Below are 57,265 nucleotides of genomic sequence, written 5' to 3'. Positions count from 1 at the left end.
GCGCACACCATTACAAGCAGTTGCTCATATTGAGGGAAAGTTAATAAAGAAACTTAACGGCATTTCCTCTTTTGCGCACGTTTCAATTGCCTTGATATCCAGTCTTGGTTACGTTTGCGAATTTTTTGTTTCATTGGCTACTGTTCTGATTCGACTCACTTATTAATCAATGATCTTACTGTATTCCAACGCCATGCTTTGTACAGGAATGTCCGCTTTTCGCTCATAGCAGACGGTTTATAATAATTGTGCCCTGCTGGAGGGCACATCGCTATGTGAAATTTCAATTGATGCAGATTGGTTTTGCCAACTTAAGTTAAGCTTGGTTTCTCAATCCTTTTTCCCATCCAGCATGTCAATCATCATGGGATAAATTCTGTCGCAACTTATCTCTGGATTTTGTACAGCAAAATTCCATCCTTCATCCATCGCAGCAGCAACTTCAGTTGTTGAAGCTATGGGCCAGTCGCTTACGGTGCCATAGACTTTACGGATGGCCTGGTTCTTGTCCATACCCGAACGCTGCTGCTGGCACATACTGACCATCACTTCTGCGGCCTGAGCAGGCTGGCTTACCGGGTACGCTGCCAGCGCCGGAGCGGATACTGTTGTGATGAGCAGTGCGGTAATAATATGCTTCTTCATTGTGTTACCCCTCACTGAACCGGAATACCCTGGACCGGGCTGTTGTCCCATGTCATCGGTCGGTCTTCCGGAATTGCCGGGGCACTGTCAGTGGCCGGTTTGTCAAAAACAGGTTTTGCGCTGGCGGGAAGGTCATCCGGTGAAATAACTCGAGTTTTCACACCCAGCTTCCCACCAACAGCGGCGTTCATCTGGTCGCAGAGGGTTTTTATCTGGAGCCGGATACCGCTCTGGTTTATTCCTTCGCTTTTGAATTGCTGCTCAAGAATAAAGCGGTCCTGAAGGGAATGGTAATAGTTAATATTGTCCTTCGTTAATGTCATGATGTTGCCGGTATTATCCTGATAGCGATTGCTGCGGATAAGTTTGTCCAGTGCGGTTAAGGCCTCATCGCCAGTGTAACCATACTGGTGGCAGGTATTCAGGGTGGCATAAGCCTCATACAGCCCCTGCAAATTTTCTGCGGGGAGTGTTTTTGCCCCGGCACAACCTGAAAATGCCAGAAGCAACATGGCAGCGGTTTTCCTCATCTTCGGTGATCTCCTTTCATTGACGTTTTCATTATCCGTTATGCGCGCTACCGTTAACGGATGCGGATATTTCTGGTGATTTTCCTGGGTGTCAGCGGGCTGCGTTTTTCCACAAAGAAATACGCAACATTGAACGCTGATTTACGATGGTTGCCTCGGCCCAGGGAGGGCCAGTTTCTGAAGGACTCAATCTGTTCTTCGGTATAGGGCGTGTCAGAAAAATCGAACAGTACCAGCAGGGCTTTGCCGTCATACTTCATCAGTTTCTTTACCTCCGTGCTGTTGACTGAGGCTGACAGTGCAGAACGGGCGGCTCCTGGCTTACGGACGGCGAACTCCACCGCCACATCGTCAATGACGAAATCAATATAGCCATGCCCGGAGATACTGCCGGGCAGTTTCCCCCGGACTTCCGGTGAGACGCTGTCGGCAAACCAACCCAGCAGGTAGCAGCGTACCAGCGGTAGCAACTCCCGTTCACTGCATTCGTTAAGGCGCAGGGTTTTGACAAATGCTTTCCGGTAAAGGGAACTAAAAAGGTACTCAAAGCATTCCGTTACTTCAGTAATGGTGGTCGACATACCCTGCTTCCTTCAGCTTTCGTTTTTGACAGACCTACCTGCATAGCGCTCAGGCCAGATGGTTTCGGGCGTAGTGTTCAGTGCCTCCGCAATAATCTTTTCCGCCCGCGGATAGTGGCGCTCAAAAGCGTTATTCAGCGTCCTGGAAGCCAGCCCGTGTTGCCGGGAGAGAGCTGACAGGGAAAGTCCCCGCTTATGCAGGGCGGCGACAATATCTGCCCGGTGCCAGTTAACAGCACTTCCCTTACTTCGCTTTTTTTGCGAATCTGTTGAGTTACTCAATGTATTCACTCCGGGTTGTTAGTACCGGAGATATTAAAAGCGAACAAAAGGAAGTTATCAAGTTCCTTTTATGGTTATTTGCGCTCATTTAACTAACGCTTTGATAAGAGGTGAAATTTTATGAGCAGTGAACAGATGACTGAGCCCTGTGATGCCGGAATGACGGACAGGGGGGAGTGGCTTACAGCAGAGCAGTTTGCCGGAATGGAAGGAATGCCGGGCACAGCGAAAGGGGCGCGGCTACGTCTGGAAAAGCTCACAGCCCTACATCCGGAAATCCGCCGCAAACGCACCAGTGGGAAGGGGTTTCTGTACCATATCAGCGCGGCAGGGATGGCGTTGAAAAGTGAGCGGGATGCGGCAGATACCTCAGCAGACGAGCAGCTTAACCTGTGGATACAGTTGTTCCGTACCATGAAACCGGCCTCTAGGGATAAACTTTTGCAGCAGGCTCTGGCTCAGGTTGCAAGGGACCTGTCTGAAGGAGACGTTAACCAGTAACAAGTGAAGGAGTCGCTGGATAAGTGATAACAAGAATCACTTGCATTAATATATTGATTTTGTTATAATTTATACAGTGGCAGCCATCATGCGCTCAGCCACTGTATCACCACCATTCCGGCTGGTTCACAGCCATCACTTATCCCGGAAATTTACAATGACACTTCCTCGAGACGTTCATGCGTCCCGCCAGGGACAGCATGACTATTTGTGTGGCATCTACAGCCTGATTAATACCCTGAGTTACCTCTATGACGGCAGAGTAAGGCGGGAAAAATTAATGTACCGCCTGCTAAGCAGCTATAAGCGACGATGGGACTTATTTGATCTCCTGACGCTTGGCCTGGATGAAGAGCAGATGGACCACCTGATAGCAGATGTTCTGCTGAGAGGGCATTACGCCCAACATTATCCCCTCTATTTTCATACTCCCTTCCGTTATCGAACCTTGAGAACTCACCGAATATTTCATGATATCAGCGACTGGCTGGCTTCACCGGAGAATCAAGCGCAGCGCGTGGTGATTATGGGGACCACATGGCACTGGTCAGTGGTGGTTCGTACCGATGCTACCCGGTTGTTTTTGTTTGATAGCCTGGGGATACGCAGCCAGCGAAAGGACACGTTTTCAGTACAACCTGAGCTGAAGCGCCATACGTTGCTGCCGGATGCCATTTACTTTGTTGAACGTGAATTCTGAACTAAAAGGTAAGGAGTACATCATGACGTTTATCGCAAGTGATCGTAGCGGTCATTATCAGACGCTGGAGCCGGTTACCCGCGAACAGATTATCCGGTTTGCCCATTCTTTGCTGACCCGCCAGTTTCGCAATCGCCGAAAAATCACCTCATCTGAAGATGTACGTCAGTGGCTGGTGATGAAGCTGGCGCTTGAAAACCGTGAATCTTTTGGTGTGATAATGCTTTCACAGCAACATCATATTCTCGGCTACCAGACATTGTTTACCGGTACGCTGAGCCAGACGATGGTTTATCCCCGCGAAATAGTCAGCCTGGCACTGACGCACAACGCTGCTGCTGTGATACTGGTGCATAACCATCCCAGTGGTGAGCCTGAACCGAGCCAGGCCGATAAACTCATTACCCAAAAAATTACAGACGCACTGGCGTTGCTGGATATCCGCGTGACCGACCATCTCATTGTGGGAGGCGACAAAGCCTGGTCTTTCGCTGAACACGGGTTACTGTGAGTTACCTGGTTTAATACACATTAACCACGGTAATCCACGTTCGCCTTATCCCTTCATTTTTAAACTGTAAATACTGAGGTTTTACCCATGAACATCAATGCCGTTATTCAACCGGCAGGCTTTGTGCTGCCTGTCAGTCTGCAGCTGTTCGACATGTTGATGGCAGAGGCGGGCGAAATACCTGCCAGTAAACATCGCGTCACCGCCGTTACGCTCAACTTCCGGGACCCGGACTACAGCGTGGAGCGGGGCGGTTATCACCCGGTGGAAATCCGGCTAGTTCACCAGGGGGACGAGTGGTGTCTGGACTACGCCACCGATTTTGGCTATGTCGGCAACGTTTATCCCGAGCTTGAGAAAATCATCGATATCAGCTGGTCGCAGGGCTATGTCTGGCACTGCCGTACAGGGGATTTGTCCCCGTCTGAGGCCCGGGCGCTATACACCCTGTGGGAGCGCAACTTCCTGAGCTATCACGCCAGCGGGGTCTACACCACCCGCGTGATGTGGGAAAGCTGAACTGAAGATAATAAAGCCCTGCCGGAGGCGTATCTCACTGGCTGGAATATGGAGACACAAATATGACCCATTCAACACATACACCGTCGCCAGCAACCCCCTGGTGGGGGCTCTGGCGTGATGTGACGCCGCTGTTTGGTGCACGACTGGTACAGGAAGGCCACAACCTACATTTTCTGGCCGACCGGGCCGGGTTTAGCGGTGTGTTCAGCGAAAGCGATGCACGCCATCTGGACCAGGCCTTTCCGCTGTTCATGAAGCAGATGGAAGGCATGCTGTTGTCTGGTGAGCTGGAGCCGCGCAGGGCGAAGGGCATCACACTGCAGGCGAAGGAACTGACTTGTGAGGCTGATACGCTTGGCTCCTGCGGCTATGTATATATCGCCATTTATCCCACTCCTGTCCCGGTTCCAGCAACACAGGACTGAACATATCCGTTCTCTCTTCTGCCGGGCGGATTTCCATAAGCGCGGGCCGGGTTGCCGTTCATGTTCGCGCCTTTTTCAATACTACCCACATTATCACGAGAATACTGTCATGAAAAAACAACCTGTCTCACCGACACGGGTGGCATCGTGCTGCCTGTCGCCTGCTGAAGTCTGGCGCACCCTGCTGACTCACCTGTTGGCACAGCACTACGGGCTTACCCTCAGCGATACGCCGTTTGGCGAGGAAGACACCATTCAGGCGCATATTGAAGCCGGTGTTCCCATGGCGGAGGCCCTGAATGCTGTCGTTGAGATGTATGATCTGGTACGCACAGACCGGGACAATGCGGGCTTTATCCTTGGCTCCCCATTGATTACTACTATTGATGTTCTCCGGGCGCGAAAAGCCACCGGGCTTCTGAATCGGGGAACGTATAAGGCCGTCAGCCATATCACGCAGGGGCGCAGGTCTGCCCCGGACCGCGCCACAATCGCTGAACCCGGAGCGCCGTTGCCGTTGCTGCCATCGGACACGTTCACCCGACAGGATGCGGAGCGTGTTGTGTCAGCGTATGACCGTGTCGCTATTGAGGATGACCAGCATACCCACTTTCGGCTGGCAATACGCGATGCTGAAGGTCAGCTTATCTGGCGGGTCTGGAACTTTGAGCCCGGAGCCGGGCAGGGTCTTAACCACTATCTGCAACGCTATGGCGTGAAAAAATGACCACGCAGGGCTGAATGACATTACCAGATGAATTGACTGCTTCCCCGGCCTGCATGGCCGGGATACTCCATTTTTCAGTATTAAGGATGATGTTATGACCTCGAACCACAAGGGCAGGCGCGCGGAAACTGTACGCCTGCAAAACGTCTCCACCACCAATCCGGCACAGCTTTGGCTGGCAGGTCTGGCGCCTGCCGGGCGCAAGGGGATGCAAAGCCAGCTTCGGCGCTGTGCCGGTATCCTGCTTCCGGGCTCGGATATCGACAGTTACCCCTGGCAGATGCTGAACTACACGGGGGTGATGCTGGTGCGCTCGGCGCTGCTGAATGAGGGCTATGCTGTTGCTACCGTGAACATGGCGCTGTCGGCGCTGAAGTCAGTTGCCGGAGTGGCCTTCAGTATGGGGATACTGGATGCTGATATGCTGGAGCGGATACGCAACGTCAGGCGGGTCAGTGGTGACGGTTGTCGGCAGGGGCGTGCGCTGGCCCGCCATGAAATCCGGTCAATGCTGACGGCGGCAGCGACGTATTCCTCCGTGCGCTGTCAGCGCGAGCGGGCCATTTTATTGCTTCTGTGTGGTGCCGGGCTGCGTGCGGGTGAGCTGGTTGCCCTTAATGTTGAGGATATTGACGTCTCCACGGGGATCGTTTGGGTCAGGGAGGGGAAAGGGCGCAAAAGTCGTGATATTCACCTTGCCGTAAAGGTTTGGACACAGCTGCGGCGCTGGCTAAAGTGCCGGGGAGGGCATGAGGGGCCGTTATTCAGTCGTATCAGCTTGGCAGACCGGCTTGGGCCACGTAGGCTTACCACTACCGGATTGACGGGGCTGTTGGCACAGCTACGCCAGGCCGCTGGCGTGGACTATTTTACCCCGCACGACCTCAGACGAACGTTCATTACACAACTATTGGAACAGGGAACCGACCTCAACGTGGTACGCCAACTGGCAGGTCATGCCGATATCGCCACAACCACCCGCTATGACTACAGGGGCCGAGGTATGCTGGACAGGGCCTCCCGAGCGTTCTGTTGCTGGTAAATCGTAATGGGGGGGATGGCCTTCGTCACCTGCTGGCTAAACAATCAAACGGGGCCAGGGACTATTTTTGATGACTCACAGGCACGTCCAGGGCGGGCTTAGTGCTATGGGGAAGCCGGGAAAGTACGACCAACTCACCACTCCTGATGAATGACACTATCGTACTTCGCGGCCTGGGTATTCCAGAGATACTTGCAGTGTACAGTCTTACCGCCTGGCGCCTCTGCTGAGGCATCATTTTTCCAGTTGTATGTCATTATTTACATACTGACTAATATCATTTTCACTCCATTCCCCTTTCTTCCTATTCGGCGCTCTGTAGCTGCTTTCATTCATGATTTCAGCAACCTCTGCAAGTCTGCGTCTATGTGTATTACGCTGACCTTTCTCGTAAAGCTTGTTAATCATCGTCCGGAGAAAGAACTTATGAGGATTGTCTGTCGCTTCGCTGGCTCTGCACTCAGTGCCCAGATTTTTAGCCACAATGTCTGATACCACTTTTTCCCCTAAGCATGCTTCTGCCTGACTGTGGATACCGGCAGTGACAGCTATACTGCGGAACATATTGATTTCATCGCCCTTCATTTTACCTTCTGACAAGTTTTCCTGAAGTAACGCCAGTAATTCCAGTGTGGTTTCGTCAAGATAAACTTTCACCTGGGTCAGTCCCGCATCTGTCCGCATCTTTGTCGACCGCTGCTGGCGGCTCATCTGTTTTTTCCCTGCCATGTGTGGCTCCCTTCTTTAGCCATTTTAACCACTCTAGCATCTCCCATGTCTGGCCGACATTGATCATACACAAGTGTCGGCCCGACAATGAAACGTCTAACGTGCTTGCAGACGTCCCAAAACGTAGCCGCAGCTTCCGAATTTCGATCTTGTGAATAAGGCACTCCTTGAACTGCTCAAGAGTGCAGAAATATGAACGAGATGAAACTGGTGAAAATTCGGGTCGTACTGGAGCGCTGTGCGGTGAGCCGCGCCACGTTGTACCGGATGATTGAGAAAGGCACTTTTCCACGCCCTAAATCCCTGACTGGAGGGCGAGCGGTAGCCTGGCTGGAAAGTGACGTCAGTGAATGGATTGCTTCCCGCGTCACTACAGGAGGCTGCTGATATGTTTGGTGCAAAAGACCGCATTGCGCGATCAGTATACGTATCGCTGACAGAAGAAGAGCGCCAACTGGAAAAGCTGGCTCTCACCATTCCAGGGTTTGAAACCCGGGATCGGATGGAGAAAGAGCGCCAGTACCGTATAAGAGCAATACAAAAAGCTGTCCAGCAGGACAGGAATGATAACGAGAATGAAAGCAAAGAAGTCAGAAAAGCACACAAAAAGTGGCGAGGAAAGGCTCTTCGGCTAAAGAGGAAACTTAAAGCCTGTATGTTAGATAAGCCATGTGGCAGTGCTGCGTGCCCACAGTGCTTCCGCCTGCACAGGTTACGTAAACTGGCTGAACTGGCCCCGCTGCGGGGGTGTATGAGCGCGTACAGAGTGGTTACGCTGGTTTATTACGATGCCATGCTGGAAGAAGAGCAGATCAGTTGCTGGGACCATAAGAAATTCCGGGAACGGGTCTACAAGATGGTAAAAAGAGCCGGATTTACGGACAAAATAGTGGGGGGCTATGAGCTGGATTTTCACACCGATATTCAGCGCTGGATGCCTCATTTGCATCTGCTGATGCCAAGAGAGCCTGGCGCGCTCAAAACGCTAAGGAAGGCGATGAAAAGAGACAAAAATATACGGGCCAGAGCAGGGATAATTAGTCGACCAATGAAAAGCCAAAAACTAAGGGATTTTGATGCGCAGGTAACTTACTGTTTCAAGGGGATGTGGCAGGAAGTAAGACCCTACCCTGATGAGGTTGGCAAAAGGAGGACCCGCAAGCACAGGCTGCCACCTGTTCTACTGGCACGGGCGCTATGTAAGCAGGATGAGATGGGGTTTACTGGACTGACATTTACTTCTGGGGTGAGAACCCGTAAGTAGTTTGTCCATAAGACAGGATGTCCATAAGCGTTTAGACGCATGTAAGCCATCAGTTGATACACTCAATGGGTATGTATATCTATATGGGTGTATCAACACTATTCAGTGAATATCGTCGGTCATGGTGTCAGATTACATCTGGCTTAAATGTTTCACAGCCCAGATGTGTCCTCCAATAATAAGTAATGTTTCCATCAGTATCTGGTCCCATCCATACCTTTTGATTGAGAAAAAGCATTAGCACTTCTGTTCATGTGGGCGATTCCAGTAATCCACGACACGTCACCCGTATGTAGCCTTACAAGAGAAAAGACTTCGCAGTTTTCACTTCTTCTTGTCCTCTCCGCTTTTACGTGGACAATAGGGCAAAATCAAGAGGTAATAAAATGACTAATTTTTCTTCAATGGCGGCTTTCTTATGGTCCGTCGCTGACTTACTACGTGGTGATTTCAAGCAATCTCAGTATGGCAGAGTGATTCTGCCATTTACCGTTCTTCGTCGTCTTGAGTGCGTGCTTGCGCCTACCAAACAGGCTGTACTTGATAAGTTACCTGTGGTTGAAAAGCTTGATGAGAACGCTGCCGATGCAATTCTTCGCCACGCTTCCGGGCAACACTTTTACAATACTTCGCCGTTGGACCTCAGTAAGTTGGGGGAAACACAGCCACGACTTAATCTTGAACGTTACATTCGCTCATTCAGCTATGACGCGCGTGAGATCTTCGAACACTTTAAATTCTATGAGTTTATACAGCAGCTTGATGATGCCAATTTACTCTACAAAGTAGCCAAAAAATTTGCCGAGGCTGATTTGAGCCCTTCTTCTGTCAGTAACCACGATATGGGGCTGATATTTGAGGACTTGATCCGCCGGTTTGCAGAAGGTTCTAACGAAACGGCGGGTGAGCACTTTACGCCACGGGATATCGTGCGACTGACAACCTCTCTGGTGTTTGCGGACGACGATGCAGCGTTGACTAAACCGGGACTGATCCGCCGCATCTACGATCCTACTGCCGGGACAGGCGGCTTCCTTTCCAGTGGTATGGAATACCTGCATGGAATAAATCCCAGTGCCAGCCTTCGGGCCTATGGTCAGGAGCTAAACCCAGAGTCTTACGCTATCTGTAAAGCGGACATGCTGATCAAGGGACAAGATATCAGCAATATCAAGCTGGGTAATACCCTCTCTGACGATCAGCTCTGGAATGAGCGTTTTGATTACTGCCTGTCCAACCCACCGTTTGGCGTTGACTGGAAAAAGATTGATACCGTTATCCGCAAAGAACATAAAAAGGGCTACGATGGGCGTTTTGGACCCGGTTTGCCGAGAGTATCCGATGGTTCTTTGCTGTTCTTGCTGCACCTGATTAGTAAGATGAACGATAACAGCCGTATCGGGATCATTCTTAATGGTTCGCCACTCTTTACCGGAGGTGCGGGCAGTGGTGAAAGCGAGATCCGCCGCTTTGTGCTGGAACAGGATCTGCTGGATGCTATTGTCGCGTTGCCGACCGATATGTTCTACAACACCGGGATTGCGACTTACATCTGGGTACTCAGCAATCATAAACCGAAAGAACGTAAGGGCAAGGTGCTGCTGATTAATGCCACGGAGCAATTTGCGCCGATGCGGAAATCTCTTGGTAGTAAGCGTAAAGAGTTAACGGAAGCGCAGATTGACGAGATTGTGAATCAGTATACGCGCTATCAACCTTCGGCTAATGTTAAGCTGTTTAAAACCTCTGATTTTGGCTATCGCCGTATTACGGTGGAAAGACCGCTTAAGCTGGCATTTTATCCACGCGATCTTGATCGTCGCGTAGCGTTGCTGGCGGATAAAGACTGGTCCAAATATGGTGATTTAGAGTTATTAGCCGCTCTGGATGCAATGGATGATAAATATTTAAGCCGGGAAAAATTCAAAAAAGCATTGCCGAAAGTTTCTGCTGCTCAGTTTAAGTTGTTGATAAAACACTTAAGTGAAACAGATGAGAATGCTGAAGTTTGTAAAACTAAGGGTAAGCCAGAACCTGACGCCAGTTTGCGTGATTATGAAAATGTGCCGTTGAGTGAATCTGTTGAAACGTATTTCACACGCGAGGTATTACCCTATATACCTGATGCGTGGATCGATATCGAAAAAACCGATCCTTATGATGGACAGGTCGGTTTAGTGGGTTATGAAATTCCTTTTAACCGCTATTTTTATCAGTATCAGTCGCCACGTTCCTTGGAAGAGATTGATCGCGACTTGGATGAAGTGAGCAGAGAAATTATGGTCTTGCTGGCGGAGGTCCATTCGTGAAGTACAGAGCATATTCAGAATATAAAGACTCTTGTGTGGAATGGCTTGGAGAGATCCCTGCTAGATGGACACTTGAGAAATTCAAATACTTGTTCCAAGTAAGTAATGAAAAAATGGTGTGGAGCCTGTTGGGCAGATGTTATCTGTATCCGGTTATAGGGGAGTAGAAGTAAAAGAGTACAATGATGAGGCAAAGAAAAGAACGCTTGAAGAAGTAGCAGAATACCGTGTTGTGAGAAAAGGGCAGTTAGTTGTTAATACAATGTGGCTTAACTATTCTGGCCTAGGTGTTTCCGATTATGAAGGATATGTTAGTCCTGCATATAGGGCATATAGGTTTACAAAAAATGTTAATAAGAAATATATACATTATTTGTTGCGTTCAAATCCATACGTCATGGCTTATACTTCGCAAATGCAAGGTATAAGACCAAATTCATTACAAATTAAAACAGATGATTTTCAATCATTGCCTGTACTTTTGCCTTCAGTAGTTGAGCAGGAGTGTATTGCGAAATTTTTAGATTACGAATTGGATAAGATTGACCTATTAATCGACAAACAAGTTCGACTCATTGAACTTCTGAAAGAAAAACGGCAAGCGGTGATTTCTGATGTCGTAAGAAGAGGGTTAAATCATCGTGTTAAGCTCAAAGTTTCAGGAAATGAGTGGTTAGGTGAAGTGCCTGAGCACTGGGGGGTATCCCAGATAGGTTGGCTTTGTAAAGTTGGTAATGGCAGTACTCCTAATAGAGATAATCAATCCTACTGGCTTTCAGGTGATTACCCATGGCTTAATAGCTCTAAAGTAAACGATGATATTGTTACTAATGCAGAGCAATTTGTCACTTCAAAAGCATTGTTGGAGTGCAGTTTACCTTTAGTAAAAAAAGGTAGCGTCATCATTGCAATTACAGGGGAAGGGAAAACGAGAGGTACCTCCGCGTTATTGATGATGGATGCCACTATTAATCAGCATATTGCTTATATGACTCCTTTGTCAAAAAATAAAATATTACCAGAATATCTTCATTTATGGCTTCAAAGTAAATATGATCAGATTCGTTTTGAATCATCTGGTGGGGGCAGTACAAAGGCCGCAATAACTTGTTCTGACGTGAAAAAATATATTATCCCGCTACCGCCATTAAATGAGCAGAAAGTTATTGTTGCTGATGTTGAAGAAAAAAAACGATGTTTCAATACCCTTGTGATGCATTGTGAACAGCAAATATCTTTGCTAAAGGAGCGTCGTTCCGCCCTAATTTCCGCTGCCGTAACAGGTAAAATCGATGTACGCAACTGGCAACCCGCTGCTAAGGACGCTGCATGAGTGATATCCAGCTCTTTCGTTATGGTAAAAACGGTGTCTCTGAACTTCCGGGAAAATCAGCAGCCATTGAAAAAGATCTTCAGAAACTGATCGAGTCTCATATGGAGGCTTTCCTTGGGGTACGTTTTTTGGCGACAGAATACAGCACAGGCAAGACCCATAAGGGGCGCATTGACTCATTGGGGCTGGATGAAAACAACACGCCAGTGATTATCGAATATAAACGTCAGAGTAACGAGAACGTCATTAATCAGGGGTTGTTCTATCTGGACTGGCTATTAGATCATCAGGCCGAGTTCCGTTGGCTGGTGATGGATAAGTTTGGCAAACAGGTTGCTGACGATATCGATTGGTCCAATGCCCGTGTGATTTGCATTGCGGCAGATTTTACCAAATATGACGAGCATGCCGTTGCGCAGATTAACCGCAATATCAATCTTATCCGCTATAAGCTGTTTAACCCTGATCTCCTGATGTTTGAGCTGGTGAATGCTGCTACCGAGACTCACAAGCCTCAGCCTGTTGCAATAGAGAATCAGGTGCCGAAGCAGAAGAAAAATGCTCAACGCTATCGTCTGGATAAGTCTTCCCCTGAACTGGTTGCGCTTTATCAGAATATCTGTGATTTTGCTGATAGCTTGGGTGATGAGGTTCAGCGCAAAGAGTTACTGCTTTATACTGCGTTTCAGAAGATAAAGAATTTTCTAAGCGTCGTGATATGGCCCACAGCCAAAGAACCACACGTCAAGCTTTACCTGAAACTAAAACCGGAGCAGGTGATCATCTCTGATATCGTCAGAGATGTTACTAATTTGGGACACTGGGGAACCGGTGATATTGAGGTGGTTGTCCATAATCAGGCAGATTTAGCAAAAGCTAAGTTACTGATTGAGCAAGCGTATCAAGAGAACTGATATGGTATCTAAATCCGCAGAACTATTATTCCAGAATCACATTATTGAGCAACTATCATCCAGTGGTTGGTTATTTGGAAGCTCATCCGGCTATGATCGTGAAAGGGCGATTTATCCAGAAGATGCGCTTGCTTATGTACAGGAAACCCAGCCGGAAGTCTGGGACAAGTTTTGCGGAATTTATCCAAAAGATACAGATGTACATTTTCTCAACGCGGTTGAGAGACATCTTTCGGCTAAAGGAACCTTGTGGACGCTGAGACATACCTTAGCGGATCGCGGTGCTCGTTTTCAGCTTTGCACCTTTAAACCCGATCATGACCTTAATCCAGACTTGCTGGTTCGCTATTGCGCTAACCGTTTACGAGTAGTACCTGAACTGATTTATTCGCCCAATGGTTATGATGGCCGCATTGATTTGACATTGTTCCTGAATGGGTTGCCTGTCGCCACACTTGAACTGAAATCGGCGTTTAAACAATCGCTTGATGCGGCAAAACTACAGTATATCAATGACCGCCAGCCAAAAACCGGAAATAAACCAGAACCACTGTTGACCTTCAAACGCGGTGCGCTGGTCCATTTTGCGGTCAATCAGTATGAGGTGGCGATGACCACCAAACTGGATGGAAAGAAAACCTTTTTCCTGCCTTTTAACCGGGGAACCGCAGAAGGCGGGGCGGGTAACGATCAACCATTAGAGGGGTATGCGACAGCCTATCTATGGCAGGAAATCCTGCAACCGGATAACTGGCTGCGTATTTTGGGGCGCTACTTACATCTGGAGCAAAAGCGCGTTGATGATGCGCTTGGTCATCAGGAAATCAAGGAAACCCTGATTTTCCCGCGTTACCACCAATGGGTCGCTGTTCAGTCATTGCTGAATGCCGTTCGCGTGGAGGGAACAGGGCAAAAGTACCTTATTCAGCATAGCGCTGGTTCCGGTAAATCCAACTCAATAGCTTGGTTATCCCATCAGTTAGCGTCATTGTACCGCCCGGATGGTAACAAGTTTTTTAATTCGGTAATCGTTATTACAGACCGCACTGTGTTGGATGGTCAATTGCAGGACACGATTTACCAGTTTGAACATCAGGATGGTGTGGTTTGTAAAATCAGCCGTGAGTCGGGTAGTAAGTCTTCGCAACTAACCGAGGCTTTATCGTCTGGTACGGCAATTATCATCGTGACGATCCAGACTTTCCCGCATGTGCTCAAAGCTATTCAGGAAAGTACTGGTCTGAAAGGACGAAGCTTTGCTGTTATCGCTGATGAAGCACACTCAAGTCAGACGGGAACGACTGCTCGACAGCTTCGCGAAGTGCTGATGGCGGAAAAAATAGATGAAGAAGAAATGGATGGTCAGGATGTTATCAATGCGACGCTTGAGGCTCGCAGAGGTTCCTCTGATATAAGCTATTTTGCCTTTACTGCCACGCCTAAAGCCAAGACGTTAGAGCTGTTTGGTAGACCGCCTCATCCCGAAATGCCTTTGGCGAATGACAATAAACCGAAGCCATTTCATCTGTATTCAATGCGACAGGCGATCGAAGAAGAGTTTATTCTGGATGTTCTGAAAAATTACACCAGCTATGGGCAGGCTTATCGTCTGGCACATGATGCCGAAGATAAAGAAGTCGACCGCAAAAAAGCCAAAACGCAGTTGAGCAAGTGGGTTCGCTTACACCCTCACAATATTGCCCAGAAATCACAGGTCATCATTGAACATTTCCGTGAGCATGTTGCTCATTTACTAAATCACGAAGCGAAAGCGATGGTAGTAACCAGCAGTCGCCTCGAAGCAGTAAAATATAAGCAGGCGTTTGATAGCTATGTGCGAGAAAAAGGCTATAAACGTTTAACAGCAATGGTGGCGTTCTCAGGTGAAGTTGTCGATGAGGGCGAAAGCTACACGGAAAACTCGATGAACCCTGGCCTGCAAGGTCGGGATATGCGTAAAGCATTCGATACTGATGATTATCAGGTGATGCTGGTCGCTAATAAATTCCAGACAGGCTTTGACCAGCCCAAACTGGTCGCCATGTACGTTGATAAAAAACTCAAGGGCGTGGATTGTATTCAGACACTATCCCGTCTTAATCGTACGTATCCGGGGAAAAGCAGCACATTTGTTCTTGATTTTGTTAATGATCCTCAGGATATTCTGGCTGATTTTAAAGAGTATTATCAGAATGCCGAACTGGTGCAGGTATCCGATCCCAACCTTGTTTATGCCATTTTCCATAAGCTGAATGAACAGCATATATGGCAATGGCATGAAGTGATTAATTTTTCTGATGCTTATTTTGACCCGAAACGTGGTCCTGAAGCGCTAACGGGGTATTGTAAACCAGCGGTAGATCGTTTTACTCATCGTTACCGCTCCGCGATGGATGTATTACGAGGGGCGTTATCGACACTCGAAGATGCAAAGAAAAGCGGCGATGAAACTTGGCGAGTAAACTGCGAACGTAGTGTTAAGCAAGCTCGTGAAGCGAAGGACGTGCTGGATACGTTCAAAAAAGATATGAATAGCTTTATCCGTTTTTACGAGTTTGCTTCGCAAATTGTCGATCTGGCAGATGAAGAACTGGAACGCTTAAATGTCTTTGCTCGCCACTTGCTGCCGTTGTTAAGAGAGGAGCGGCTTGATGACGATCTTGATATCAGTCAGGTACAGCTAACACACTATAAACTGTGGGAAAAGCGCACCCAGGATCTGAAATTACAAGAAGGGGGAGAAGGACTTAAAGGGATCACCAGCGTCGGTGGCTCAATTGCTGAAAGGCCGAAAGATCTATTATCGCACATTCTGGAACAGCTAAATGAGTTGTTTGGCGAAGAAACGACTGATGCTGACAAGCTGGTATGGCTTGATGGCGTGGCGGCTAAAGTTTCCGAAAATGATTCTGTGATGGATCAACTTCGCCATAACGATATCGAGCAAATCATGCTTGGGGATTATCCTCAGGCCGTACAGAATGCTGTCATCGAAAGCATGGGGGCGTTTGAGAAACATTCAGTTGCTTACCTGTCTGATAAGGATGTTGCCCGTTTAGCCAATCGTTTCATACTTGATGTATTACTTAAAGGGCTTGGCCGATGAGTGAGTCTTTGACGGGGCTTAATGTGAATTCGCGCAGAAAGTTTGGTATAATGCTTAGATGATGTTTTCAGCCCAGATTTTGCTTTTCAGGAGTAATTATGAGCAACAACAAAAAAACTCAGGCAAGCTATGCTAAGCCGTCTCGTGCTGACATCGTTCGCTCAGTAGCAACATCTACGGCTGTTGAAACAGGGCAGTCCTCCGCGAAGATCGAAGCTTCCCTTGAAGCTACACGCAAAAAATTTGCTCATTTACGTCTTGCGGTTTAGCCCCTTCTTAATGCTTCTCTGACCCAGTGTCTCATCGGCTCGTAGTCCATTGATACGCCCGCATGGATAGCCGAGATATACTGGGTTTTGTTTTGCTCCCAGCTTTTATAATCCAGCGGTTTGTATCCTCCCTGAACGGCCATAACGTCGGCTAATAGTCGCGACAAACGCCCGTTTCCTTCTCTGAATGGATGGATGAGTATCAGCTCGACATGGGTTATGGCGATAGCGGTGATGAGTTGTTCTTCGTCCATGCCGCTACACGGCGTGTATTGAGTCAGATACTTCGTGTCGAACTCGTTCAGCAGTTTTGGCAACTGTGCTGAGGGGGCAAACATAAAGCCGCCTTTGCTGATATTAACCGCTCTTTCTTGTCCAGCCCACTCGTAGATGTTACCTAACCAGCGGCGATGCCAGCTTTTTAGCAGGGCTACGCTGAGTTGTCCTTCCGGGAACTGTTCTTCAAAAACAGACTGGTAGAGTTGTTCTAACAGGACAAGTTCAACCTCATCCATCTCATCAGAAGTAGCGATCCCCAGCTTATTAGCCAAAACCTGCTCGCCAGAGTCTTTCTCATACTGGCCTTCACTGCTGGATACATGGTATCGGCTCATGGGGATGCCCTGTGTTATTAGATGGATGGGAAAACAGAGGGAGTATAACGCTGGATGAGTACAGCAAACAATATTCTTAAAATCAGATAGTTACATAAATGTAGGTTGAAATATGGTTTTTATTTTCTGGTGGAAAATTATCTTTAATAATCAGCATTAACACACCAATGCATCATCGGCGTGTGAGAGTCTAGGTTTTCTATTGTACTCATTGGAGTGTGATGTCCATATTTCTTAATTTTTCATGAGTTAGTGAATTTTATGGTTATCATTAGGTTTCACGTTGTCTCATCGAATATCATGAAATCCTACAGTTAACAGTAGGATTTCATGACGGTATGAGGTGCATGATAACGGAGTCTTTATGGCAGGAAAACAAGAGGGAAAGCCACTTTCGTTTAAAGCGGTAAAAATGATGAAGCCTGGTGGCAAAGATGAAGCTGACGTAGGCGAAAATCGTGGTTTACGTCTCTCATCTGGTGCCACCAGGATGAAGTCTTTTTTCTAACGTTACGCGAGTCCCCGACTGGTAAACTTATTCAGTTTAAAATTGGTAACTTTCCACAACTTCTCTCGTCTGCATATATACGTCATTCCAGTTCACGTAATGCTTGCCACACTTTTTTCAGTAAAAAGGTGAGTGGAATGGCCAGTATAGCTCCAGTTATGCCAAGTAGTGCCTGCCAGATCAGGAATGCCAGTAGTTGAACCGTCAGTGGTAAATTCAACCGTTTGCCGAGCATAAGTGGTTCCATCACTGAACTCAGGGAAAGGTTTAGCACCACGAAAAATCCAACGACCAACAGGCCGGCCTGTATATCGAAAAAGATCATCGTCTGAAGGACCGGCGGAATCGCGGCAAGTAAGGAGCCGACCACCGGGACATAATTGAAAATAAACATCAGCATGCCCCAGAGAAAAGCAAACTTTAAACCCAGTAGCCAGGCGGCGGCCCAGACAACCAGGCCACCGAGCAGTCCCGTCAGCGTTTTTACGCGTGCATAAACGATCACGCTTTGTATGCCTTCCAGCAGCGCACGGATCACACCCGAACGATGTTGAGTGGTGCGCAGAGTGGTTTTTAACACTGGCAGTTCGTACAACATAAATAGCAGCATAAGAAATACCATCAGCCACCAGGACAACATGCCCGGAATCAGCGACAGCTGGCTGGTTATCAGACGAAGTATGGCACTGGTATCGATGAAACTAAGCACCAGATTGGTGGAAAGGAAAATACCCGCCTCGCTCAGAAAAAATGTCAGAGCATGAAGCTGGGTGGCGATCTGAACCGATGCCAGGCGACTGAGCTGAATTAACCCCGGTGCTGAGGCGCTGAGCGAGCTGATGATAATAACGATCAGTAACAGCAGAGCCACAATCACTGATAGCGAAGTAAGGAGTCGAGGGAGTCCGTGTTTCTCCAGGCGTTCGATCAGTGGATCAAGCATCACGGCGAGAAACAGCGCCAGGAGGACCTGATTAACCAGTGGTGCTGCCATGTGCAATCCAGCCAATAGTATGGTCAAACATGTCAGCAAAAGTAGCCCCTGAATAAGGGGCGTTAATGATTTTAACCCGCTCTGATGCATTGACGTCTGTTCTCCTGTAAACGACAAGCAGCCTGTCGATTTTTAACATTTACCCCGTGATGTTTCATGGTGTCTCCGGACGGTGCAGGCAGTCATAGAGGACCGGCAGAACCATTAAGGTAAGGATTGTCGCAAAACCCAGACCAAACATAACAACCACGGCCATGCCCTGAAAAAAGACATCCCTCAGCAGCGGCGCGAAACCCAGTACAGTGGTGAAGGTTGTGAGCAGAACAGGACGTAAACGTGAAGTGGCGGCGGATATAAGCGCTTCATGTTGCGGCTTCACCTGTTTCTGATGCTCAATCTCCTCAACCAGGACAATCCCGTTACGGATCAACATTCCACTCAGACTCAGCAAACCTATCAGGGCCATGAAGCCAAACGGAATGTCGATAAGTAAAAACCCTGTTGTGACGCCAATTAATGCCAGCGGCACGGTAAGCCAGATGGCGAAAGCATTTTTCAGCGAACTAAACATCAACACGGTAATGGTGAACATCACCAGATAACCTAACGGCAGGGTAGAGAACAGGCCTTGCTGTGCCTCGCTTGAACTTTCCGCATCTCCTCCCCACGTAATGTTGTAACCGTGCGGCAACGGAATCTGTTCAATCTGTGGGCGAACGCGTGCCAGAATATCGGCGGAAGTGGCATTGCTCAGTGGGTCAGGGTTGGTCATGATGGTCATAACCCTGCTGCGATCGCGACGCAGAATCAGTGGATTTTCCCACTGTAATATGAACCCATCGACCACGTTACTGAGCGGAATGTAGCGTTGCTGATTTTGGCTCCAGACCTGGACATTATTAAGATGATTAATGTCATGCCGCTCGTTTTCGGGCGGACGCACGACTATCGGCATCATATCCGTGCCTTCGCGATATAGCCCGATGCGACTGCCGGAAAAATTCATTTCCAACGCGTCATCTACTTCTTTTTTATCCACACCTAACTCTTGACCGAGCACTGGATTATATTGTGGGCGAATGACTTTACTGCGGTTTTGCCAGTCGTTACTTACACTACTGGTATCGCGATTGTCGGCCAGAATAGTACTTACTTTGCTGGCAATCTGGCGCATGATATCGGGCGCTGTCCCTCTGATGCGTACCTCAATACTGCTACTGCCCGCAGGGCCAAACATCACGCGATTGGTACTGGCATTGACCTGCGGGTAATCCTGCGCGATAACGGTATCCAACTGGCTCGTCAGTACCCCAATATTGCGCTCATTGTCCATTCTTACCATGATTTGTGCGTAATTGCTGTACTGGCGCTGACCGTTGTAAGTCAGGATAAACCGCATTCTGCCATGACCTATCGTTGACACCGTGGAAACCACGCCCGGGCGACCGTCAATTATTTTTTCAATATCACTAGCCATCTTTTCCGTGGAGGTGATGTCCGAACCATAAGGTAGCCACAGATCCACAAAAAAAATCGGTGTACTGGCTGAAGGAAAGAAATTTTGTCGTACCGAGCCAAAGCCCCAGATTGCCAACGCCAGCAGTACTGCCATGACTGAAAGTGTGGCTGTTTTGTGTGCCAACAGTGTATTCAGGATACGCTGATAGAGTCGGTAAAAACTGCCACTATAGGGAGCGAATTCTGATGGCTGCTTAAGAGGGGATTCGGTTTTAAATAGCCACCATTTAACCAGTGCTGGCGTAATGGTTAGGGCCGTGAACCAGCTCAGCATCAGTGAAATTAACAATACCTGAAACAGCGATTTACAGTATTCGCCCGTTGAGTCCTGTGACAGGCCAATAGGAGCAAATGCCAGGATAGCAATAATTGTGGCTCCCAACAGCGGAAGTGCGGATCGCCGAATAATTAAGTTTAGCGCTTTTACCCCTGACACGCCCTGCTGACGCGAAATGAGTAATCCCTCCACAACCACTATCGCATTATCTACCAGCATACTCAGCGCGATTATCAGCGCTCCCAGGGAGATGCGCTGAAGCTCAAGTCCCCACAGATACATAATAAACAACGTGCCCAGCACATTGAGCGCTAATGACAGGGCTATAATAATGCCGCTGCTCAGCCCCATGAATATCACCAATATTCCGATGACTATCGTTAGCGCCATTAGAAAATTAGTAAGAAAGCCATTTACTGAAGATGCCACTTCAGCAGACTGGTCGTAAAATACACCGATCTGTATACCGGCGGGTTTTTCCTCAGACATCTGTAGTAACTTAGATTTCAGCGCTTGTCCCACGTCAATCACATTCACTCCGGGTATAAATGATACCCCCATCATCACGGCGGGTTGACCGTTGGCGTGATAAATGCTGGAGGGCGAATCAGCGAGACCGCGCGTGAGTGTGGCTATATCTTTCAGGCGTGTGCTGGCGCTGTCACCCGCTGGGCTAACAAGTAGATGGCCCAGTTCATCAAGATTTTCGAATTCGCCAGTGGAATGTATACGGATTGATTCTGTACCAGATTTTATCACCCCAGCGTTTGACACAACATTCAGTCGACTCAGCGCAGCGGATAGCTGAGCCGGCGTGATGCCGCGCGCAGCCATTTTTATCAGTGACACCTCTACATTGATCTGTGACGTTATGATTCCTCCGGTCATGACCTTGCCTACGCCAGGCACCAGTACCAGCTCACGTCGCAGCTGTTCGGCATATTGTGCAAGCTCTTTATTGCTGAAATTGTCACCGGAAATTGAGAAGAAAAATCCAAAAACATCGCCAAAATCATCGTTTACGAAAGGCTGCATGACACCAGGCGGAAATACGCGTCCTGCATCACCTACCCGACGACGTAATTCGTCCCAGATTTGGGGTAATTTATCCGAGTGGTAGTGCGAAGCGATGTTCACTGTGATTTGCGACATCCCGTTGGATGAAATCGAACTGATGTTATCCAGATAGGGCAGTTGCTGCAGGGCTTTTTCCAGTGGCAGTGTTACTTCTTCTTCTACTTGCTCGGCGGATGCCCCTGGATAGAGGGTAACAACCACGGCGCTTTTAATAGCAAACTCTGGATCTTCAAGACGACCGATGTTAAGTAGTGCAAAAATACCGCCGATACCTAGTAACAGAATGAGCAGCCAGACACGGACGGGATTATTAATAAACTGTCGGGAGATATCCATTACAGTCCCCCTTCACGTGTCCAGATACAGACCTGCTGCTGAGCATGTATTTCATTCACCCCGGCAGCGACCACCCGTTCACCGTTTGTTAGACCGTGGGTTATTACGATACCGCCCTCGGTGAGTTCACCAGTGGTTACACTGCGTTCTTCCAGCGTAAGCTGCTCGCCGCTGCCCTTTACCACCCAGACGTGGGGGTGATTGAGTGGGCTGTTGTCCGGGTTAAACACAGCTTCAACTGGCACGACCAGCTTTTCACGCAAGGTACTGACTGGCAGTTTTGACAGATCGATGGTGACCGTACCACTGACCCCAGCAACAGCAGGGAAGTCAGACGGTCGTGGCATGGTTAAAATCATCTTCCAGGTGAGCGTGTTATTGTTGCTGCTAGCCGAGTGCTCTTTGTAATCAGCCTGAAACTGGCGGCCAGGCAGTGCAGTGATTTGCACCAGTGGTCGATAGGTCACATTGCGAATGTCCATTGCGGTAAACAGGTTTTCCGGTACGCTGAATGCCACATCGAGCATGTCGGTGCGAGCCAGAGTGGCGATAGTTTGTCCGGCTGTCGCAACCTGATGGCTTCGAGCATTTACACTGACAGCGATACCGGAGAACGGGGCGGTGAGTATCATTTGGTTCAGTTCTTCACGAGCGATCTGTAGCGCCGCGTTTGCAGCATCTCTTTTGGCACGTTGTACATCCATCTCATCACGTGAGACGGCATGGCGCGCAGACAATGCCTGGAAGCGTTCAAACTGTCGCTGTGCGAGGTCGGCGGTGGTCTGCCGTTCTTTTACCCGTTGCCGGGCTTCATCGCTAGAGAGCCGGGCGATCACTTGTCCTTTCGCCACTGGAGTTCCCTGGCGGATATCAAGCCATTCAATACGGCCCGAGCGTTCAAAAGATAGTGCGGTGGAATCACTGTACTCAATTCTTGCGGGGAGAATACGTTGACGGGCCTTTTCAGACTTTCCCACCTCCACAACTTTAATTGTGCGAGGCTGAATGGGTAAATCTATTTCTTTCTGCTCGCACGCTGTAATTAAAAAAACGGCAAAGATAATCAGGGGTAAATAACGAGCCAATTTTATATCCTCAGCGATAATGATGTAATTAATTTTGTAGGGTTATATATGTGAGCGAATGAAAGCAGAATGCCAGCCAGAGGCTGACACAATGCAGACTCAGTTTGGTTGGTATATAACTTCCTTTAGTTTTTCCGCTAGTTACATGCATTCTTGTCGTACAAGAAGAAACAGATACAACACGGTCCTTACTCCGGAGGAATGGACAAGTTAATTCAAATTCTTATTGGTAAAATTTCATTCGCCGCCTTCAATATCACTGTGTATATAACAATGTTATATTTAGATGAAACCGGATCTCTGATAAATTGTGAATTCCAATCTCACTAATACTTAACAGATTCTTTAATATGTGATTTTTAATTAATACCGTATCCGCAACCGTAATGAGGGGTAGCCACTGGTACATGGTATGGTAAATTCAGGATGTTGTTTAATACTGCTGTGATTTAATATTAAAACAAAGGAAGTGATTTAATGTCATTACAGGTTTAATTATTTAACTCTGCAGTGACGCTTTTATTGTTTTAATATTCAACACAAGTGAGAACCCAGGCATCCGGATTACCGATAAGCCAGGCGTGGTTATCAATTCTTTCTCGCTCAAAAATCAGGGTTGCGTCATCACCGCTGACTTCTGCCAGTAAGATTTGAAAAATATCATCCTCAACATGATCTGCCGGTAATCTGCGAACGCCGTCATTCTGGTACTGGAGAGTATGGTTATCTATCTGATGACCATCCCGCAGAAGAATTTTACGGCTCACGCTTTGTGTTACATCGCCTCCCACAACCTTACCATTAAATGAAATAAAACCCGTATTATCTTCATATAATTGAATGGTTTGCTTAACATAGAAATCATATACCACTGAATTTCTTGTTATACGATAGCGTGACTGATTCGTACATTTGAAGTTACTGATTCCATGGGCATAGTTAAATGAAACACCCAGGCAGACAGCAATCAGGACAAGACCCATGCACACTATCCATTTAATTTTCATGATTGCTTCCAGTTGTGGTAGTAGACGTTGTCACACGCGATAATTTGATTATTTTTTCCTGCTGTGCAAAGCGAAAAAAGGGTGCGCCCGGCGCTTTGCGCGGTAAAGGAGTCATTGCTGTCAAATATCACCTTTTGTTCAGGGCCGCAGGTGGCGGCATTGTCCTTAAGAATGGCAGCAATATTCTTCCTGGCTTTCTCCCGATCTCGCTCACTCAGATTTTTCATATACACCACCTCGCACCCGGTCGCCAGACTGTCTTTATACAACGGGTAGTGACTGGTACTGACCGATGAGACGGTATTAAAAAAAACGATCGCACCGCAAATGAATAATGTCAGAACGATAATCATCGTGAGGTACGCATTTTTTAAAGAAAACAGTTTCCCGGTACGTTGAGAAGTGACCTGTTCAGGTATACTGAGCGGCACTGTCTGGGTTAACTGAAGTGTGATGTCAGGATTTAGCCTGAACCCCATCTTCGGTACAGTAATTATCAGTTCTTCACAGCCGAATGCAGATAATGCGCGACGTAAGATACTGATATACTGATTAAGGCTGCTATTGGACGCCTGTAAACCATAATCGTCCCAGACCATAGTTAATAATTTCTCACGTGATAGTATCCCTTCTGACGCCCTTAATAGGGTTTCCAGCAAGCGGCTGGCCGTTAGGGTGAGTTTTACCGTTTCCTTTGTGGCGCAATGGGTTAGCGATCCATCCTCTGGATTAAACTTTATTTTCTCCGCAATTAAAAAAATCATATTGGCAATTACCAGATACCTGCGTTATTACAGAAAATTATAACACAGATATCCGGGTGATTATGCGCTAAATTGCCTCCCGTACATTGGTTACATTTATGAAAATTCTCATCAATATAACTGGTAATTATTAACGAATTTAACAGTTGCTAATGAATTTAGCCCGAAGTAGTAATATTCTCAGTTATTAGCTTATAAGCAAAATCACTACAGATAACAGACAGTTTGCTGAAAAAATGAGTAATGTTGTTAAGCCAAAGTTGTGCAATTGCGGCACAGTTCTTTTAACCCACCAGGCTGGTTGAAAGCGTAGCGGAGATTCCTCTGTCTTTTGCAATCTGAAGGAATGTTGCGCCATTACTTTCTGTACCCTTCCTGATAATAGTACTGGCCGGGTAATCGCGTCCCAGCAGTGAGTATTTTTGTACGCCGTAAGCATGGTAAGGCAATAAATCAATACCCTGAAAAGATGTCTTTCCGGCAGTAAGATTGCTGATAAGCAGGAGCATATTATTTATTTCATGTGATGAATCGTTAACGCCGGGAATTACTGGGATCCTCAGGCGTACTGGAGTATTCAACGTCAGTAATTTTTCAAGATTGCGTAAAATACGGATATTACTGACCCCGGTAAATCGTTGATGAAGTGTGTCATCCGCCAGCTTGAGATCATAGAGCACCAGATCAGCCACAGTGCTGACTTTCTCAACCGCTGACCAGGGGGCGAACCCTGCCGTTTCCACCGCGGTATGGATACCCTCCCGGCGTAAGTTTTGTAGTACCTGGACTGCAAAATCCGGTTGAAGCATCACTTCACCGCCGCTGAGCGTAACGCCTCCTCCTGATAACTGATAATAAGCTACATCTTTTACGACCTCTTGATGTACCTCATCAACTGACATCTGACGTCCGACAATCTTAAGCGCCTGGGACGGGCAAGCTTCTTCACAAAGACGGCAGCCATCACACGACATACTGGGATCAATAACGTGATTCTTATTACTCCACTGATGAATACCTTTCTGGCAGGCATCAACGCAGGCCCCGCAGTGCTGGCAACTACTGGCACGCCACAGCACGTCATTATCCTGACGCAATCCTTCGGGATTCGCGCACCAAATACAGCTCATCTGACATCCTTTAAGGAATACGACGCTGCGAATACCCGGGCCATCATGTAACGAGAAGCGCTGAATATTAAAGACGCGGCCTGTTAGCGGCTCAGCATTCATGTTGAACGGTACGGCTAATGATTTCATCCTGCACCTCACGGCTGAGTTCAATAAAAAATGCGCTATATCCGGCCACACGAATCATCAAATTCGGATACTCCTCCGGACGTGCCTGCGCGCGCTTCAGCTCTTCATTATCGACGTAGCTAAACTGCATTTGCCCATTACCAAGCATACTGGCGGTGCGAAGCAGGTTAATCAGTTGATTAATGCCTTCATCGCTTTCCAACATACCGTGCATTAGTTTGAGGTTATGCACCATGCCGATTTCCATCTCTTCAACGTTTATCCTGCTCACCGAGTTAATCACTGCCGTCGGGCCATTGATATCGGTTTGCTGCGATGGGCTTATTCCGTCGGCCAGAGGTTTATGAGCCAGTCTGCCGCCAGGTAACGCACCGGTTGCCAGTCCGAACGGCGTATTATTTGAAATAGATAGCGTGCCATGCGTGAAGCGGCCATAAAGCATGTGATAGCGGCGATGCTCTTGTTCAGTGTAATGAATAAGGGAACGCGCCAGTTCGTCAACTTCTGCAATATCATTGCCGTATTTCGGTGCTCGCAGGCAGCGCTGGCGAAGCGCTTCATGCCCAACAAAATTGGCTTTCAACACTTCATCCAGCTCAGACAAAGTGACCTGCTCTTGCTCATACACCACTTTTTTAATGGCCATCAACCCGTTCGCTAAATCAGCCAGACCTGTCCAGATAAGCCCGGGGCCGTTGTTTAACCACGCTCCGCCCGCGGTAACATCGCGACCTTTTTCCAGGCATCCCTCAATCAGGCAGGAAATAAGCGGTTTTGGGGCATACTGTCTGTGCAACTTCTGAATGATGAGTGTGGCTTGGGCCGCTTTAGCCGTAATAGCCGCCAGTTGCTGTTTTACTGCCGCTTCAAAATCGTTGTAACTGGTCATCTCTGTCAGTTCGCCGGTCTGAGGACCGATACGCTCACCCTGTGGCCCATAACCATTACTAAACGCCAGTTCCAGTGGCCGAGTAAACGTGGTATAGCCTACAGATGTCCATTGATACATTTTTCCGGACTTTTGAGGCTCAACACAGCCCATCAGGCAATAATCACGTGCATCTTCATAATCAAATCCCTTGCGCAGCATCATTTTGATATGCGCGTCATCGAAATGGCAGGCCGGAAAACCCGTTCCCCCGCGGATAACTTCCACAATTTCCCGCAGATAGTGCCACGGCGACTGGTTATGTATCCTTACAGCCAGGCTGGGTTGATAAATTTTCAATTTCCGTGAGCAGGCTATAATCATCATTGTCAGCTGATTAGTGGCATCGCCGCCCTCACGTTTTTGCCCGCCAACAACCATATTGATAAATGGTTGATATCCAGCGAAATATTTTGCTGTAGACTCACTACAGATCCACAAACTCTCTGCCATTTTAATCATCCAGCAACACAGTAATTCTTCTGCGTGGGCATGAGTCAATGTCCCTTCTGCCAGGTCACGCTCCAGTAATGGCCAGAGATACTGATCGACGCGTCCCAGTGAAATACCGGTCTGGTTTTCTTCAAGACAAAACAGAGACTGTACAATCCACAGGGACTGAAGCGCCTCATAAAAATTACGCGGCGCGTGTTCAGGTACACGGCGACAAATGTCAGCGAGACGGTTCAATTCTACTCTGCGTTGAGGATCGGTTTGTTCATCAGCCAGTTGTGCGGCGTAGTCGCTGTAACGATGGGCGTAATGGATCACCGCATCGCAGGTCTCTTTCGTTGCCAGATAAAATTGGTGGCGTTCCATATCTTCTGCGCAGGTTAAACTTAGCTGTTCAATTGCGTGAATAGCCCTGTCACGCAAACCGCCCATACCTTCTGTCAGTAATAACGTGTCGTAACCCGGACAGGTATCACCTCCGCCATTCTGGGTTTTAATGGTTACGTCGCAGACGCCGTATTCATTGCACCATTCCCAGAGGCCTGCATGACGGAGTTGAGTTTCCGCGATTTCATCCAGCGAGCGACCGCGCCAAAAAGGGAAGATTTCTTCTCTGAGAATACGCTTTGCGCTGTCACTTATCTGATAGGGATCCTGTTTACGCTCTTTTACGGTATCCAGTTCTTCAGCTACCCAGCGCCAGCTGAGCTCAGGTGATACTTCTCCACCGCGCGGACCGCCTGCCGGGTGGCTGATAATAAGCTCATTCTCGGCAATCCATAAAGGTGCCCGTTCGCAGGCGCGCCGAAAGGCAAGTGCCCGTAACATAATCAGATCCAGCCCGGGGTTGTTTTTATAGACCTCTGTAACCGCCTGTGCCCTTGAAACAGAGATAAACGGCTTTGCGCTGAAATATTGGGCTTTCAGGGCGTCAATACGATCGGTAAGTTGCTTTTCCATTTAATAACTCCTTTTATGCAAATCCCATCAGCAGCGTGCCACTCAGGATCAGTGCAATACCTGCTTTTTCAAATATGCTGGTATGCATGTCGTAATAAATACTACTTATCACAGTAATTAATACTGTGCCCATACCACACCAGATTGCGTAAGCGATACCTGGTGTCATTAATTTCATTGCTTGCCCCAGGGCATAAAAACAAACTACGTAACTTAACGCACAAAATATGGTTGGGGCGAGTCTCCGAAAATGTCGGGTTTTGGGTAGCATGGCAGTACCAAAAACTTCAGTAAGAATGGCAATAAATAACCATGTTGTACTCATGAGTATTATTTGAATCATGTGTTTTCCATCGTTTTATATTTTGCGGAAAAATTAATAACAATAACTCCGGCGACGATTAACCACATGCCCAGTAAGTGGCCGCCACTTATTGAATAGCCGAAATTTAACACGCCAATTATATTTACTGCGACGATACCCACACCAGACCAGATCGCATAAGCAACGCCAAGGTGCATTCTGCGAAATACATAAGTTAGGATATAATAGCAAAGCCCATACCCTATTATGGATAAAATAGAAGGAAGGATGCGAGTAAATCCTTCAGAAAGGACCAGCATAGTTGTTGCAAATATTTCGAACAAAATAGCCAGAGCAAGTTTCATGTATGTCTTTCTTAACGTCATATTAACTTTCCTGATTAATGAGCCTGGTTACAGGTCGGATTGGATGACGGACATGAAACAGTATTTTTATTTTTCTAGCTATATAATTCGAAAAAATTGGCGATTATAGTTTTTTATTCTTTGTTTGTTTGCTTATGAAGCGTTAAATTTCATTTTTTAATGATATGGGACGAGTACCTCTCAGTATTGCTTTTATGCCTGATATCATTTCCCGAAGTGCAGGCTAAATAATGATGTTGATGTAATTTAACCTTTGAGATTAATGTCTGCCCAGGCAGCTCAAAGAGCGTACGTGAATGCTTAGAGTGTATATACGGTTCAGTTATGGGGTGTTTGGTGCGGCGAAGGATTTTGGAGCCATAACCCGCACTAGTATGGCTTAATAAAAAATTATTAATTATTTTCTGGGGTGTGATATGAGCTTTGCCGATGTTGTATGGATTTATCTATAAACCTGCAGATTATATTTCTTCAGTGAGTGGAGAAATAATGATCATAAAATTAGATAGTTAATTAAAAACTGGTTAATGAGTCGATTTCTTTATCTTTAACAGATGAACTTCAAGTATCAATGCCACACCCTAATTTACCATTGTGGTGTGGCCGGTGAAGTTTGTATCAAATTACTCTTTCATTTCGTGGTTGCTCTTTTTTATCTTATGGAATAACGATAATACCCGTCAGGATGTGGAAACGAGGCTCTAGAGGCATAAACATCATTAGCTGACATATTATGAAGCATTATTTATACATCATGCAGGCGTTGCCGTTCTAAACGGCGATCGCGCAGGGTGGAATAAATAAAGGTCATCACAAACAGCAGTGAAAATAGTACGACGATGGTGGGGGCCGGTGCACTGTCGATGAAAAAAGACAGGTACACGCCCATAAACGAGGTAACGACCGACATAATCACCGCCAGCCACAAGGCGTGGGAATATTTCCGCGTCATTAAAATCGCAATGGCGCCAGGCGCAATCAGTAAGGAGATTGACAAAATAATCCCTACTGATTTTAGCGTGGCGACAATCGTCAGGGCGATCATGCACAGCAGGCCGTAATGTAGCAGTGCAGTGTTAAGCCCACTGGCCTTTGCCTGATGCGGGTCGAACGCATGCAGTAGCAGATCTTTCCACTTAAGCCCAATAATAAGCGCGATCCCCAAAGCGATCGCCATTGTTTGCATGATATCGGTCAGTGATATACCGAGCATATCGCCGAACAGAATATGATCGAGATGGACTTCCGACTGAATGGAAACATACAGCACCAGTCCCGCACCGAACATCCCGGAGAAAACAATGCCCATGATGGTGTCGCGCTTAATGCGGCTGTTATCGTCGAGGTATCCAGTTGCTATCGCGCAGAACAATCCAGCGATAAATGCGCCAATTGCCAGTGGGATACCCGCAATCCACGCCAGTACAATTCCCGGGAAAACCGCGTGGCTCATGGCATCGCCCATCAGCGCCCAGCCTTTGAGAACTAAAAATACCGACAGCAGCGCGCAGGGCACGGCGACAATGGTGGAGATAACCAGCGCATTGACCATAAAGCTAAACTGAAAGGGTTCTAATAGCGTTGTTAAGATCATACTGACTCCTTGTTCACCAGTCGGGCGCGTCGGCGATTCGCCAGCAGACCATGTTTTGGTGCGAAGACAAATGCCAGCAGGAACAGCAATGTTTGCAGAACGACGATAATTCCGCCGGTTGCGCCGTCCAGCCAGTAGCTCAGCCAGGCGCCGAAAAAGCTGGTCAGGCTGCCGATAGCTACGGCGATGGTGAGCAGGCGTGGAAAACGATCGGTCAGCAGCCAGGCCGTCGCTCCGGGCGTAACCACCAGGCAAATCACCAGAAATGCACCGACGGTTTGCAGGGCGGCTACCGTTGAAACGGAGAGCAGCGTAAAAAACAACAGCTTCAACCGGCCCGGATTCAAACCGATAGAGCGCGCGTGGTTTTCATCAAAAAAGACCACCATCAGATCTTTCCACTTCAAAAACAGGATAGTCAGCGAGATAACCCCGATGATGGCCAGTTGCAGAATATCTTCCGGCGCAATTGCCAGGATATTACCGAGAATAATGGTCTGGATGTTCACCGACATCGGATTGAGCGACACCATAAACAGCCCGATACCGAAGAAAGACGAAAAAATCAGCCCGATAATCGCATCTTCCTTCAGGCGTGAACGTTGATTGAGAAACAGCATACTGCCCGCTGCCAGCCCACCGGAAAGAAATGCGCCAAGCGCGAAGGGAAGCCCTAACATATAAGCGCCTGCCACGCCCGGAACAATAGAGTGCGACAGCGCATCGCCGATCAGCGACCAGCCTTTGAGCATCAAATAGCAGGAGAGAAACGCGCACAGGCCGCCGACCATCGCCGAGACCCACATGGCGTTGAGCATATACTGGTAACTAAACGGCTCTGTCAGCCAGTTCATGATTATTCCCCCTCGCTTGCCGCACGTCGCGAAATAAACGGGCGTTCATCGTCGGTAATCACGTGTTGTTCGCCGCCGCTCAGCGCAACGTGACGCAGTACGCCGCTGAATGCCAGCTCGAGATTCTCGGGGGTAAAGGTGGTATCGGTTGGTCCACTTGCCAGCACCGTGCCCTTAATCATCACCGTGTAATCACAAAACTCGGTGACGGATCCCAGATTATGGGTAGAGACCAGCATGGTTCGACCCTCATCACGCAGTTCACGCAGCAGGTCGATGATCCGGGCCTCGGTTTTTACATCCACGCCGGTGAAGGGTTCATCCAGTAAAATAACCTGTCCGTCCTGTGCGATGGCCCTTGCCAGAAAAACTCGCTTTTTCTGCCCACCGGACAGTTCACCTATCTGACGATGGCGATAGTCCAGCATATCAACCCGCGCCAGCGCCGCATCCACGCAGGCGTGGTCGATCTGTTTTGGTCGACGCAGCCAGCCCATATGGCCAAAGCGTCCCATCATCACCACATCTTCCACCAGTACCGGAAACGACCAGTCCACCTCTTCTGACTGAGGGACATAGGCGATCAGATTCTGTTTGAGCGCCTTATTTACCGGCTGTTGCAGAATTGAGATTTCCCCTTGCGCCAGGCGGACAAAACCCATCAGCGCTTTAAAAAGCGTTGATTTTCCCGACCCGTTTACGCCGACCAGAGCGGCAATTGAGCCGCCCGGAACCTGAAAAGTGGCGTCCCGCAATGCGGTATGACCGTTGCGATACGTCACCGTAACCTGATTTACGGTAATCGCAGAGTGACTCATGGTTGGCTCTCCAGACCTTTGTTGATGCCGTTAACAATGGTTTGCGTGGTGACGCGCAGTAAATCCAGATAGGTCGGTACCGGACCATCGGCAGCGCTGAGCGAATCGACATACAGCACGCCTCCGTAATACGCGCCAGATTCACGGGCAACCTGACGCGCTGGTTTGTCGGACACGGTGCTTTCGCTAAATACCGTTGGGATATGATGCTCTCTGATCGCATCGATTACCTTGCGTACCTGCTTCGGCGTACCTTGCTGATCGGCATTGATCGGCCACAGATACAGCTCTTTCAGGCTGTTATCACGTGCCAGGTAGGAGAATGCGCCTTCACTGGTGACCAGCCAGCGTTTATCGGCGGGGAGTTTTACCAGTTCAGCATGCAGCGGCGCCAGGGTCTGCTGGATTTTCGCTTTATAATTCTGTGCATTTTTCTGGTAAGTGGCGGCATTGTCTGGATCGTATTTCATCAGCGCATCGCGAATGTTATCCACGTAGATGAGTGCGTTCTCCGCTGACATCCAGGCATGCGGGTTCGGTTTGCCGTTGTACGGCCCTTCGCTGATACCCATTGGCTGGACGCCGTTTGAGACCATCACTTCTGGTACGCCGGACAAATTTTGGTAGAAGCGGGCAAACCATAGTTCGAGGTTAAGACCGTTGGAGAGAATAAGCTGTGCGCCTTGCGCCCGTTTAATATCACCTGGGGTTGGTTGATATTCGTGAATTTCAGCCCCCGGTTTGGTGATAGAACTAACGTCCGCCGCATCACCTGCTACATTGCTTGCCATATCGGCAATCACCGTAAAGGTGGTTACCACTTTAAATTTTTCTTTCGCCCAGGCGGGTGACAGCATCAGCGCCGTTAACGCGCTGGCAAGGAGAAATGACTTGAGATGGGGCAGATGCGGCATAGTATCCCTCACAACAAAATGGTTAATTTATCATCGAATATAGCCTTTGCTATGTTATATAGCACATGGCATAAATAAATGAAAATAATTCTTATTTGCGTAGGGTGCTAAGGAATGGATGACCTCCAGCAATAGTCCTGTGCTTAGTTAAGGTGTATTATTTATGCAACTTAACTATGGAGGCATCATGTCCGGCAAACGTATTGCACGTGAAAAAATGACGATCCAGAGAATGATCTCACTCTACGAGCGCCAGTGTCCGCAGGCTTCAGACGAGCCGGGGCATTACGATGCGTTGTTTGCCTATGCGCAAAAGCGCCTCGATAAGTGCGTGTTTGGCGAGGAAAAACCAGCCTGTAAGCAGTGTCCGGTGCACTGCTATCAACCTGGTAAACGCGAAGAGATGAAGCAAATTATGCGTTGGGCTGGGCCAAGAATGCTCTGGCGTCATCCGATTCTGACCGTGCGTCATCTGATTGATGACAAACGCCCTGTCCCGGAATTGCCAGAGAAATACCAGCGTAAGAAGTAATGTAACAATTCTATGCCGGATGGCGGCTGCGCCTTATCCGGCCTACAAGGTAAACGGAACCGTTGTGTAAATCCGATAAGCGTAGCGCCATCGGGCAATCTGGCCATGCGGTGATGAATGGCGATTACGCTTTGGTGGCAATCAGAATGGCCGAGGCTTTGATCAGCGCGATGACCCGGCTTCCCTGACTCAGTTTCATCTCTTGCTGACTTTCGTTCGTCACGACCGCGACAATGTCAAAACCGGCATCAGTTTTGATGTGTACGGTGGCGTTAACGGCGCCTTCGGTTACCTGTGAAACGCTACCGGCAAATTGGTTACGGGCAGAGAATTTCAGGCCACAGTCTTCAGTCGCCAGCGTCACCCACGGCGCTTTGATCAGCGCAATGGCTTCTTTTCCTTTCGCCAGACCCAGTGCCTGCTGACTACTATGGGTCACAATCGCGACCAGTTTTGCGCCGCCAGCCAGCGTCAGTTCAACTTCATCATTCACTGCGCCTGTAGCGACTGCGCTCACTGTACCGGTTAATTGATTACGTGCTGATACCGCCATATTGCCTCCTTTCGTTGAGATATCACCCAGTATAGCCACACTGGCTAAACCAGTGCATCCTTATCAATACCCAATCGCTTCATGCGTGAGAGTAACGTTGTACGTTTCAGCCCCAGCCGTTGTGCCGCGCCTTTGGGACCGGCAACCACGCCGTTGGTCTCTTTCAGAACGCGCATGATCAACTGGTATTCATCTTCGCCGTCCTGTGCGACTTCGGTTGCCACCGGAGGCGTAGACGGCATCAACGCGGCAATATCCGGAAGGGACAGTTGCAGTACGTTGCCTCGGGTAAGCAGAACCGCGCGCTCCACCACGTTTTCCAGCTCGCGCACGTTGCCCGGCCACTCCATGCTGCTCAGCGTACGCAGCGCCTCGGCGGGAATGCTGTCGATATTGCGCCCCATCCGGCGAGCAATTTTAAAGGTGAAAGCTTTCACCAGCAGCGGGATATCTTCCGGGCGCTCACGCAGCGGCGGCAGATGGATCGGGAAGACGTTCAGTCGATAGTAGAGATCGTTACGAAACTCGCGATCGGCGACCATCTTTTTCAGATCGCGGTTAGTGGCGGCGATCAAGCGCACGTCGGTCTGGATCAGCTTATTACTGCCCAGACGTTCAAACTCCTGCTCTTGCAGAACGCGCAGTAGCTTAGGCTGAAGCTCCAGCGGCATATCGCCAACTTCATCGAGGAACAGCGAACTTTTATCTGCCAGCTCGAAACGACCAATCCGCTGCGTGCTGGCGCCGGTAAACGCGCCACGCTCATGACCAAACAGATCGCTTTCCAGTAATCCGGCAGGCATTGCCGCGCAGTTCATCTTCACCATCCGACGGGCGTTACGTCCGCTCAGGTTGTGAATGGCCCGTGCGATCAGCTCTTTACCCGTTCCGGTCTCACCCAGAATCAGGACGGTGCTGTCGCTTTGCGCCACCATTTCGACCTGCTTGAGTACGCTGTACATCGCTTCGCTGCGGCCAATGATTTCGCCGAACTCACTCTCTACATTGTTGAGTTGTTCAGTCAGCGCCAGGTTTTCATCTACCAGACGTTCTTTCAGGCGGTGAATCTCCTGATACGCAAGCGCGTTATCCACGGCAATTGCCACACGCTCGGCAATTTGGCGCAATAGCTTGAGGTTAGCGGTAGTGAAAACTTTCTCTTCGCACTGTGCCAGCTTGAGTACGCCGAGCATAGTATTGCCGGACATCAGCGGTAACAGACACAGGGTTTGTAGCTGGTTGCCCCAGGTTTCGAACAGCATCCGTTCGTAAGGAGCGAGCGTATCGCGTTCGCTCAGATTAATCAGCAGCATCTCTTTGCTTTTGAACACGCGTTCGGAAAGCGTACCTGCTTCATCCACTTCACTTTGTTCGTGCGCTGGATGATGTTCATCCAGATAGTGGGTGGAATAAATGCTGAGCTTGTTTTTACGATCGCTGCGTAACACGATGCTGATGGCATCAATGTCGAAGTAGTGATGGATCTCTTTGGCGACTTCGCTGACCAGTTCGTCAATGTCCAGGCGGGAGAGTACCGCATTGGTGATGGCGACCAGGATGCGAAAGTTATCACGCTCGCGGCACAACAGATCGTAATCGACGTTGTTGCTGACCCTGCTTTGAATTTGTTCAGCAACGACGCCGACTATCTGGGTGAAGGTCTGTAGACGGTTATATTCTTTTTCACTCCATGGACGATCTTCATTACGGATGAACTCGCAACCGCCAAAGATACGCCCATCCGCCGCCAGCGGCAGCAGGCAGTAGTGGCCAAATTCAGAATACAGTCCACCTGAAGCCAACTGTGGCCAGGTTTCCGTAAACTCATGATAGTTGCAGTGCAGCGCATCGGGGCGAGACAAAATACGGCGTACCGGGCCATGGGCCAGTACCGTTTCGTCTTCGTAATCGATGGGTTTACCATTTTCACGCGTCGCAAAATAACGCGCACGCTGCGTTTGTGCCTGCCATAAGACAATAGCCGCACAGTCGGCCAGCGCTGAACGCTTGACCAGCTGCGAAAGCGCCTCGCTAAGAGACGGGAGATCGGGCTGCTGTAATAATGTACGAGTAATATCGAACAGGCCTTGCTGTCCGAGGTCACTCATCGGTGTATACGACATATTGCTTTTCCAGGAAAAGCACCGCAGAACGGTGCGAAAACGGTAAATGAATTATAGGTATAAGTCGTAAATTATTGCCGGATAGCGATTTCGCTTATCCGGCCTACACGTTGCTGCTAATGGGCAGTTAGCATATACGAGGTAAAGGTTCGGCGTGTGGTAAATCGAGGGTTCGTTTCACGCCGTAAAGTCCGGCCAGACGCACACCTTTGCGTTCTACCACTTCGCCAATCATTGCGGCATCGCGTCCTAATGGATGCGCGCGCAGCGCGGCAAGCGCCGTTTCAGCGGCCTGACGCTCAACGGCAATCACCAGCTTACCTTCGTTAGCAAAGTTGAGCGCATCCAGTCCCAGCAGTTCGCAAACGCCACGCACCGCGGGCTTCACGGGCAGGGCCGCTTCAGACAGCTCAATGCCAAACCCGCATGATGCGGCAAATTCATGCGTTACCGCATTCACGCCGCCACGGGTGGCGTCACGCAGCGCCTTGACGCCGGGAATATCACGTAGCGTCTGGATAAGCGGCGTCAATACCGCACAGTCGCTGACCAGTTCGCCATCCAGACCCAACTGTTCGCGTAGGTTAAGGATGGTTGCGCCGTGATCGCCAAGCGTACCGCTGACCAGCAGCACATCGCCCACGCTCAGGGTTTGTGCGCCCCAGTGAATGTTGGCGGGGATCGCGCCCATTCCGGCGGTGTTGATAAAAAGTTTGTCCGCCGCGCCGCGCTGTACAACCTTGGTGTCGCCGGTGACGATGGCGATACCCGCTTCGCGCGCGGTTGCCGCCATGCTGTTAACGACGGTTTTCAGCGTCTCCATTGGTAAACCTTCTTCGAGGATAAAACCGCAGGAGAGATAGCGCGGGATCGCGCCGCTGACCGCCACGTCGTTAGCCGTACCACAGATAGCCAGCTTGCCGATATTACCGCCCGGGAAGAACAACGGATCGATAACATAGCTGTCGGTTGAAAACGCCAGACGATCGCCTTCAGCGACCAGTTGCGCCAGTTCCAGACGTGCCTGATCTTCTTGTTCCGCCAGCCACGGATTCGCGAATGCCTCCATAAACAGACTGTTGATCAACTGCTGCATAGCCTGACCGCCGCTACCGTGGGCGAGTTGTACGCTGCTCATGCTTCACACTCCTGCTGACGATACTGATACCAGGCGGCACATGCGCCTTCTGAGGAGACCATCAGGGCGCCAAACGCGCTCTCCGGGTTACACGTTTTGCCAAATAATGGGCACTGATGTGGTTTACATCTGCCCGTCAGCACTTCCCCACAACGCGCGCGCGGATCGTCATACACCTGTTGCGGCGCTGGCTGGAAATGGGCTTCGGCATCAAAGCGCTGATAGTCAGGCGTCAGGTGAACGCCAGAGGATTCGATAACGCCCAGACCGCGCCATTCGCTGTCGCCATTGACGCAGAACACCTCGGCGATGGCCTGTTGCGCTAACGCGTTACCGGCATCCGGTACCACGCGGCGGTACTGGTTTTCTACCTGGCTGTGCGCGGCAATTTTCTGCTCAATTAACATCACCACGCCTTGCAGGAGATCGAGCGGTTCAAAACCGGCGACCACTAACGGACGATGGAAGTCTGAAGCAATGAAATTATAGGCATCTGTGCCAATCACCATGCTGACGTGGCCTGGTGCTAAAAAGGCGTCAATACCGTTGTCCGGCTGTTCCAGCAGGCTGCGCAGCGTAGGGATAAGCGTGATGTGCTGGCAGAAAAAGTAAAAGTTCTGCACGTCACGCTGCTTTGCCTGTTGCAGAGTGATAGCGGTCGTTGGCATTGTGGTTTCAAAACCCAGACCAAAGAACACCACCTTACGCGTTGGGTTTTCCTGTGCCAGCTTCAGCGCATCCATCGGTGAATAGACGATACGGATATCTGCACCGCGCGCCTTGGCTTGCAGCAGGGAGCCTTGCTTACCCGGGACGCGCATCGCATCACCAAAGGTGCAGAAAATCACTTCTGGATGGCTGGCGATTTCTACACAGCTGTCGATTCTACCCATCGGCAGAACGCAAACCGGGCAACCTGGACCATGAATAAACTCCACGTTTTCCGGTAGCAACTGGTCGAGGCCGAATTTGAAGATAGCGTGGGTATGACCACCACAAACTTCCATGATGCGCAGTGGGCGTTCAGCCGTGTAGGGGAGGTGGGCGGCACGTTCAGACAGGTGCTCTATCAGTTGCATCACCTGCTCTGGTGCGCGGTATTCGTCAACAAAACGCATTTATTTTTCCTCGCCGTACAGCAACGCGCCGACATCCGGCTCAACGTCAAACATGTTTTGCAGCGCATCGAGCGTGTCGCGCGCTTCTGCTTCATTAATGATGCTCATGGCAAAGCCGACGTGGACCAGTACCCACTGGCCCAAACGGGGTTGGCCATGCTCATCGCAGCTACCGACCAGCGTTAGATCGACGTCGCGCTGAATACCGCAAACGTCGACTTTAGCCTGGTTGCCGTCAATGGTGCGGATTTGACCCGGAACACCTATGCACATCGCTGATTCTCCAGCCAGGAGATCCATTGTTCCATCCCTTCGCCGCTGGTGGCGGAAATCAGGATGATCTCAATTTCCGGATTTACTTCCCTGGCGCTGGCGATGCATTTTTCAACGTCAAAATTGAGGTACGGTAGCAGATCCACTTTGTTGAGCAGCATCAGCGATGCGGCGGCAAACATATGTGGATATTTCAGCGGTTTGTCTTCACCTTCGGTGACGGAAAGCACGGCCACTTTATGGCGCTCGCCGAGGTCGAAGCTGGCCGGGCAGACCAGGTTGCCGACGTTTTCAATGAACAGAATGCCGTTATCGTCAAGCGGCAAACGCGGCGCGGCGTCAGCGATCATTTGTGCGTCAAGGTGGCAACCTTTACCGGTGTTGACCTGAATGGCGGGCGTGCCTGTGGCGCGAATACGGGCAGCATCGTTCACCGTCTGCTGGTCACCTTCAATAACGGCGCACGGCACGCTATCTTTCAGCTTCTTCAGCGTTTCGGTCAGCAGCGTGGTTTTACCGGAGCCCGGGCTTGAAACAAGGTTCAGCACCAGATGCTGACGGGCCGCAAAGCGGGCACGGTTGCGTTCGGCCAGGCGGTTGTTTTTGTCCAGTACGTCAATTTCCACTTCCAGCATACGGCGTTGGCTCATACCTGGTGCGTGGGTTCCTGCCTCACCGTGACCGTAGTGCAAATCGCCTTCTTCGGTCTGGCTCGGTGTGAAATTTGAGGTCTTCACACCGGTAATATTCAGCGCTGGACGAGCCGCTGGGGCAAATGGCGCGCTGCGAAACGCCGAGTGGGGATTATGCTCATCACCCTCTATATATAGGTTGCCTTCAGCGCAACCACATGTCGTACACATCGCTCACTCCTGATCTTTTTACTTGCGATACATCTGTTGCCGGATGACTGCGTTGCCTTATCCGGCCTACAAACGAGCTCTTTCTGTAGGCTGGATAAAACGCTTAAGCGTCGCCATCCGGCGCTGGAGTCTGATCTATTTCAATACGTCGAATCTGTAAGCCGTCATCGGCCACAATTCTCAGCATATCGCTGTTGCATTGCGGACATCGGCGCACGCGTTGCGTCAGTAATGTGACGTATTGTTGACAAGATTCGCACCAACATTCGGCTTCTTGTTCTTCGAGGTGGAGTTTACAACCTTCTGCAAGGGTCCCGCGGCATACCAGATCAAAACAAAAGGAGAGAGCGCTGGTTTCTACGCAAGAAAATGCGCCAATTTTGAGCCAGACCCCAGTTACTCGCTGAGCACCGTGTTGCGTGGCCTGTTGTTCAATCAATTCCAGTGCCCGTTGGCAGAGGGTTATTTCGTGCATACCGCCTCCTGTGAAGTTGCCGTATCAAAAGCAATAAGCATGCCAGGTTGAATTTTTTCATTCGTGACAATGACGACAATGACGAAATGACATGTCGTCACCCGCCTTTTATTTTTTATCTATATGAAAATTAAGTAATTTAATTTTGGCATGAAATGTGCTTAAGGCTGTTCATCTCTGCTAAACGGGTAACCTGACATGACTATTTGGGAAATAAGCGAAAAAGCCGATTACATCGCTGAACGGCATCGTCGCCTACAGGACCAGTGGCGTATTTACTGCAACTCGCTGGTTCAGGGGATCACCCTGTCGAAAGCGCGTTTGCATCATGCAATGAGCTGTGCGCCGGACAAAGATCTCTGCTTTGTCCTTTTTGAACACTTCACTATCTACGTCACGCTGGCGGATGGCTTCAATAGCCACACCATCGAGTACTACGTCGAAACAAAAGATGGTGATGATAAGCAACTGATTGCACAGGCACAGTTGACCATCGACGGTCAAGTCGATGAGCGTTTCAGTAACCGCGATCGCGAACAGGTGCTGGAGCACTATCTCGAGAAAATCGCCACCGTCTACGACAGCCTGTACACCGCGGTTGAGAACAATATGCCGGTGAATTTAAGCCAACTGGTTGAGGGACATAGCCCGGCTTAAGCCTCAGGTGCTGTCCACTTTGTCATGATGCGGTTTATATACTGCGTCACGATGTTTTAGGGAATGGGCATGTCGAAAAATGTCGAAATGACATTTTGCAGACATGTTTTCGTCAAAAATGACTATCACCTGAGGAATGCCTGGTGAATCGTTTTGTAATTGCTGACTCCACTCTTTGTATTGGCTGCCACACCTGTGAAGCCGCCTGCTCAGAGACTCATCGCCAGCATGGCCTACAGTCAATGCCGCGCCTGAAAGTGATGTTAAATGAAAAAGAATCCGCGCCGCAGCTTTGCCACCAGTGTGAAGATGCGCCTTGCGCCACCGTGTGTCCGGTTAATGCCATTAACCGCGTTGATGGCGCCGTACAGCTGAATGAAAGCCTGTGCGTAAGCTGCAAACTGTGCGGGATCGCTTGTCCGTTTGGCGCGATAGAGTTTTCCGGTAGCCGTCCGCTGCATATCCCGGCAAACGCCAATACGCCAAAAGCGCCTCCGGCTCCGCCAGCGCCTGCTCGCGTGAGTTCGCTGTTGGACTGGGTTCCTGGCGTTCGTGCCATCGCGGTGAAATGCGATCTGTGCAGTTTTGACGAGCTTGGTCCGGCCTGCGTGCGCATGTGTCCGACCAAAGCCCTGCACCTGGTGAGCAACATGGATATCGCCCGCGCCAGCAAACGTAAGCGTGAGCTGACTTTCAATACCGATTTCGGCGATCTCACCTTGTTTCAGCAGGCTCAGAGTGGGGATGCAAAATGAGCGCAATTTCACTGATTAACAGCGGCGTGGCCTGGTTTACAGCGGCTGCGGTTCTGGCATTTCTGTTTTCATTTCATAAATCGCTGAGCGGCTGGATTGCTGGAGTTGGCGGTGCGGTCGGCAGCTTGTGTACGGCAGCCGCGGGTTTTACCGTTCTGACTAATGCGCTGGCGGTGAGCGGCGTGATGCCGTTTATTGGGCACAGTCTGCAAATTACTCCACTGAATGCTATCTGGCTGATTACGCTGGGACTGTGCGGCCTGTTTGTCAGCCTGTACAACATTGACTGGCATCGTCATCCGCAGGTGAAAGCTAACGGCCTGCTGGTGAATCTGCTGATGGCCGCGGCGGTATGTGCGGTGGTTGCCAGCAACCTCGGTACGCTGGTGGTGATGGCGGAAATCATGGCGCTGTGTGCCGTGTTCCTCACCGGATGCAGTAAAGAAGGCAAACTGTGGTTTGCGCTGGGGCGTATTGGTACGCTGCTGCTGGCGGTTGCCTGCTACCTTGTGTGGCAACGTTACGGCACTCTGGAGCTGCGTCTGCTAGACCTGCGCACCCAGGAGCTGCCGCTCGGGTCTGATATCTGGCTGCTGGGCGTGGCAGGTTTTGGCCTGCTGGCCGGGATTATTCCTCTGCATGGTTGGGTGCCACAGGCACACGCCAATGCCAGCGCACCGGCTGCGGCACTGTTCTCTACCGTGGTCATGAAGGTCGGTCTACTGGGTATTCTCTCCCTGTCGCTGCTGGGCGGTAATGCGCCGCTGTGGTGGGGAATTACGCTGCTGGTGTTGGGCATGATCACCGCATTTGTTGGCGGTCTGTATGCGCTGATGGAACACAATATCCAGCGCCTGCTGGCGTACCACACGCTGGAAAACATCGGCATTATTCTGCTGGGGCTAGGCGCTGGCGTGACCGGGATTTCCCTGAATCAACCGGCGCTGATTGCGCTGGGTTTGACCGGCGGTCTGTACCACCTGGTAAACCACAGCCTTTTCAAAAGCGTTCTATTCCTGGGCGCAGGCAGCATCTGGTTCCGTACCGGTCATCGTGATATCGAAAAACTGGGCGGTATCGGCAAACGCATGCCGGTTATCTCTCTGGCGATGCTGGTTGGCCTGATGGCGATGGCCGCGCTGCCGCCGCTGAACGGTTTTGCCGGTGAGTGGGTTATCTATCAATCCTTCTTCAAGCTGGGTAACAGCGGGGCGTTTGTCGGTCGTCTGTTAGGGCCGTTGCTGGCGGTTGGGCTGGCAATTACCGGCGCGCTGGCGGTGATGTGTATGGCGAAAGTCTATGGCGTAACGTTCCTTGGTGCACCGCGCACGAAGGAAGCTGAAAACGCCTGCTGCGCGCCAATCCTGATGGGTGTGAGCGTCGTTGCGCTGGCTATCTGTTGCGTGATCGGCGGCGTGGCTGCGCCGTGGCTGCTGCCGATGATCTCCTCTGCCGTTCCGCTGCCGCTGGAAACTGCGAACACCACCGTTTCTCAGCCAATGATCACGCTGCTGCTGATCGCATGTCCGCTGCTGCCGTTCATCATCATGGCAATTTTCAAAGGCAACCGTCTGCCGTCGCGTTCACGCGGTGCGGCATGGGTGTGTGGTTACGATCACGAGCAGTCAATGGTCATTACCGCGCACGGTTTTGCCATGCCGGTGAAAGAAGCCTTTGCCCCGGTACTCAAACTGCGTAAGTGGTTGAATCCGGTATCACTGGTTCCGGGCTGGCAGAATGCGGCTGCGCCGGTGCTGTTCCGTCGCCTGGCGCTGATTGAGCTGGCGGTGCTGGTGGTGATTGTGGTTTCACGAGGAGCCTGAAAATGAGTGTTTTATATCCGTTAATTCAGGCGCTGGTGCTGTTTGCCGTTGCGCCGCTGCTGTCCGGCGTTACCCGCGTGGCGCGCGCGCGTTTGCACAATCGCCGCGGTCCGGGCGTTTTGCAGGAATACCGCGACATTATCAAACTGCTGGGCCGTCAGAGCATTGCGCCTGCGGATTCCAGTTGGGTCTTCCGCTTGACGCCGTTTGTGATGGTGGGCGTGATGCTGACTATCGCCACTGCGCTACCGGTAGTGACCGTTGGCTCACCGCTGCCGCAACTGGGCGATCTGATCACCTTAATTTACCTGTTCGCCATTGCCCGTTTTTTCTTCTCTATCGCGGGACTGGATACCGGTAGCCCGTTTACCGCCATTGGTGCCAGCCGTGAAGCGATGCTCGGCGTGCTGGTTGAACCTATCCTGTTGCTGGGGCTGTGGGTAGCGGCACAGGTTGCGGGTTCAACCCATATCAGCAATATCGCCGATACCATTTACCACTGGCCTGCTGCGCGCAGCATCCCGCTGATTCTGGCACTGTGCGCCTGTGCTTTCGCCACCTTTATCGAAATGGGCAAACTGCCATTCGATCTGGCAGAAGCAGAGCAAGAGCTGCAGGAAGGTCCATTGACTGAATACAGCGGCAGCGGTTTTGCCGTGCTGAAATGGGGCATTAGCCTCAAGCAACTGGTCGTTCTGCAAATGTTCGTTGGTGTGTTCCTGCCGTGGGGACAGATGGAAACCTTCACCGCGGGTGGGCTGCTGTTGGCGCTGGTGATTGCCGTCGTCAAGCTGGTCCTCGGCGTGCTGGTCATCGCCCTGTTCGAAAACAGCATGGCGCGTCTGCGTTTTTGCGCCACTTCACGCGTCACCTGGGCCGGTTTTGGGTTTGCGTTTTTAGCGTTCGTCTCCTTGCTGGTGGCGTGATTTAAGAGAGTTTGAGCATGTCTGAAGAAAAATTAGGTCAACAATATCTCGCTGCGCTGCATCAGGCCTTTCCGGGCGTGGTGCTGGATGAAGCCTGGCAGACCAAAGATCAGCTGACGATCACCGTCAAGGTGAACTACCTGCCGGAAGTGGTGGAGTTCCTGTACTACAAACAGGGCGGCTGGTTGTCCGTGTTGTTTGGTAACGACGAACGCCAGCTGTGCGGCCATTACGCTGTTTATTATGTGATGTCGATGGAGCAGGGCACCAAATGCTGGATAACCGTCCGCGTTGAAGTCGATGCCAATAAGCTGGAGTTCCCATCCGTCACGCCGCGCGTTCCGGCTGCGGTCTGGGGCGAGCGCGAAGTGCGCGATATGTACGGTTTGATCCCGGTAGGTTTGCCGGATGAGCGTCGTCTGGTACTGCCCGATGACTGGCCGGACGAACTCTATCCGCTGCGTAAAGACAGCATGGATTATCGTCAGCGCCCGGCGCCGACTACCGATGCTGAAACCTACGAGTTCATCAACGAACTGGGCGACAAGAAAAATAACGTGGTGCCGATTGGCCCGTTGCACGTCACCTCCGATGAACCCGGTCACTTCCGCCTGTTCGTGGACGGCGAGAACATTATCGATGCCGACTACCGTCTGTTCTATGTCCACCGTGGCATGGAGAAACTGGCGGAAACCCGTATGGGTTACAACGAGGTGACGTTCCTGTCAGATCGCGTGTGTGGCATCTGCGGCTTTGCGCATAGCACCGCCTACACCACCTCCGTTGAGAATGCGATGGGCATCGTGGTGCCGGAACGTGCGCAGATGATCCGCGCCATTTTGCTGGAAGTGGAACGTCTGCACTCGCATCTGCTGAACCTTGGTCTGGCCTGCCACTTCACCGGTTTTGACTCCGGCTTTATGCAGTTCTTCCGCGTGCGTGAAACGTCGATGAAAATGGCGGAGATCCTCACCGGGGCGCGTAAGACTTACGGCCTGAACCTGATCGGCGGTATCCGTCGTGATCTGCTGAAAGAAGATATGATCCAGACCCGTCAACTGGCGCAGCAGATGCGTCGTGACGTGCAGGAACTGGTCGATATGCTGCTCAGCACGCCGAACATGGAACAGCGTACCGTTGGTATTGGTCGTCTGGATCCGGAAATTGCCCGTGACTTCAGTAACGTCGGCCCGATGGTTCGCGCCAGCGGCCACGCGCGTGACACCCGCGCCGATCACCCGTTTGTCGGCTATGGTCTGCTGCCGATGGAAGTTCATAGCGAGCAGGGCTGCGACGTTATTTCTCGTCTGAAAGTTCGTATTAATGAAGTCTACACTGCACTGAATATGATCGACTTCGGTCTGGATAACCTGCCGGGCGGTCCGCTGATGGTAGAAGGCTTTACCTATATTCCTCACCGTTTCGCACTAGGCTTTGCTGAAGCGCCGCGTGGAGATGACATCCACTGGAGTATGACCGGCGACAACCAGAAACTGTATCGCTGGCGCTGCCGTGCGGCGACCTACGCCAACTGGCCGACGCTGCGCTACATGCTGCGTGGCAATACCGTTTCCGATGCACCGCTGATTATCGGTAGCCTCGATCCTTGCTACTCCTGTACTGACCGTATGACCGTAGTCGATGTGCGTAAGAAGAAGAGCAAAGTCGTGCCGTACAAAGAACTTGAGCGCTACAGCATCGAGCGTAAAAACTCGCCGCTGAAATAAGGAATCGCCATGTTTACCTTTATCAAAAAAGTCATCAAAACCGGGGCACCGACGTCGTCGTATCCGCTGGAGCCGATCGCGGTCGATAAAAACTTCCGTGGCAAACCGGAACATAATCCGCAACAGTGCATCGGCTGTGCGGCCTGTGTGAATGCGTGCCCGTCGAACGCGCTGACGGTCGAAACCGATCTGGCCACCAATGAGCTGGCGTGGCAGTTCAACCTCGGTCGCTGCATCTTCTGCGCCCGTTGCGAAGAAGTTTGCCCGACGGCGGCGATCAAGCTGTCGCAGGAGTATGAGCTGGCGGTGTGGAAGAAAGAGGATTTCCTGCAGCAGTCCCGCTTTGCGCTGTGTAATTGCCGCGTATGTAACCGTCCGTTTGCGGTACAAAAAGAGATTGATTACGCCATTGCGCTGCTTAAGCACAACGGTGATAGCCGCGCGGAAAACCACCGTGAAAGCTTTGAGACCTGCCCGGACTGTAAGCGCCAGAAATGCCTGGTGCCGTCTGATCGTATTGAACTGACTCGCCATATGAAAGAGGCCAGCTGATGAGCAATTTATTAGGCCCACGTGACGCCAACGGTATTCCGGTACCGATGACGGTGGATGAATCCATTGCCAGCATGAAAGCGTCGCTGCTAAAAAGCATCAAGCGTTCAGCGTACGTTTACCGTGTGGACTGCGGCGGCTGCAACGGTTGCGAAATCGAAATCTTCGCCACGCTTTCTCCGCTGTTTGACGCCGAACGTTTTGGCATCAAAGTGGTACCGTCCCCGCGTCATGCGGATATCCTGCTGTTTACCGGCGCGGTAACCCGTGCCATGCGCTCTCCGGCGCTACGCGCCTGGCAGTCTGCGCCAGACCCGAAAATTTGTATCTCTTACGGTGCTTGCGGTAACAGCGGCGGTATTTTCCACGACTTATACTGCGTATGGGGCGGCACGGACAAAATCGTACCGGTGGATGTGTATATCCCTGGCTGCCCGCCAACGCCTGCAGCCACGCTGTATGGTTTTGCCATGGCGCTGGGTCTGCTGGAACAAAAAATTCACGCGCGTGCGCCGGGTGAACTGGACGAACAGCCCGCCGAAATTCTGCATCCGGATATGGTTCAGCCGCTGCGAGTGAAGGTGGATCGCGAGGCTCGCCGTCTGGCGGGATACCGCTACGGTCGCCAGATTGCTGATGACTACATGACGCAGTTAGGGCAGGGCGAGCATCAGGTGGCGCGCTGGCTGGAGGCGGAAAACGATCCGCGTCTGACCGAGATCGTCACGCATCTTAACCATGTTGTCGAAGAGGCGCGTATCCGATGAGTGAAACGGTGGTGTTCAGTCAACTGAGCCGTAAGTTTATTGATGAGAACGATGCGACGCCCGCTGAGGCGCAGCAGGTTGTCTATTACAGCCTGGCGATTGGTCACCACCTTGGGATCATCGATTGCCTGGAAGCGGCGTTAACTTGTCCATGGGACGAATATCTGGCATGGATTGCTACCCTTGCTGAGGGAAGCGAAGCTCGCCGGAAAATGGAAGGTGTGCCGAAATACGGCGAGATCGTTATCGATTTCAACCATGTGCAAATGCTGGCACGCGCGTTCGATGATGCGCGTGCCGTACAGACCCCGCAGCAGCAGGAGTGGAGCAAGCTGATGCTTAGCATGCTGCACGACATACACCAGGAAAGCGCCATCTATCTGATGGTGAGGAGACACCGTGACTGACGTTTTATTATGTGTGGGTAACAGCATGATGGGCGATGACGGCGCGGGCCCGCTGCTGGCTGAAATGTGTGCTGCAAATCCTCAAGGCAACTGGGTTGTCATCGACGGTGGTAGTGCGCCAGAAAACGATATTGTCGCCATCCGTGAACTGCGTCCGCAACGTTTGTTGATTGTTGATGCTACCGATATGGGGCTGAACCCTGGTGAAATCCGCATTATCGATCCCGATGACATTGCCGAGATGTTCATGATGACCACTCATAACATGCCGCTGAATTACCTGGTCGATCAGTTGAAAGACGACGTTGGCGAGGTGATTTTCCTCGGCATTCAACCGGACATCGTCGGTTTTTACTACCCGATGACACAGCCGATCAAAGATGCTGTTGATACCGTCTATCAGCGATTAGCCGGTTGGGAAGGACACGGTGGATTCTCCGAGCTGGAAGCGCCAGAAGAGTAAACCGTATCAGTGCCGGATGTGAACGACATCCGGCCTGTTTTCCCAGTGTATCCTCGTCATTCAATTGCCTGCTCAATAATTAATTTCCCCTGCATCACTGATACATTCACTGCCGTACCGGTCGGAAATCCAGCTTGTTCCAGCCAGTCGCCGTTCAGCGTGAGCGAGGCGTGCCGACTGATTCGTCGCGTGTAACCCGTTTTTGGATCTTCATGGCGTTTTCTGACATAGCTGACTTTCAAGCGACGTACCGGTTTGGTGATTACCTCTGCTGATTTACCCTTTTTATCAAACATGCACGCTTCCTTGTGGTGAACGGCCAGGATTAAAAACTACTGAATAAAATGCCAGTAAAAAAGGATGAGGGCAAACCTGAAACTGGAAGGACGATTCCACATCTGGAATGTAATAAATGAAATGAAAATATGTAATTCTGCCGGAAGACTGTAACCCCCTCCGGCAGATCTGTTATGCCAGATCGGCGCCGTTGCTGGCGATTACTTTTTTGTACCACCAGAATGATTTCTTGCGGGTGCGCGCCAGCGTGCCGTTGCCCGCGTCATCGCGGTCCACATACACAAAACCGTAGCGTTTGCTCATCTCACCGGTTGAGGCAGAAACCAGATCGATACAGCCCCAGGTGGTGTAACCCATCAGGGGCACGCCATCTTCAATCGCGTCTGCCATGGCGCGAATATGTTCGCGTAAATAGCTAATGCGATAGTCGTCATTGATCTCACCATTGGCATCGATTTCATCCTTCGCTCCCAGCCCGTTCTCCACCAGAAATAGCGGTTTCTGGTAGCGGTCATACATCATATTCATGGTGATGCGCAGACCAAGCGGATCGATGCCCCAGCCCCATTCGCTGGCCGCAATATACGGATTACGCAGCGACTTCACCACGTTGGCGGCGCTGGTATTGCCGGTGTTCATTTCCGCCGAGGCGCAGCGCGATGCGTAATAGCTGAACGAGACGAAATCAACGGTGTTTTTCAGGATGTCGTCATCTTCTGGGGCTTTTTCTATGACCACGCCTTTTTCGCGAAACACGCGGGCAGAATAAGCCGGGTAGGCCCCGCGCGCCTGCACATCAATAAAGAACAGGTTTTCGCGGTCTTTTTCCAGCGCGGTCCACACATCTTCCGGCTTACACGAATAAGGATAAAAATTACCGCCAGCCAGCATACAACCGACCTGGTTTTGCGGATTAATTTCATGGGCTATTTTAGTCGCCAGGGCGCTGGCTATCAGTTCGTGGTGAGCGGACTGATATTTCACCTGATCCTGATTTTCACCTTCTTCAAATACCAGCCCGGCGCCTGAAAAGGGGCTGTGCAGCATAATGTTGATTTCGTTGAACGTCAGCCAGTACTTCACCAGACCGTCAAAGGCCTCGAAGCAGGTACGGGCGTAGCGGGTAAAGAACTCAACCATTTTGCGGTTACGCCAGGAGCCGTACTCGGTGACCAGATGCATTGGCACATCGAAGTGACACAGCGTGACTAATGGCTCAATACCGTATTTTTTACACTCGGCAAACACGCTCTGGTAAAACGCGATGCCCTCTTCATTCGGCGTCAGCTCATCGCCGTTAGGGTAGAGACGGCTCCAGGCAATGGAAGTACGAAATACCGTAAAACCCATTTCCGCCATCAGCGCGATATCTTCTTTATAGCGATGATAAAAGTCGATCGCCTGATGGCTGGGATAAAATTCGTTATCCCGCAGCGCAAAGCGCTTTTCCTGACCCAGCTTGACGGGCATCCGATGTGTGCCGTGGGGGAGCATATCGACGGTAGTCAGTCCTTTGCCGCCTTCCCGGTATGCCCCTTCAGACTGGTTGGCGGCCAGTGCGCCGCCCCATAAAAATCCTTGCGGAAAAACAGACATAATTAACCTCAGTTCATACCAGTCAAATGCTGGCTCCATTGATATTGCCCGGTTGTGCGGCCTGGTTTTTTCTTGCCTGCGCGGCTGCATCTTCGACAGGGATATCTTCAAAGCCGAGAATCAGCGTTAATACAAAGGAAAGCACTACCGCCAGCGCCATCACGCCAAATACCCAAACGATAGTCATCGGATTGGCCGGATCGAAAAACTGGACGCTGGTGAACAGGCCAGGAGCTGCCATGGAGTGGCTTGCAAGTCCGGCCATTCCGGCAACGGCACCGCAGATAAAACCGCTGATAAGACTCGCAATCAGTGGTCGTTTCAGGCGGATCGCTACGCCATACAGCGCAGGTTCGGAAATCCCCGCCATGATGGCGGAGGCGGCTGCCGCTAACGCCGTCTGACGCAATTCCGGGTTTTTGGTTTTCCATGCTACTGCCAGCGATGAACCACCTAACGACAAGTTGGCGCCGATTTCTGACGGCATCACCATGCCTTCTTTTCCGGTTTCGGCAATGGTCTGAATAATGGTTGGCGTAAAGACACGGTGCATACCGGTCATTACCAGCAGCGGCCACAGTGCGCCCATAATGGCCACCGACAGCCAGCCGAGATAGCCGTGAATGGTATAGACCAGCGCTGAAATTGCGCTACCGATCCAGATACCGATCGGGCCAATGATGACGATGGCGAGCGGCGCGGCGATCAGCACGATTAGCATTGGTTTAAGGAAGTTTTTGGTTACCGCCGGAGTGATGCGATCGACCCAACGTTCGATGTATGACAGGCACCAGGTCATCACCAGCGCCGGGATCACCGTGTAGGTGTATTTCACTGCCGTCACCGGGATCAGGGCAAACTCAACGTGCTCACCCTGCGCAGCCTTCGCCATCAGATCGATGAAGCTGGGATGCACCAGTACGCCCGCGATGGCGATTGCCAGCGACATGTTGGTTTTGAATTTGATAGCGGCCGACGCGGCGACCATCAGCGGCAGGAAGAAAAATGCGCCGTCACCGATAACGGTCAGAATGGTGAGCGTGGACGATCCTTTCTCCAGCACGCCGGTCATTTCGAAGATCATTGCCAGCAGCTTGAGCATTGATCCGCCGATAATTGCCGGGATCAACGGCGACATGGTGCCGATCAGCGCGTCGAGGATCCCCGCGCCAATCCGCTTCAGCGTCAGTCGGGGTTTGGTTTGCGGCTCAGCAGGCTGCATATTGGCAGGCAACAGGCTGACCACTTCGCGATACGCCTGCGAAACGGTGTTGCCGATGATCACCTGGCACTGGTTATCGCTACGCACCACGCCAAGTACGCCAGAAAGCGTCTTCAGCGTCGCGCTGTCGACCTGCGAGTCATCTTTGATAACGAAACGCAAACGGGTCATACAGTGGGTCACTGCTGTGATGTTGTCGACGCCTCCCAGAGCCGTCACAACGGAGCGCGCCAGCGCTGCATAATTCTTGGACATCGGATTTAATCCTGTTTTATCAGTATGATACGTTATGTTTTATCCGTTTACGTTGGGTCGCTTTTCTGGGTTATGAAACGCAGATAGGAAACCGGTTCCACGAAATCATGTTTAAAATATAAGTAATGAGCAAGATTTAATTTTGATCATTTTTTGTAATTGTGACTACGATCACCAGATGTCAGCGTCTGCGATTTAGCAGCAAGGACAGCGGCGAAACGGTGCAGTACACTGCGTCACATTGAGAGAATAGGGATGAGTAATATGACCACGATGCTGGAGGTGGCGAAGCGTGCCGGGGTGTCGAAAGCGACAGTTTCCCGGGTGCTTTCCGGGAACGGCTACGTCAGCCAGGAGACCAAAGACCGCGTGTTTCAGGCCATTGAAGAGAGTGGTTACCGCCCAAACTTGCTGGCGCGCAGTCTGGCGGCGAAAACCACGCAGACGCTGGGCCTGGTGGTAACAAATACCCTTTATCACGGCGTCTATTTCAGCGAGCTGCTGTTTCATACCGCGCGGATGGCGGAAGATAAAGGACGCCAGTTGTTGCTGGCTGACGGTAAGCACAGCGCTGAGGAAGAGCGTCAGGCGATCCAGTACCTGCTCGACCTGCGCTGTGACGCGATTATGATTTATCCGCGTTTTCTCAGCGTGGATGAGATAGACGATATCATCGATGCCCACAGCCAGCCGATTATGGTGCTTAATCGACGCCTGCGGAAAAACAGTAGCCACAGCGTATGGTGTGATCAAAAGCAGACCAGCTTTAACGCCGTTACTCAGCTCATTGCCGCCGGACATAAAGAGATTGGTTTTATTACCGGCTCGATGGATTCTCCAACCGGCGTGGAGCGACTTTCAGGTTATAAAGACGCGCTGGCACATCATGGTATCGCGCTAAATAATGATCTGATTGTTAAAGGGAAATGGACGCCAGCCTGCGGCGCAGCGGGTGTGGATACTTTGCTTTCGCGCAAGGTCAATTTTACCGCGCTGGTGGCCAGTAATGACGATATGGCGATCGGCGCGATGAAGCAGTTGCACGAGCATGGCGTGAGCGTTCCTGCACAGGTGTCGGTGATTGGCTTTGATGATATCGCCCTCGCGGCATACACTATTCCGGCGCTTTCCAGCGTTAAAATTCCGGTAACAGAAATGATTCAGGAAACGATTGGGCGCCTGATCTTTATGTTGGGTGACGGGGCGTTTACGCCGCCAAAGACTTTCACCGGTGAACTCATCCAGCGCGACTCAGTTGCGCCGCCCGCTTCGCGCTGACGGCTGTCATTTGTCATCGTCACTAGTGACGATGACACGCCCTTCTTGCGTCCATCAAAATAAAATTCCTTTAATAACAGTGAATTAAATTCTGGCACGATTTGTGAATGCTTCGGCAGATATTCTGTCATTGCTGGAGAAATTGATGAACCGTTTCATCATTGCAGACGCCAATAAATGCATTGGTTGCCGTACCTGTGAAGTGGCCTGCGTGGTATCCCATCAGGATAACCAGGACTGCGCATCGCTGACCCCTGAAACTTTTTTACCCCGCATTCACGTCATCAAAGGCGTTAATGTCTCTACGGCGACGCTGTGCCGCCAGTGTGAAGACGCGCCGTGCGCTAACGTCTGCCCGAACGGTGCGATCAGCCGTGATAAAGGTTTTGTTCACGTAATGCAGGAACGCTGCATTGGCTGTAAAACTTGCGTTGTGGCTTGTCCTTACGGCGCAATGGAAGTGGTCGTGCGTCCGGTTGTGCGTAACAGCGGCGCGGGTCTGAACGTCCGTGCAGAAAAAGCTGAAGCCAATAAGTGCGACCTGTGCCACCATCGCGAGGCCGGTCCTGCCTGTATGGAAGTGTGCCCGACTCACGCGCTGATTTATGTAGATCGCAATAAGCTTGAGCAACTTAGCGCGGAAAAACGCCGTCGCGCGGCGCTGGATTCCACCGCATCTTTGCTGTTCTGATATCTGAAAATCCGCGTAAAATACGGTAGTACTTATGCCGGATGGCGGCTTCGCCTTATCCGGCCTACTGTTCGCATCCCCGTAGGCCTGATAAGTATCGCGCCATCAGGCTAACCGGGATTGATGACTGCGGGAATAATCTAATGACAATAAACAACCACTCCGGCGTACAGTTGCGTATTCGCGGCAAAGTACAGGGCGTCGGATTTCGCCCCTACGTCTGGCAACTGGCGCAGCGGTTACAACTGCATGGTGATGTGTGTAACGACGGTGACGGTGTGGTTGTGCGCTTACAGGAAGATCCGGCGGTATTTATTGCGCAGTTACATCAACACTGCCCACCGCTGGCGCGCATTGACAGCGTTGAGAGCGAAGCATTCGCCTGGACGCAGCAGCCTGCTGATTTCTCGATTCGTCAAAGTACTGGCGGTACGATGAATACGCAAATCGTTCCGGATGCCGCGACCTGTCCCGAATGCCTTGTTGAAATGAACACCCCCGGCGAACGTCGCTACCGATACCCCTTTATCAACTGCACCCACTGTGGTCCACGCTTTACGATTATCCGCGCCATGCCCTATGACCGCCCGTTCACCGTGATGGCGTCGTTCCCACTCTGTGCGCAATGCGACAAAGAGTATCGTGACCCGTATGATCGTCGCTTCCATGCCCAGCCCGTTGCCTGTCCGGTGTGCGGCCCTCATCTTGAGTGGTTCAGCACGGATGAGCGGGCGGAGAAAGAAGAGGCGCTGCAGGCGGCGGTATCGCGACTGAAAGCAGGCGGTATTGTGGCGGTTAAAGGCATTGGTGGGTTTCATCTGGTGTGCGATGCGCGCAATGATGACGCCGTCGCGCTGCTCAGGCTGCGTAAACACCGTCCGGCGAAACCGCTGGCGGTAATGCTGCCAGGTGATGACGGACTGCCCGAACCTGCTCGTCGTTTGCTGACTACACCTGCTGCGCCGATCGTGCTGGTGCAGAAACGCTATGTCGCTGCATTGAGCGAGGGCATTGCGCCAGGGTTAACGGAAGTGGGCGTCATGCTGCCCGCGAATCCGTTGCAGCATTTGCTCTTACAAGAGATGAATTGTCCACTGGTGATGACCTCCGGCAACCTCAGCGGCAGGCCTCCGGCCATTACCAACGCCCAGGCGCTGGAAGATTTAAGTGCGATTGCTGATGGTTTCCTGCTGCATAACCGCGAAATTGTGCAGCGGATGGATGACTCCGTGGTGCGTGACAGTGGGGAAATGCTGCGTCGTTCCCGGGGTTACGTGCCGGATGCGGTCGCGCTGCCGCCAGGATTTCGCGACGTGCCGCCGATGCTGTGCTTAGGCGCGGATCTGAAAAATACCTTCTGCCTGGTGCGTGGCGAACAGGCGGTTATCAGCCAGCATTTAGGCGATCTCAGCGATGACGGCATTCAGCAGCAGTGGCGTGATGCGCTACGCCTGATCCAGAATATTTATGATTTTACGCCACTGCGTATCGTGCATGATGCCCACCCTGGCTATGTTTCCAGCCAGTGGGCCAGCGAAATGAATCTGTCAACCGAAACGGTACTGCATCACCATGCGCATGCCGCTGCATGTCTTGCCGAGCACGGCTGGCCGCTCGATGGCGGCGATGTGATTGCTCTGACGCTGGACGGCATTGGTATGGGGGAAAATGGCGAGCTGTGGGGCGGCGAATGTCTGCGGGTCAACTATCGTGAATGCGAACACCTTGGCGGCTTACCGGCGGTAGCGCTGGCGGGCGGCGATTTAGCGGCAAAACAGCCATGGCGCAATCTGCTAGCGCAGTGCCTGCGTTTTGTTCCTGACTGGCAGCGTTACCCGGAAACATCGGGGCTACAGCATCAAAACTGGAACGTACTGGCGCGCGCCATCGAGCGGGGAATCAATGCCCCGCTGGCATCGTCGTGCGGACGACTGTTTGATGCGGTTGCCGCCGCGTTGCATTGTGCGCCGGAATCGTTGAGTTATGAAGGTGAGGCGGCCTGTGCGCTGGAGGCGCTGGCATCGCAGTGTGCAGGCGTTGATCACCCTGTTACGGTGCCGCTTAATGGCAATCAACTGGACTTAGCGATTTTTTGGCAGCAATGGCTGACCTGGCAGACCGACCCTGCAGAAAGAGCGTGGGCGTTTCACGACGCGCTGGCGTGTGGTTTTGCCACGCTGATGCGTGAGCAGGCCGAAGCGCGCGGAATTAAAACGTTAGTATTCAGCGGTGGCGTGATGCATAACCGCTTATTGTCGGCCCGTCTGGCGTTTTATCTGCGTGATTTTACCTTACTGTTCCCGCAGCGTTTACCGGCGGGCGACGGCGGGTTGTCATTGGGGCAGGGCGTGATTGCCGCGGCGCGGGTGTTGACGCAAAAATAAAAAAAGCCCCGGGACTGGCGGGGCAAGAAAAACATGTCGGGGCATACCGACAAGTGGCAACGCACATCCATGTGCGTGAGGTTAATAAATCAGTAGCAGCGTTGCCGGGCAAAGTCGTAGGCCGGATAAGACGCGAAGTGGCGCCATCCGGCATCACAGACTTACACGGGCAACGTTTTCAGCAGCGCAAAGGCCTCTTTCATGCGGTCTTCACTGACGACAAACGCACACAGCTGGCCTTCGTCGTTCATCCCTCTTGCGACCATCCCCTGTGCTTCGGCGGCGATGTGCCAGTTCAGATCGCGGCGCTGGGTTTCCCCGGCCAAATGTAAAGGCAGTTCTGGCGTTTTGACTTTTACCAGCATGGCTGGCAGTTTCAATGGCACATTGCCGCCGAGCAGGTTTTTCGCCAGATACATGGCGCTCAGCTGAATCGGCTGCAGGAACGGGAGCACCTGACCGTTAATCTCCGCACAGTCGCCGAGAGCATAAATGTCCGGGTGGCTGGTTTGCAGGTAGCTGTCGACGCAGACGCCACGATTGATGTTCAATCCGGCGCGACGCGCCAGTGCGGTTTCCGGGCGCAGACCGGTGGCGGCAATCACCGCATCGACTTCTACGTTGCGGCTACGATCGAGCGTAGCGCGAATACCGGTGCTGGTTTTCTCCAGACTCTGGAGCTGTGATTTCAGCAGCAGGTGTACGCCCATATCGGTCAGACGATGCTGTAAGCGACTGCTGACTTCCGGCGGCATCAGCGAAGCCAGAATGCTGGCGGCGTTGTCAATAAGCGTTACCGCTTTACCGGCACGACAAAAATCCATCGCCAGTTCACTACCAATCAAGCCGCCGCCGACAATCAGCACCCGCTGGGCGTCACGCAGTTGCGTTTCACAAGCTCGATACTCTTGTTGGCTGTTTAACGTGAGCATTAACTCACGTCCGGTAACCGGCGGTACAAAGGCTGAAGCGCCCGTCGCCAGCACCAGCTTGTCGTACTGCCACTGCTTGTCCTGACTTTTCACTACGTGGGTATCGGCGTCGATGTCGGTTACCCAGGTATGTGGAAACAGGCGCAAATTAAACTGTTCGGCAAACTCCCCCGCCGACTGGCGGGTGAGGTCGTCTGCACGCTGTGACTGACTGATAACATGGCTGAGATCGGGCTTGTTGTACTCATCCATGCTGTCCGCGGCAATTAAGGTCAGCGGAACATTCGCATCCTGCTTACGGATATTTTTGACTAACTGGCGGGCGGCGAAGCCCGAACCAATGATGACAATGCCGTGACTCATTTTGCCTCCGTTGCCAGTACGTCGAAGACGTCTTTACCTAGTGAGCATTCCGGGC

At 51.0% G+C, this 57,265-nt stretch carries 59 protein-coding genes and 1 pseudogene (1 of these 60 only partly in view); 29 read left to right on the top strand and 31 right to left on the bottom strand.

The window, feature by feature from the left end:
* Positions 1-330: 330 nt before the first annotated feature.
* Genes C2U41_RS16680 through C2U41_RS16665 form a run of 4 tightly spaced genes read right to left on the bottom strand, consistent with a single transcriptional unit; the run spans position 331 to position 2,038 of the window.
* Positions 331-645, bottom strand: coding sequence for a hypothetical protein (locus C2U41_RS16680; RefSeq protein WP_032333283.1), 315 nt, complete (start codon positions 643-645; stop codon positions 331-333).
* 11 nt (positions 646-656) lie between these two features.
* Positions 657-1,175 carry a hypothetical protein gene (locus C2U41_RS16675; protein ID WP_032333282.1) on the bottom strand — a complete coding sequence of 173 codons (519 nt, stop codon included), beginning with the start codon at positions 1,173-1,175 and terminating at the stop codon, positions 657-659.
* Between the two features lie 53 nt (positions 1,176-1,228).
* A complete protein-coding gene (locus tag C2U41_RS16670; protein WP_000108266.1) occupies positions 1,229-1,756 on the bottom strand; it encodes a hypothetical protein in 528 nt (175 codons plus the stop codon).
* A gap of 12 nt (positions 1,757-1,768) precedes the next feature.
* The gene (locus C2U41_RS16665) at positions 1,769-2,038 is read right to left on the bottom strand and encodes a helix-turn-helix domain-containing protein (protein ID WP_001442951.1); all 270 of its coding nucleotides are present in this window, start codon (positions 2,036-2,038) and stop codon (positions 1,769-1,771) included.
* A gap of 120 nt (positions 2,039-2,158) precedes the next feature.
* On the opposite strand from C2U41_RS16665, the gene C2U41_RS16660 reads away from it, so the two are divergent.
* The 8 genes and pseudogenes from C2U41_RS16660 to C2U41_RS16630 all read left to right on the top strand — a co-directional run bounded on the left by C2U41_RS16660 (position 2,159) and on the right by C2U41_RS16630 (position 6,466).
* The gene (locus C2U41_RS16660) at positions 2,159-2,539 is read left to right on the top strand and encodes a hypothetical protein (protein ID WP_032333280.1); all 381 of its coding nucleotides are present in this window, start codon (positions 2,159-2,161) and stop codon (positions 2,537-2,539) included.
* 157 nt (positions 2,540-2,696) lie between these two features.
* On the top strand, positions 2,697-3,239 hold the full coding sequence (locus tag C2U41_RS16655; RefSeq protein WP_000174655.1) for a hypothetical protein: 543 nt from the start codon (positions 2,697-2,699) through the stop codon (positions 3,237-3,239).
* A 22-nt stretch (positions 3,240-3,261) separates the two neighbouring features.
* Positions 3,262-3,750, top strand: coding sequence for a JAB domain-containing protein (locus C2U41_RS16650; RefSeq protein WP_045146589.1), 489 nt, complete (start codon positions 3,262-3,264; stop codon positions 3,748-3,750).
* 87 nt (positions 3,751-3,837) lie between these two features.
* Complete coding sequence (locus C2U41_RS16645; RefSeq protein WP_032333279.1) at positions 3,838-4,269, top strand: DUF2787 family protein; 432 nt, start codon at positions 3,838-3,840, stop codon at positions 4,267-4,269.
* A gap of 62 nt (positions 4,270-4,331) precedes the next feature.
* Positions 4,332-4,697 (top strand): type IV toxin-antitoxin system YeeU family antitoxin, encoded by a 366-nt coding sequence (locus C2U41_RS16640; protein WP_032333278.1) that lies wholly within the window; start codon positions 4,332-4,334, stop codon positions 4,695-4,697.
* A 109-nt stretch (positions 4,698-4,806) separates the two neighbouring features.
* A pseudogene (locus C2U41_RS30175) lies at positions 4,807-5,163 on the top strand (TA system toxin CbtA family protein); the annotation flags it as partial.
* Between the two features lie 96 nt (positions 5,164-5,259).
* Positions 5,260-5,424, top strand: a complete 165-nt coding sequence (locus C2U41_RS30170) for a DUF905 family protein (RefSeq protein WP_232248709.1) — start codon at positions 5,260-5,262, stop codon at positions 5,422-5,424.
* 94 nt (positions 5,425-5,518) lie between these two features.
* Positions 5,519-6,466, top strand: coding sequence for a tyrosine-type recombinase/integrase (locus tag C2U41_RS16630; protein ID WP_032333276.1), 948 nt, complete (start codon positions 5,519-5,521; stop codon positions 6,464-6,466).
* Positions 6,467-6,700: 234 nt separating this feature from the next.
* On the opposite strand, the gene C2U41_RS16625 is transcribed toward C2U41_RS16630, so the two are convergent.
* Positions 6,701-7,195 (bottom strand): hypothetical protein, encoded by a 495-nt coding sequence (locus C2U41_RS16625; RefSeq protein ID WP_063857557.1) that lies wholly within the window; start codon positions 7,193-7,195, stop codon positions 6,701-6,703.
* A 192-nt stretch (positions 7,196-7,387) separates the two neighbouring features.
* Here C2U41_RS16625 and C2U41_RS16620 point away from each other — a divergent pair, with 192 nt between their 5' ends.
* The 7 genes from C2U41_RS16620 (at position 7,388) to C2U41_RS29525 (ending at position 16,390) form a co-directional block, all read left to right on the top strand.
* Positions 7,388-7,582 carry a helix-turn-helix transcriptional regulator gene (locus tag C2U41_RS16620; protein WP_032333275.1) on the top strand — a complete coding sequence of 65 codons (195 nt, stop codon included), beginning with the start codon at positions 7,388-7,390 and terminating at the stop codon, positions 7,580-7,582.
* A 1-nt stretch (position 7,583) separates the two neighbouring features.
* Positions 7,584-8,459, top strand: coding sequence for a hypothetical protein (locus C2U41_RS16615; protein ID WP_032333274.1), 876 nt, complete (start codon positions 7,584-7,586; stop codon positions 8,457-8,459).
* A 386-nt stretch (positions 8,460-8,845) separates the two neighbouring features.
* Positions 8,846-10,768, top strand: coding sequence for a type I restriction-modification system subunit M (locus C2U41_RS16610; protein WP_032333273.1), 1,923 nt, complete (start codon positions 8,846-8,848; stop codon positions 10,766-10,768).
* A gap of 136 nt (positions 10,769-10,904) precedes the next feature.
* Positions 10,905-12,101, top strand: a complete 1,197-nt coding sequence (locus C2U41_RS16605; protein WP_103848291.1) for a restriction endonuclease subunit S — start codon at positions 10,905-10,907, stop codon at positions 12,099-12,101.
* Entirely contained in the window at positions 12,098-13,015 is a 918-nt protein-coding gene (locus C2U41_RS16600) for a DUF5655 domain-containing protein (RefSeq protein ID WP_023063267.1), read from the top strand. Before C2U41_RS16605 ends, C2U41_RS16600 begins: the two co-directional genes overlap by 4 nt.
* Before the next feature lies 1 nt (position 13,016).
* Entirely contained in the window at positions 13,017-16,121 is a 3,105-nt protein-coding gene (locus C2U41_RS16595; RefSeq protein ID WP_032333271.1) for a type I restriction endonuclease subunit R, read from the top strand.
* Between the two features lie 98 nt (positions 16,122-16,219).
* Entirely contained in the window at positions 16,220-16,390 is a 171-nt protein-coding gene (locus C2U41_RS29525) for a hypothetical protein (RefSeq protein WP_000069461.1), read from the top strand.
* On the opposite strand, the gene C2U41_RS16590 is transcribed toward C2U41_RS29525, so the two are convergent.
* A complete protein-coding gene (locus tag C2U41_RS16590; protein WP_034167216.1) occupies positions 16,387-17,004 on the bottom strand; it encodes a Fic/DOC family protein in 618 nt (205 codons plus the stop codon). The two genes, C2U41_RS29525 and C2U41_RS16590, sit on opposite strands and share 4 nt — an antisense overlap.
* A gap of 364 nt (positions 17,005-17,368) precedes the next feature.
* Between C2U41_RS16590 and C2U41_RS16585 the strand changes: the two genes are divergently transcribed.
* A complete protein-coding gene (locus tag C2U41_RS16585) occupies positions 17,369-17,512 on the top strand; it encodes a hypothetical protein (RefSeq protein ID WP_003034206.1) in 144 nt (47 codons plus the stop codon).
* Positions 17,513-17,594: 82 nt separating this feature from the next.
* On the opposite strand, the gene C2U41_RS16580 is transcribed toward C2U41_RS16585, so the two are convergent.
* The 13 genes from C2U41_RS16580 to C2U41_RS16520 all read right to left on the bottom strand — a co-directional run bounded on the left by C2U41_RS16580 (position 17,595) and on the right by C2U41_RS16520 (position 33,040).
* Positions 17,595-18,596, bottom strand: a complete 1,002-nt coding sequence (locus tag C2U41_RS16580; protein WP_032938334.1) for an AI-2E family transporter — start codon at positions 18,594-18,596, stop codon at positions 17,595-17,597.
* Positions 18,597-18,660: 64 nt separating this feature from the next.
* Complete coding sequence (locus C2U41_RS16575) at positions 18,661-21,714, bottom strand: efflux RND transporter permease subunit (RefSeq protein WP_103848292.1); 3,054 nt, start codon at positions 21,712-21,714, stop codon at positions 18,661-18,663.
* Positions 21,714-22,799 carry an efflux RND transporter periplasmic adaptor subunit gene (locus tag C2U41_RS16570; RefSeq protein ID WP_103848293.1) on the bottom strand — a complete coding sequence of 362 codons (1,086 nt, stop codon included), beginning with the start codon at positions 22,797-22,799 and terminating at the stop codon, positions 21,714-21,716. Before C2U41_RS16570 ends, C2U41_RS16575 begins: the two co-directional genes overlap by 1 nt.
* Positions 22,800-23,326: 527 nt before the next feature.
* Positions 23,327-23,806, bottom strand: a complete 480-nt coding sequence (locus C2U41_RS16565) for a hypothetical protein (RefSeq protein ID WP_016150897.1) — start codon at positions 23,804-23,806, stop codon at positions 23,327-23,329.
* Positions 23,803-24,570, bottom strand: coding sequence for a winged helix-turn-helix domain-containing protein (locus C2U41_RS16560; RefSeq protein ID WP_003840308.1), 768 nt, complete (start codon positions 24,568-24,570; stop codon positions 23,803-23,805). Before C2U41_RS16560 ends, C2U41_RS16565 begins: the two co-directional genes overlap by 4 nt.
* A gap of 284 nt (positions 24,571-24,854) precedes the next feature.
* Positions 24,855-25,829, bottom strand: coding sequence for a glycyl-radical enzyme activating protein (locus tag C2U41_RS16555; protein ID WP_003037447.1), 975 nt, complete (start codon positions 25,827-25,829; stop codon positions 24,855-24,857).
* Positions 25,792-28,170, bottom strand: a complete 2,379-nt coding sequence (gene cutC / locus C2U41_RS16550; RefSeq protein WP_103848294.1) for a choline trimethylamine-lyase — start codon at positions 28,168-28,170, stop codon at positions 25,792-25,794. Before cutC ends, C2U41_RS16555 begins: the two co-directional genes overlap by 38 nt.
* Positions 28,171-28,183: 13 nt before the next feature.
* The gene (locus C2U41_RS16545) at positions 28,184-28,513 is read right to left on the bottom strand and encodes a DMT family transporter (RefSeq protein WP_008322725.1); all 330 of its coding nucleotides are present in this window, start codon (positions 28,511-28,513) and stop codon (positions 28,184-28,186) included.
* Positions 28,510-28,839, bottom strand: coding sequence for a DMT family transporter (locus C2U41_RS16540; RefSeq protein WP_225623509.1), 330 nt, complete (start codon positions 28,837-28,839; stop codon positions 28,510-28,512). Before C2U41_RS16540 ends, C2U41_RS16545 begins: the two co-directional genes overlap by 4 nt.
* Positions 28,840-29,605: 766 nt before the next feature.
* Positions 29,606-30,454 (bottom strand): iron/manganese ABC transporter permease subunit SitD, encoded by an 849-nt coding sequence (sitD, locus tag C2U41_RS16535; protein WP_103848295.1) that lies wholly within the window; start codon positions 30,452-30,454, stop codon positions 29,606-29,608.
* Positions 30,451-31,308, bottom strand: a complete 858-nt coding sequence (gene sitC / locus C2U41_RS16530; RefSeq protein WP_003037433.1) for an iron/manganese ABC transporter permease subunit SitC — start codon at positions 31,306-31,308, stop codon at positions 30,451-30,453. Before sitC ends, sitD begins: the two co-directional genes overlap by 4 nt.
* 2 nt (positions 31,309-31,310) lie before the next feature.
* On the bottom strand, positions 31,311-32,126 hold the full coding sequence (gene sitB, locus C2U41_RS16525) for an iron/manganese ABC transporter ATP-binding protein SitB (protein WP_003840297.1): 816 nt from the start codon (positions 32,124-32,126) through the stop codon (positions 31,311-31,313).
* A complete protein-coding gene (locus tag C2U41_RS16520) occupies positions 32,123-33,040 on the bottom strand; it encodes a metal ABC transporter substrate-binding protein (RefSeq protein WP_032938328.1) in 918 nt (305 codons plus the stop codon). The genes sitB and C2U41_RS16520 overlap by 4 nt, the downstream gene beginning before the upstream one ends.
* 187 nt (positions 33,041-33,227) lie before the next feature.
* Here C2U41_RS16520 and C2U41_RS16515 point away from each other — a divergent pair, with 187 nt between their 5' ends.
* On the top strand, positions 33,228-33,572 hold the full coding sequence (locus C2U41_RS16515) for a nitrous oxide-stimulated promoter family protein (protein ID WP_032938326.1): 345 nt from the start codon (positions 33,228-33,230) through the stop codon (positions 33,570-33,572).
* A gap of 124 nt (positions 33,573-33,696) precedes the next feature.
* Here the strand turns inward: C2U41_RS16515 and C2U41_RS16510 are convergent, their stop codons facing one another.
* The 7 genes from C2U41_RS16510 to hypA all read right to left on the bottom strand — a co-directional run bounded on the left by C2U41_RS16510 (position 33,697) and on the right by hypA (position 40,115).
* Positions 33,697-34,125 (bottom strand): TOBE domain-containing protein, encoded by a 429-nt coding sequence (locus C2U41_RS16510; protein WP_003037421.1) that lies wholly within the window; start codon positions 34,123-34,125, stop codon positions 33,697-33,699.
* Positions 34,126-34,169: 44 nt separating this feature from the next.
* Positions 34,170-36,248 carry a formate hydrogenlyase transcriptional activator FlhA gene (gene flhA / locus C2U41_RS16505; RefSeq protein WP_046670370.1) on the bottom strand — a complete coding sequence of 693 codons (2,079 nt, stop codon included), beginning with the start codon at positions 36,246-36,248 and terminating at the stop codon, positions 34,170-34,172.
* A gap of 127 nt (positions 36,249-36,375) precedes the next feature.
* Positions 36,376-37,386 (bottom strand): hydrogenase expression/formation protein HypE, encoded by a 1,011-nt coding sequence (gene hypE, locus C2U41_RS16500; RefSeq protein WP_003037416.1) that lies wholly within the window; start codon positions 37,384-37,386, stop codon positions 36,376-36,378.
* On the bottom strand, positions 37,383-38,504 hold the full coding sequence (gene hypD / locus C2U41_RS16495; RefSeq protein WP_044699706.1) for a hydrogenase formation protein HypD: 1,122 nt from the start codon (positions 38,502-38,504) through the stop codon (positions 37,383-37,385). The genes hypE and hypD overlap by 4 nt, the downstream gene beginning before the upstream one ends.
* Positions 38,505-38,777 (bottom strand): hydrogenase 3 maturation protein HypC, encoded by a 273-nt coding sequence (hypC, locus tag C2U41_RS16490; protein ID WP_003037411.1) that lies wholly within the window; start codon positions 38,775-38,777, stop codon positions 38,505-38,507.
* A complete protein-coding gene (hypB, locus tag C2U41_RS16485; RefSeq protein WP_103848296.1) occupies positions 38,768-39,640 on the bottom strand; it encodes a hydrogenase nickel incorporation protein HypB in 873 nt (290 codons plus the stop codon). Before hypB ends, hypC begins: the two co-directional genes overlap by 10 nt.
* Before the next feature lie 103 nt (positions 39,641-39,743).
* Entirely contained in the window at positions 39,744-40,115 is a 372-nt protein-coding gene (gene hypA / locus C2U41_RS16480) for a hydrogenase maturation nickel metallochaperone HypA (RefSeq protein WP_003037406.1), read from the bottom strand.
* Positions 40,116-40,313: 198 nt separating this feature from the next.
* On the opposite strand from hypA, the gene hycA reads away from it, so the two are divergent.
* The 9 genes from hycA (at position 40,314) to hycI (ending at position 48,192) form a co-directional block, all read left to right on the top strand.
* Entirely contained in the window at positions 40,314-40,772 is a 459-nt protein-coding gene (gene hycA / locus C2U41_RS16475) for a formate hydrogenlyase regulator HycA (protein WP_003840271.1), read from the top strand.
* A gap of 143 nt (positions 40,773-40,915) precedes the next feature.
* On the top strand, positions 40,916-41,527 hold the full coding sequence (hycB, locus tag C2U41_RS16470; protein ID WP_003037401.1) for a formate hydrogenlyase subunit HycB: 612 nt from the start codon (positions 40,916-40,918) through the stop codon (positions 41,525-41,527).
* Positions 41,524-43,350 carry a formate hydrogenlyase subunit 3 gene (hycC, locus tag C2U41_RS16465; protein ID WP_003846592.1) on the top strand — a complete coding sequence of 609 codons (1,827 nt, stop codon included), beginning with the start codon at positions 41,524-41,526 and terminating at the stop codon, positions 43,348-43,350. The genes hycB and hycC overlap by 4 nt, the downstream gene beginning before the upstream one ends.
* A 2-nt stretch (positions 43,351-43,352) precedes the next feature.
* Entirely contained in the window at positions 43,353-44,276 is a 924-nt protein-coding gene (locus tag C2U41_RS16460) for a respiratory chain complex I subunit 1 family protein (protein ID WP_003825914.1), read from the top strand.
* A 17-nt stretch (positions 44,277-44,293) separates the two neighbouring features.
* The gene (gene hycE, locus C2U41_RS16455; RefSeq protein ID WP_003037393.1) at positions 44,294-46,003 is read left to right on the top strand and encodes a formate hydrogenlyase subunit HycE; all 1,710 of its coding nucleotides are present in this window, start codon (positions 44,294-44,296) and stop codon (positions 46,001-46,003) included.
* A 9-nt stretch (positions 46,004-46,012) separates the two neighbouring features.
* The gene (gene hycF, locus C2U41_RS16450) at positions 46,013-46,555 is read left to right on the top strand and encodes a formate hydrogenlyase subunit HycF (protein ID WP_003037391.1); all 543 of its coding nucleotides are present in this window, start codon (positions 46,013-46,015) and stop codon (positions 46,553-46,555) included.
* Positions 46,555-47,322, top strand: coding sequence for a formate hydrogenlyase subunit HycG (hycG, locus tag C2U41_RS16445; RefSeq protein WP_003037388.1), 768 nt, complete (start codon positions 46,555-46,557; stop codon positions 47,320-47,322). Before hycF ends, hycG begins: the two co-directional genes overlap by 1 nt.
* A complete protein-coding gene (locus C2U41_RS16440; RefSeq protein ID WP_003037385.1) occupies positions 47,319-47,729 on the top strand; it encodes a formate hydrogenlyase maturation HycH family protein in 411 nt (136 codons plus the stop codon). Before hycG ends, C2U41_RS16440 begins: the two co-directional genes overlap by 4 nt.
* Positions 47,722-48,192 (top strand): hydrogenase maturation peptidase HycI, encoded by a 471-nt coding sequence (gene hycI, locus C2U41_RS16435; RefSeq protein WP_003037382.1) that lies wholly within the window; start codon positions 47,722-47,724, stop codon positions 48,190-48,192. Before C2U41_RS16440 ends, hycI begins: the two co-directional genes overlap by 8 nt.
* Before the next feature lie 56 nt (positions 48,193-48,248).
* Here hycI and C2U41_RS16430 read toward each other — a convergent pair whose 3' ends face one another.
* The 3 genes from C2U41_RS16430 to ascF form a co-directional block, all read right to left on the bottom strand.
* Positions 48,249-48,488: a SymE family type I addiction module toxin gene (locus C2U41_RS16430; RefSeq protein WP_003037379.1), complete on the bottom strand. Its 240-nt coding sequence runs from the start codon at positions 48,486-48,488 to the stop codon at positions 48,249-48,251.
* A 172-nt stretch (positions 48,489-48,660) separates the two neighbouring features.
* The gene (locus C2U41_RS16425; RefSeq protein WP_046670448.1) at positions 48,661-50,085 is read right to left on the bottom strand and encodes a 6-phospho-beta-glucosidase; all 1,425 of its coding nucleotides are present in this window, start codon (positions 50,083-50,085) and stop codon (positions 48,661-48,663) included.
* 22 nt (positions 50,086-50,107) lie between these two features.
* Positions 50,108-51,562: a PTS cellobiose/arbutin/salicin transporter subunit IIBC gene (ascF, locus tag C2U41_RS16420; RefSeq protein ID WP_016150883.1), complete on the bottom strand. Its 1,455-nt coding sequence runs from the start codon at positions 51,560-51,562 to the stop codon at positions 50,108-50,110.
* 264 nt (positions 51,563-51,826) lie between these two features.
* Between ascF and C2U41_RS16415 the strand changes: the two genes are divergently transcribed.
* From C2U41_RS16415 to hypF, 3 genes are all read left to right on the top strand, one after another.
* Positions 51,827-52,840 (top strand): LacI family DNA-binding transcriptional regulator, encoded by a 1,014-nt coding sequence (locus tag C2U41_RS16415; RefSeq protein ID WP_016150882.1) that lies wholly within the window; start codon positions 51,827-51,829, stop codon positions 52,838-52,840.
* A gap of 145 nt (positions 52,841-52,985) precedes the next feature.
* Entirely contained in the window at positions 52,986-53,531 is a 546-nt protein-coding gene (gene hydN / locus C2U41_RS16410) for an electron transport protein HydN (RefSeq protein ID WP_003037366.1), read from the top strand.
* Positions 53,532-53,674: 143 nt separating this feature from the next.
* Positions 53,675-55,915, top strand: coding sequence for a carbamoyltransferase HypF (hypF, locus tag C2U41_RS16405; protein WP_103848297.1), 2,241 nt, complete (start codon positions 53,675-53,677; stop codon positions 55,913-55,915).
* Positions 55,916-56,076: 161 nt separating this feature from the next.
* Here the strand turns inward: hypF and norW are convergent, their stop codons facing one another.
* Entirely contained in the window at positions 56,077-57,210 is a 1,134-nt protein-coding gene (gene norW / locus C2U41_RS16400; protein ID WP_103848298.1) for an NADH:flavorubredoxin reductase NorW, read from the bottom strand.
* Positions 57,207-57,265, bottom strand: the 3' portion of a protein-coding gene (gene norV, locus C2U41_RS16395) for an anaerobic nitric oxide reductase flavorubredoxin (protein WP_044699694.1). The gene runs 1,390 nt beyond the window's last position; 59 of the gene's 1,449 nt are visible here — the last part of the coding sequence; its start codon lies beyond the right edge, outside the window — the gene reads right to left on this strand; it ends in the stop codon at positions 57,207-57,209. Before norV ends, norW begins: the two co-directional genes overlap by 4 nt.

Source organism: Citrobacter freundii complex sp. CFNIH4, from assembly GCF_002934505.1.
GTDB lineage: Bacteria > Pseudomonadota > Gammaproteobacteria > Enterobacterales > Enterobacteriaceae > Citrobacter > Citrobacter freundii.
This window is presented reverse-complemented; position numbering and strand designations above follow the sequence as displayed.

Coding starts and splice junctions, on each gene's coding strand:
- C2U41_RS29525 (WP_000069461.1), top strand. CDS start 16,220: ATGAGCAACAACAAAAAAACTCAGGCAAGCTATGCTAAGCCGTCTCGT.
- C2U41_RS16590 (WP_034167216.1), bottom strand. CDS start 17,004: ATGAGCCGATACCATGTATCCAGCAGTGAAGGCCAGTATGAGAAAGAC.
- C2U41_RS16645 (WP_032333279.1), top strand. CDS start 3,838: ATGAACATCAATGCCGTTATTCAACCGGCAGGCTTTGTGCTGCCTGTC.
- C2U41_RS16540 (WP_225623509.1), bottom strand. CDS start 28,839: ATGAAACTTGCTCTGGCTATTTTGTTCGAAATATTTGCAACAACTATG.
- cutC (WP_103848294.1), bottom strand. CDS start 28,170: ATGGAAAAGCAACTTACCGATCGTATTGACGCCCTGAAAGCCCAATAT.
- C2U41_RS16440 (WP_003037385.1), top strand. CDS start 47,319: ATGAGTGAAACGGTGGTGTTCAGTCAACTGAGCCGTAAGTTTATTGAT.
- C2U41_RS16675 (WP_032333282.1), bottom strand. CDS start 1,175: ATGAGGAAAACCGCTGCCATGTTGCTTCTGGCATTTTCAGGTTGTGCC.
- C2U41_RS16650 (WP_045146589.1), top strand. CDS start 3,262: ATGACGTTTATCGCAAGTGATCGTAGCGGTCATTATCAGACGCTGGAG.
- hycC (WP_003846592.1), top strand. CDS start 41,524: ATGAGCGCAATTTCACTGATTAACAGCGGCGTGGCCTGGTTTACAGCG.
- C2U41_RS16670 (WP_000108266.1), bottom strand. CDS start 1,756: ATGTCGACCACCATTACTGAAGTAACGGAATGCTTTGAGTACCTTTTT.
- C2U41_RS16615 (WP_032333274.1), top strand. CDS start 7,584: ATGTTTGGTGCAAAAGACCGCATTGCGCGATCAGTATACGTATCGCTG.
- hypD (WP_044699706.1), bottom strand. CDS start 38,504: ATGCGTTTTGTTGACGAATACCGCGCACCAGAGCAGGTGATGCAACTG.
- C2U41_RS16620 (WP_032333275.1), top strand. CDS start 7,388: ATGAACGAGATGAAACTGGTGAAAATTCGGGTCGTACTGGAGCGCTGT.
- C2U41_RS16430 (WP_003037379.1), bottom strand. CDS start 48,488: ATGTTTGATAAAAAGGGTAAATCAGCAGAGGTAATCACCAAACCGGTA.
- C2U41_RS16520 (WP_032938328.1), bottom strand. CDS start 33,040: ATGCCGCATCTGCCCCATCTCAAGTCATTTCTCCTTGCCAGCGCGTTA.
- C2U41_RS16600 (WP_023063267.1), top strand. CDS start 12,098: ATGAGTGATATCCAGCTCTTTCGTTATGGTAAAAACGGTGTCTCTGAA.
- C2U41_RS16640 (WP_032333278.1), top strand. CDS start 4,332: ATGACCCATTCAACACATACACCGTCGCCAGCAACCCCCTGGTGGGGG.
- C2U41_RS16660 (WP_032333280.1), top strand. CDS start 2,159: ATGAGCAGTGAACAGATGACTGAGCCCTGTGATGCCGGAATGACGGAC.
- ascF (WP_016150883.1), bottom strand. CDS start 51,562: ATGTCCAAGAATTATGCAGCGCTGGCGCGCTCCGTTGTGACGGCTCTG.
- C2U41_RS16545 (WP_008322725.1), bottom strand. CDS start 28,513: ATGATTCAAATAATACTCATGAGTACAACATGGTTATTTATTGCCATT.
- C2U41_RS16510 (WP_003037421.1), bottom strand. CDS start 34,125: ATGGCGGTATCAGCACGTAATCAATTAACCGGTACAGTGAGCGCAGTC.
- C2U41_RS16425 (WP_046670448.1), bottom strand. CDS start 50,085: ATGTCTGTTTTTCCGCAAGGATTTTTATGGGGCGGCGCACTGGCCGCC.
- hycF (WP_003037391.1), top strand. CDS start 46,013: ATGTTTACCTTTATCAAAAAAGTCATCAAAACCGGGGCACCGACGTCG.
- C2U41_RS16460 (WP_003825914.1), top strand. CDS start 43,353: ATGAGTGTTTTATATCCGTTAATTCAGGCGCTGGTGCTGTTTGCCGTT.
- C2U41_RS16595 (WP_032333271.1), top strand. CDS start 13,017: ATGGTATCTAAATCCGCAGAACTATTATTCCAGAATCACATTATTGAG.
- C2U41_RS16655 (WP_000174655.1), top strand. CDS start 2,697: ATGACACTTCCTCGAGACGTTCATGCGTCCCGCCAGGGACAGCATGAC.
- sitD (WP_103848295.1), bottom strand. CDS start 30,454: ATGATCTTAACAACGCTATTAGAACCCTTTCAGTTTAGCTTTATGGTC.
- C2U41_RS16565 (WP_016150897.1), bottom strand. CDS start 23,806: ATGAAAATTAAATGGATAGTGTGCATGGGTCTTGTCCTGATTGCTGTC.
- C2U41_RS16560 (WP_003840308.1), bottom strand. CDS start 24,570: ATGATTTTTTTAATTGCGGAGAAAATAAAGTTTAATCCAGAGGATGGA.
- C2U41_RS16605 (WP_103848291.1), top strand. CDS start 10,905: ATGTTATCTGTATCCGGTTATAGGGGAGTAGAAGTAAAAGAGTACAAT.
- C2U41_RS16630 (WP_032333276.1), top strand. CDS start 5,519: ATGACCTCGAACCACAAGGGCAGGCGCGCGGAAACTGTACGCCTGCAA.
- C2U41_RS16515 (WP_032938326.1), top strand. CDS start 33,228: ATGTCCGGCAAACGTATTGCACGTGAAAAAATGACGATCCAGAGAATG.
- hydN (WP_003037366.1), top strand. CDS start 52,986: ATGAACCGTTTCATCATTGCAGACGCCAATAAATGCATTGGTTGCCGT.
- sitC (WP_003037433.1), bottom strand. CDS start 31,308: ATGAACTGGCTGACAGAGCCGTTTAGTTACCAGTATATGCTCAACGCC.
- hypE (WP_003037416.1), bottom strand. CDS start 37,386: ATGAGCAGCGTACAACTCGCCCACGGTAGCGGCGGTCAGGCTATGCAG.
- C2U41_RS16680 (WP_032333283.1), bottom strand. CDS start 645: ATGAAGAAGCATATTATTACCGCACTGCTCATCACAACAGTATCCGCT.
- C2U41_RS16625 (WP_063857557.1), bottom strand. CDS start 7,195: ATGGCAGGGAAAAAACAGATGAGCCGCCAGCAGCGGTCGACAAAGATG.
- C2U41_RS16585 (WP_003034206.1), top strand. CDS start 17,369: ATGGCAGGAAAACAAGAGGGAAAGCCACTTTCGTTTAAAGCGGTAAAA.
- hypA (WP_003037406.1), bottom strand. CDS start 40,115: ATGCACGAAATAACCCTCTGCCAACGGGCACTGGAATTGATTGAACAA.
- norW (WP_103848298.1), bottom strand. CDS start 57,210: ATGAGTCACGGCATTGTCATCATTGGTTCGGGCTTCGCCGCCCGCCAG.
- hycG (WP_003037388.1), top strand. CDS start 46,555: ATGAGCAATTTATTAGGCCCACGTGACGCCAACGGTATTCCGGTACCG.
- flhA (WP_046670370.1), bottom strand. CDS start 36,248: ATGTCGTATACACCGATGAGTGACCTCGGACAGCAAGGCCTGTTCGAT.
- C2U41_RS16580 (WP_032938334.1), bottom strand. CDS start 18,596: ATGCATCAGAGCGGGTTAAAATCATTAACGCCCCTTATTCAGGGGCTA.
- C2U41_RS16415 (WP_016150882.1), top strand. CDS start 51,827: ATGACCACGATGCTGGAGGTGGCGAAGCGTGCCGGGGTGTCGAAAGCG.
- hypC (WP_003037411.1), bottom strand. CDS start 38,777: ATGTGCATAGGTGTTCCGGGTCAAATCCGCACCATTGACGGCAACCAG.
- hycE (WP_003037393.1), top strand. CDS start 44,294: ATGTCTGAAGAAAAATTAGGTCAACAATATCTCGCTGCGCTGCATCAG.
- sitB (WP_003840297.1), bottom strand. CDS start 32,126: ATGAGTCACTCTGCGATTACCGTAAATCAGGTTACGGTGACGTATCGC.
- hycA (WP_003840271.1), top strand. CDS start 40,314: ATGACTATTTGGGAAATAAGCGAAAAAGCCGATTACATCGCTGAACGG.
- C2U41_RS16610 (WP_032333273.1), top strand. CDS start 8,846: ATGACTAATTTTTCTTCAATGGCGGCTTTCTTATGGTCCGTCGCTGAC.
- C2U41_RS16575 (WP_103848292.1), bottom strand. CDS start 21,714: ATGGATATCTCCCGACAGTTTATTAATAATCCCGTCCGTGTCTGGCTG.
- hypB (WP_103848296.1), bottom strand. CDS start 39,640: ATGTGTACGACATGTGGTTGCGCTGAAGGCAACCTATATATAGAGGGT.
- C2U41_RS16555 (WP_003037447.1), bottom strand. CDS start 25,829: ATGAAATCATTAGCCGTACCGTTCAACATGAATGCTGAGCCGCTAACA.
- hypF (WP_103848297.1), top strand. CDS start 53,675: ATGACAATAAACAACCACTCCGGCGTACAGTTGCGTATTCGCGGCAAA.